The following is a 56910-nucleotide window of genomic DNA, read 5'->3' as shown; positions in this document are numbered from 1 at the left end:
TATAATGTTTAAACATAAGGACACCTCCATAAATTATTGTGTAGTTACTTTAATTTTATCAAAAGGTGTCCTTTTTGTTTACTAAAATAATGTCAAAAAAGGCGTGGGGCCTACACTTTTTTTAGTGTAAGCTCCTACGCCTTAATTTTTATTTACTGGAGTTTTGTCCCAGCCTCAATTTTATCCAACTTTGAAATTACGGTGTCAGACTAGTTGAAAATATGGAAGAGTGAAGTCATCGTCTATTTGTTCGAATAGCACTGTCACCTCTTTATCCACTTCGATTTGCTCTCTATCTCCTATAATACGAGTCATCATCCTTACGCCCTCATCGAGTTCAACAATACCAACAACAAATGGAACTTCTTCCTTATATGGACCAAATGCTTGGTGTACTACTGTATAGCTGTATATTTTCCCATTTCCAGTGACCTTCCTCCACTGAATTTCCTCTGAAAAACAATACGGACAAATGGAGCGCGGGTAGAAAATATTCTCCCCACATGAACCACATTGTTGTATTAATAATTCCTTGTTGTTAAGACCTTCCCAAAATGGCCGGGATTCTTCATCAGTTACTGGCTTGGAGATCTTTTGACTCATTCTTTAATCCCTCCCTAAAATAACAGTTGAAGTAGAGGATAAGACTCCTCCAGTACCGTGGACTAAGGCAATTTCTGCATTATCTACTTGACGCGCCTCGCATTCGTCTCTTAGTTGGCGTACTGCTTCAATGAGGAGAAATATTCCATACATACCAGGATGACCGTACGACAATCCACCACCATTTGTATTCATAGGGAAGTCCCCGCTGGGTGCAGTTCGCTGACCGCTTACAAAAGCTCCGCCTTCTCCAGGTTCACAAAAACCTAGAGATTCCAAAGTAAGAAGGACTGTTATTGTAAAGGAATCGTAAATTTCCGCTACATCAATCTCTGTACGTGAAACGCCAGCCATTTCAAACGCCCTTTGTCCTGATTCACGAGCGCTAGTAACCGTTAAATCAGGCATATTAACAATCGTATTATGGGAATTAGCTTCCCCGTGTCCCAAAATCCAAACAGGTCTTTTCTTCGTTCGCGCAACAACTTCTTTTGACGCGACTATGACAGCGCCGCCTCCATCAGTAACCAAACAGCAGTCTAGTAGATGAAGAGGTTCTGCAATATATCGTGAATGAAGTACATCCGAAATTTCTATCGGCTCTCTTTTATAGGCCTTCTCATTCATCGATGCCCATTTTCTCGTTGCAACAGAAACTTCTGCCAACTGTTCAGACGTTGTTCCATATTGGTGCATATGTCTTGTTGCTGCCAAGGCATATGCGCCAACAGGTGTCGGCAACCCATATGGAAGTTCATACTGTGCTGTCAAAGGTGCACGAAATGTTGAATTCATGGGATTTGTACGATTGGTACTTCCATAAGTAATTAATGCTACTTCGAATAATCCCGCCTCAATTCCCGCCACCGCATGCCCTACGTGTGCTTCGAATGAAGAGCCACCTATGTTTGTTGAATCCGTATATTTGGTATCAATGCCTAAGTACTCTGCCAGCATCAGACTAGGTGCCCAGGCCCAATTACCAGCCGTAAATAATGCATCAACATCGTCTTTTGTTAGACCGGCATCGGCTAAAGCAACTTTTGCCGCTTGTGCTTGCAGCTGCAACACATTTTTATTGGGCGTTTTACCCAAGTCTGATTCTGCAACACCAACGATTGCAGCAGTTCTATCAGATTTCATTCATATCCACCTTTCCAAAAACACACTGTATTTTTGACTATTTAAAGTATTATGAGACAAGTAACGAAATCAAATAAATCGTTTTTCTTAAAGGCGGCATGGACTTATAATAATTCCCCTACTTTTACATATCCTTTTAATAAATTTCTCGCAATGGTACGGCGTTGAATTTCATCCGTACCTTCAAAAATCCTAGTTAAACGTAATTCACGATACCATCTTTCAATTGGTAACTCTTTCGTATAACCCATTCCACCATGAATTTGCAGTACACGATCGACCACTTGATTGGCCATAATTGCTCCATTTAATTTTGCCATAGACGACTGATGACGAGCGTCAAGTCCTTTTTCGGCCATCCATGCTGCACGTAACACAATCCACTTTGCAGCTTCAATTTCCACGGCAGAATCTGCTATCATCCATTGAATGGCTTGCCTTTCTGCAATAGGTTTTCTAAATGTTTCACGCGTTTGAGAATAGTCAATGGCCATTTGCAGTAGTCTTTCAGCAGTACCCACTGCACGAGCCGGAATCATAATTCTACCATTTCCAATCCATTTCATCCCAGCTTAAACCCTTCACCTACTTCACCCAATATGTTTTTTTCAGGCACACGTACATTTTCAAAGATTAATGTCGCTGGTCCCCATTCACCCATTGTGTGAATATATTCAGAGCGCCAACCCATATCACGATCAACCAAGAAACAAGTTACCCCGCCATTTGCTCCTTTTTCTTTATCCGTTACCGCAAAAACCATGACAAAATCTGCTTCATTTCCCCCAGTAATGAATACCTTCTCTCCATTTAATATCCAGTGATCTCCATCTTTTACTGCAGGCATTTTAATACTTTTAGCATCAGAACCCGCTCCTGGTTCAGTTATCGCAAAACAGGATTTTTTTTCACCATTAATAACGGGGTACAAATATTTTTCTTTTTGTTCCTCATTACAATCGTAAAGAATGTTATCGGCGGAACCACCAAAACTGAACGGTACAAATGTACGTCCCATCTCCATAGCAATTAATGCAGACATCATTGCTCCAAGATTTGCTCCACCATACTCTTCTGGTGTATTGATTCCCCAGAAACCAATTTCTTTTGCCTTTTCCTGTAATTCTTTTACTTTTTCTTTTGTAATACCTGGTTTTCCTTCTCTTTCATTCTTTAACACTTCTTGTTCCAACGGTTTTAATTCCTTATTAACAAAATCTCTTACTGTTTTTTGCACCATTCTTTGCTCATCTGTTAAAGTAAAGTCCATTCTATTCATCTCCTTGGTTAGATATAAATATTGGAGAACAACCTTTGACTGATAAATAAAAAGGTTAAATGTTTGGAAAGCTTTTATTATTCACATCAAACTACTGACTGTTTAGTATTAGTTGGATACTAACTAGTCGTTATCCAAATTTTAAAAATATTATATCATCTCTCAAATCAAAATGAAAGCGCTTTTAATGAATTTAATAAATTTTTTTATGCTTGACCTCTTCCTCAAAAAATTGCAGATTTTGAAATGAGCAAGCATTAAATAGGGGCGGCCGAGACATAACTAGCCCAAAATAACTTAAAAATGGTTCCGATCATCGGTTTTTGATGATCGGAACCATTTTCATTGAACGATTTTCCTTATCTATTGTTTGATTTGTGTTTATGGCGGTGTACTTCCTCAAGTTTACCGCAATAAATGCAAATCCTAATTCATTTTCTACTTTCTCTTTGCCCCCTCACGGACAGACCAGGTTTTGTCCCGGCCCCGGTATTTTTCTTGCTTTGGATTTACTTAAACGCTTATTACTTTTGTATATTTTATACGTACGCATTTTGTATCCGTTCTATTGCTTTTATTCACTAGTTAATTTCACATAGGGTCTTTTTACTTCACTCTTACCAAGACACTTTTAATTTCAGTATAATTTGCCAGACCATATTCTCCGCCCATTTCTCTACCAATACCCGATTTTTTATAGCCACCAAAAGGCATTGTTTCAAGCTCTAAGCCAAAATCATTTACCCAAACCGTACCTGCTTGCAATTTGCCAGCAATATAGTGACCTGTTCGAATATTTTCGGTCCATACACTAGCTGCTAAACCATAATCACTATCATTAGCCCGCTTGATGACCTCTTCTACGTCATCAAAGACGAACACAGCCATCACTGGTCCAAAAATCTCCTCCCTAGCAATAGTCATATCATCTTCCACATCGGCGAAGATCGTAGGCTCAACGAAATAACCTTTATCAAAAGCTTTCTTTCCGCCTGTAACCAAACGTGCTCCTTCCACTTTCCCTTTTTCAATATAATCAAGTACCCTTTTCTGCTGTTTTTCGGAAATAAGCGGTCCCATATCTGTTTCTGGATCCAGACCCGATCCTAGCTTCATAGCCTTAGCACGTTCCGCTAATGCTTCGACAACATGATCATAATGACTGCGGTGAACAAATACACGTGTCGTTGCACTACAGTTTTGACCATGATTATACATGGTCCCATTAAAAGAACCTTCAATCGCTTCCTTGAGATTTGCATCTTCTAATATGATACTGGGTGACTTTCCGCCAAGTTCCAACGTCACTCCTTTCATATCATCGGCTGCTTTTTTCATCACATTCTTCCCGGTAGCTGTTGATCCGGTGAAAGCCACTTTCGCAATATCTTTATGCGTGATAAGTGCTTCGCCTGCTACATCGCCAAACCCTGGTACAACATTGACAACACCATCCGGAAAACCCGCTTCTTTAAATAATTTTGCTGCATAAAGCAGAGATAACGGTGTATTTTCAGCTGGTTTAATAACAATGGTACATCCAACCGCCAAAGCAGACCCAAGTTTCCATCCAGCCATTGCAAGCGGATAATTCCACGGAATGACCTGGCCAACCACACCAACTGGTTCATGCACGATATAGTTCAAATAATCAGGAGATACGTTTACCGTTTTTCCCGTAATTTTCGTCGCCCATCCCGCATAATAGCGAAAATGCTCCACCGTTCCATCTACATCATCTTCCAATGCCATTTTATAAGGCTTACCGTTATCTAAGGCTTCAAGCTGTGCAAGTTCTTCTCTATGTTCTTCAAGTAAATCGGCAAACTTATAAATAAGGCGCGAGCGTTCAGCTGCTTCCATCTTTGTCCATTCTCCATAATCAAATGCCTCTTTCGCTGCACCAACAGCAGCGTCAATATCTTCTGCTTTTGCCTCACTCACCTTTGCAATGGACTCTTCCGTTGCCGGGTTGATCACATCAAATGTCTGCCCGCTGATGGACGGTACATAAGATCCGTTAATATAAAGTCCCTTTTCACCTTGTAAAAAATCTTTTACTTTTGACTTTAAAACTATTTCTTTTGTAGCCAAGGAAAAAACCTCCTCATTTCATTCATCACCAATTGTTTCTGCATCCAAGAATATTTTGGTTGCTTTGCCAGACTAATAGTTTCGCACGATAGTGAATGTTTGCATCATGATTGCTGAACTGATATTAAGTTGTTTAAGACGCTTTTTAATTTTGCTTCTTCTTCCGTCGATAAAGGAAGTCTTGGTTTACGTGACGGCCCACCGGCAAAACCTTGCAGTTCCATGGCTCGCTTTACGATTTGTACCGGCTTTCCTTCCCCCTCAAGTAAGTTGCATAACGGAAGCAAATCATCATATAATGCCCAGGCTCGATCCATGTTTTTCTCTTTCACACTATTATACAAATCAGCTGCCAAGCGTGGTACTATATTTGCTGCAACAGAAATCCAGCCAGTTGCCCCAACTAAAAACGACTCTAATGCTAAATTGTCTGCACCACAAAATGTTTTAAGAAATCCTTTTCCCTGTCTCGTAATATCCCGAACTTTACTGATATCACCACTGGATTCTTTAATATGTGTGATATTATCAACCTTTCGTGCCACATTTAATACTGTTTCTGTCCCAATATTAATCCCGGACGTAAACGGGTTATTGTAAAGCATAATAGGAAGCGTGACAGCATCAGCAACCGCTTTAAAATGTTCATAAATCTCTTCATCTTTTGGATGGGCATAATACGAATTAATTAATAAAGCAGCATCCGCACCGACAGCTTCCGCCTGCTTGGTATATTCAATGGCAGCCGTTGTTGTTTCAGCGGCCGTTCCTACAATAACTGGAATGTCACCATTTACCTGTTCGACAGCTATTTCAGCTATCTTATAGCGTTCTTCCTTGGTCAGACTAACAAACTCCCCTGTACTCCCGTTTACTGCAATCCCCGAAACACCTTCATTTACGAAATGGTCAATGTTTTTCTTTAGGCCCTCGTAATCTACTTCAAAATCATCCGTCATCGGTGTAATTAATACGGGAAATGTTCCTTCTAACTGTTTCATGATCAAATTCCTCCTTAAGATTGTGATACTCATTTTAAATAAAACATAGCCTCATTACTTTAATAGAAATCCGTTTTTCAATGGATCATCCCTGTCATAAGTAAAGTGATGCATCCCTGTCGTGAATCCTTGTGCTTGTATAGAAAACCGTTTATTCGTTTTGTCGACCAGATTTGCAACCAATACACTATCAAAAATGCTTTTATTTATCAGCTTAGTATGCTCCCTTCCAGCCTCAAGTTGTGCAGTAAAGATAGCAAACGTACTATCAATACCAGGAGAACGAACAATATTTCCGTCGGGGTCAAAGGTAATCGAACGTACCTCGTTTGAGGCGGTGTCGCTTGATTGAGCTAGAATAATGCCTGATAGATCGGGATAGGTATTACCGTATTGCTGTGCAGCCTTTTTCCCCCATTTCATAATGGCTGATAAATATTCGAGTTGAATACTTGGGATTTCATCCGGTAATGCTTTTATCAAATAACGTCTGGATTCATTGACTTCTACAACACGATAGTCCGATTGATTTTCTAGCAAATGGGTGCTGCTTTCCAACAAAATGGCGCCAACTTGCTCATTCGTACAAGTGGCTTGAACAGTATATATCCCGTTAACCGTTTCAATCCGATAGCAATCATTTTCCGTTCGCGCTAAATTACCTGTCTCAATAAGGGCTGTCACCGTTGCTATTAAAGCACTATAGGAAAACACTTTTTTGCGACTATGGACAAAAAACAGTAACCCGACATCGGCAACACTTGATGGTATGACAATGCAACCGTGCATTCCCTGATGACCACGTGGTTCATTTAATAAAAAATCCAATTCATTTTGATATGCTGTATGCAAATATTCATGATTCTCATGGATACTTCCCTTATCCAATGTGATCGATGAGTGGACGACAATGCGGAATGCTTCCCCGGCAACATGGGCATCAATGGTTGAAAATATCGTCGAAAAATTCATTTATACCCCTTCTTTCTCATGTCTTTCCATCGGTGGAATCAACAGGAATCCTTCTTTTAATGGATCGGTTTCATCGTAAAAGAAACGATGCATGCCCATGATCCATGCTGATCCGGTCACTTCAGGGAGAACCGCTTGATAATCCTGGATGTTTGTAAGTCCCAGTATTCTGGCTTTAAACAACGAACCAACAATACTTTCATGAACAAATAACTCGCCTACGTCAAGTTCCCCTTTTGCAAATAAGCTTGCCAGTTTTGCTGAAGTTCCTGTCCCACAAGGGGAACGATCAATACCACCAGGAGGGACAACAACCGTATTTTTTAGATCCGCTTCCAGATGAACTGGATCAGTATAAAATTCAATATGTGTCATTCCATTAATAAATGGATGTTCCGGGTGGACAACTTCCACAGTTTCATTAATTTTGTTCCGAATTGTAATCGCCTTATCAATGATCTCTGTTGCATTTTCTTTCGTTAATTCCAAACCTAATTTCCTGGCATCAATAATCCCGTAAAAATTACCACCATAGGCAATGTCACAATTTACCTGTCCAATTGTTTCAACTTCAATCTCTATCGATTTTAATAGAAAAGCTGGGACATTATTAAATGTAACTTCTTTCGCTTTCCCATTCATTACTTTAATTTTAGTCGCAACCAACCCCGCCGGTGTATCCAATTTGATATGTGTATACGGTTCAGTTACCTCAATCAATCCCGCTTCAACAAGTGCGGTACAAACCCCGATCGTGTCATGTCCACACATCGGTAAATAACCACCTGTTTCAACGTAAATAACCCCAACATCGGCATCCGGATGGCAAGGGTCAACAAGCAAAGCCCCGGACATCACATCATGACCTCTTGGTTCGTTCATCAAAAATTTACGAATCCAATCATAGTTCTCTTTCATGTACAACATTTTTTCTGACATTGTATTTCCTTTTAATGGTGGCAATCCGCTAATTACAGTTCTGGTAGGATTGCCACCTGTATGGGTATCAATCGTTGAAAATAGACGCTGAAAATTCAATTAGCACGTCACCCTTTCCTTAAATCGGTCATAACGAAGCGGTTCGATTGGGATACATGTTGCTTGATCCGTGAGCATTTCTTGCATAACCTTTCCCGTAACTGCCGCAAGACTTATGCCATCCCCTTCATGTCCCGCAGCAACATAAAATCCCGGAACATCATCAATGTGAGAAATGATTGGTAGATGATCTTCCGTCCACGGTCTCAGCCCAGCGTATGTACGGATAACAGACATATCTGCCATTTTCGGATAAAAACGCACTGCCCGTTTAGCGATAAGTTGTGTGACCTTCTGACTTACCTTAGTGTCAAAGCCATTGAACTCCCTGCTTGAACCAATTAAAAAGTTTTGACTTTCGGTTGGCTCAAAGACCAAGGCGACACCATATTTTTCAGTTAACTCATCCACTTGTCGTTCCCCACCAAACTTTGAAATTAGATAACCAAACTCCATGACTTTTCTTAATCCCACCGGCTGTTGTCTTGAGGCAACGATTAACTGGCCTTTTCTCGGTTTAATAGGAATTTGAATACCTACCATTTCACCGACTGTTGGAGCCCAAACACCACAAGCATTAACAACTTTGTTGGCAGTAAATGTTTGCTGATTAGTTTTAATCACAAATTCACCCGAAGATTTTTTTGCAATTGATTTTACTTCTGTATTGGTATGTATCTTTGCACCAAGCTTTTCTGCACTATCAAATAATGAAAACGCCAACATATATGGGTTAACGGTCGAATCAGTTTTACATTCAAGCCCACCATACAGGTCATCGGCAAAGTATTTCGATTCATTACGTAAATCCTCCCGATTAAGCATTCGAAAATCAAGCCCTGCCGCTTGTTGCTGGGTTACCCACTTTTTAGCTGCTTCCATTTCTGCATCATTTTCACAGACTAAAATACTGCCAGGATTACGGTATTCAAACGTAATTTCCAGTTCTTTACTTAACGTATGGACCAATTGCTGGCTTTTTAAGGACATTTGGCTGTCAAAGCCGGGATCTTTATCAATCGCCAGAATATTACCATCGCACTTTGATGACGTGCCACTTGCCAACTCTCCTTTTTCAAGGACAGTCATATCCAGACCGGCCTTCGAACTATAGTAAGAAATCGCCGCCCCCATGATCCCGCCACCAATAACAACAATGTCCCGATGAAGTTGATTATTCATGATAGCCCTCCTCTCTCTTACATCATAATTAATCATGCAAGTCACGTGCCAAAAATAAACAGGAGATACATTCAAAATATGTTGAATTTATAAATGAATTGTGTCAAAATGTTTTTAATGGTGTAAAACATTTTATACACAAGGACGGGATAAAATGGTCTTTTTACATTCAGACCTCAAGCAAATTATGAAACAAAATATAGTCGTTGTTGACGAAAAGAATGTCACACCTGCTAAATTACAAGAAATAGTACGAGCGGAAACGTCGAAGCAAGTCGTGTATATTTACGGTGATTGCATATATCTTGTTACAGTACTACACCAAACAGAACAACTAAAGTATACAGAGTGTGGAGAAGTTGAAATAGATGCCTCAATAACGGATGTGGTACAGTCATTGGACCACAATCAAAATCTGGTCGTAGTGAATAAAAAAGGGATGATCATTGGCTATCTATGTTTGCAGGAATTAACCAGACATCTGTTGTCAGCCTACCAGCATTTACAAGCCTTTTCATCGGCGATTCTTGATACTATCGATGAATCTTGTACAGTTATTGATCAAGACCAGCGCGTACTATACTGGACAAAAGGCGCGGAGAAAATATTCTCGGTTAAACAAGATGATATTATTGGCAGACCAATTACAGAGTTTTTTCGTCCTGATCAATTGGAAGTGTTAAATTCATTGAAAACTGGTACCTCTCTTCACCATAGCCAGCACCATGCGCGTGAAGATTTGGCCGTATTGATTAATTCAAATCCGGTTTATTTAAACAACAAAATAATCGGAGCCGTTGTATCAGAAACAGATATTACCAGCCAAATTCGTCTTCATAATGAATTATCCAATGCATCGAAAAAACTATTTTCTTTGGAACAGGAGGTCAATAAAATCAGACCAACTGATAACCCTTTCCAGAACATCAAAGGAAATAGTACAGCATTAAAACAAACAATTAAACAGACAAAAAAAGCTGCCTCAACCAACGCCAATATTCTTATTTATGGTGAAAGTGGAGTTGGAAAGGAATTATTCGCCAAGGCTGTGCACACTTTACGTGAAAATGAGAACGCACCATATGTAGCAATTAATTGTGGTGCGATTCCTGCAGCACTTTTTGAGAGTGAAATATTTGGTTATGAGAAAGGGGCATTTTCCGGCGCTGACCAAAAAGGAAAAAAAGGTAAAATTGAGCTAGCCAAAGGAGGTACCTTGTTTTTGGATGAAATTGGTGAAATGCCGCTGGAAATGCAGGTCAAATTACTTCGCTTACTGCAAGAAAGGAAGTTCTATCCCGTTGGCGGCACTAAAGAAATTGAAGTAGATTTTCGTATTGTAGCGGCTACCAATCGCGACTTAAAGGAACTTGTTCAAGCCGGAAAATTTAGAGAAGACCTCTATTATCGATTAAATGTCGTAAGTCTGGAAATTCCACCCCTAAGGAATAGGCCTGAGGACATTATTGAATTAACCCATTACTTTCTATATGAAGTTTCCATAAAGTATAATCGTCCTATCCATGGCGTGTCACAAACGATTATGCAGACATTGCTGCAGCATGATTGGCCGGGGAATATCCGTGAGCTAAAAAATGTGGTGGAACGTCTTGTCGTATTTTCAGAGGATGGAGAAATGAAATTGGAGGATTTACCCTTTGAGACAGCTAGCGTCCAATCCCAGCCAGGAGACATCGCTAAACAGCAGATTTCTAATGATAACCGCTCATTAAGCGATAGATTGCAAGCGTTCGAAAAAGAAATCATCATCCGTGAATTAAAAAGGGCCGATAATAACAAATTGCAGTGCGCAAAAAATCTGCAGGTAACCCGAGCCACGCTGTACAATAGAATAAAAAAACTTGGCATTGATACATAAAAGAAAAAATTGGTATCAAACTTGCATGATAATTTGGAGAGTAGAGTAAAAATCGGGGTGAAGCAGATTGAAACGAACAGAAATGATGGTGTGCCGATGTGAGGAAGTAACCTATGAAACATTGGTTAAAGTTGCGCAAAAATATAATTGCACAGCAAGAGAACTCAAGCTTCGTACCAGAGCCGGGATGGGTTATTGTGGCGGAAGAACATGCCGATGTATGGTCGATCAAATCACTAAATCGTTAACCGGTGAGCGGAATAATCAACAGATATCTTTAAAATATCAACCACCAATCCGACCAATCCATTTTGGGCAACTAGGGAGAGGTGAATCATGAGTGAGCGAATAACTAACCATCCAATATTAGAAAATTTATCGGAAAGAAAACAGGTTTCATTTACCTTTAATCATACTGTCTATCAAGGGTTTGAGAATGAATCTATTGCGGCTGCACTACTAGCCAACGGAATCCGAACATTGCGACATCATGAGGAAAGCGGCTCACCTAGAGGGATCTATTGCAATATTGGCCATTGTTTCGAATGTCGGGTAACGGTGGATGGCGAACAAGGTGTCCGCGCCTGTCTGACACCACTAAAAGAAGGAATGATTGTTGAAAGCGGCGGACAACTGCCGTCACCTGTAAAGGAATGGGGGCGCGGAAATGCATGACGTACTAATCATTGGGGCTGGACCCGCGGGACTATCGGCAGCAATAACTTGTGCCAAAAAAGGATTAGAAGTATTGGTTATCGATGAATACATGATCCCTGGCGGAAGGTTGCTTGGGCAATTGTATGAAGAACCAGATGGTAACTGGTGGAATGGTTGGGAAGAATCCAAACGCCTCCATCAGCAAGCTTTGGATCTCAATATCGAGTTACGACTGCATACATCAGTCAACAATATCGAAAATTTGGCTTCATCATGGTTGGTCTATACAGAAAAAGAAACGTTGCAGACAACTAATCTGCTATTGGCAACTGGTGCCGCTGAGTCTCCGGTCCCCATTTCGGGTTGGACATTACCTGGTGTAATGTCGGTTGGAGCAGCCCAGGTTATGACCAACGTCCATCGGGTCAAACCTGGCAAGCGAGGTGTTATTATTGGGGTCAATGTTCTTTCCGCTGCAATTGCAATGGAGCTGCAATTAGCTGGAATTGATGTGGCCTGTCTGGCATTACCAAGCATGAATCGAATTACTAATGATGCAGGACAGCCAAGAGAGGTATTAGATTCGTTACTGCATGTCTTGCATATGGCTCCCTCCCCACTTGTAAGGTTTGGAAGCAAATTGATGAAGGCCGATTTTATGAAAAAACTTGGCATTACTTTCTACCCTAAAAAAGGGATGAAGATGTGGGATATCCCCATTCAACTTAGAAAAGCGGTTATTGAAATACATGGTGACAAACAAGTTGAAGGTGTCACCCTGGCAACCGTTAATACAAATGGTGGAGTAGTTGCTGGTAGCGAAGAGCAAGTGGAAGCTGATTTTGTTTGTATTGCAGGTGGGCTTTACCCGCTTGCTGAACTGGCCGCAGTTGCAGGGTGTCCATTTTATCTGGTTGATGAACTGGGCGGTTATGTTCCATTACATAACGAACGGATGGAAACCACCCTTGATGGATTATATGTTGCCGGAAATATTACCGGGATTGAAGGAGCAAAAGTTGCCGCTGCACAGGGTGTAACAGCGGGATTATCCATGGCAAAACATGCAGGTGTAACAGTGATAGATCAGGAAATGGAAGATGCTGTCAAAGCAATTGAACAGACAAGGGATCAAGCCCATATTCAATTTCATCCTGAGGTTAAGAAAGGAAGAAGAATAATGGAGGAAGAATGGGCTAAGCAGGTTATCTATGTATAAAAAACAATCCGATCATCTGATACTCCTTGCAATTTGAATAAATAATTAGCCAGTAGTAAAACCAAAAGATACTGCTGGCTTTTTTTGCTTAAAAAGCATGTTCAACAGCCGCCTCTACCAGGTCGCCGCCAATTCTATCACTCTTTGTAGGAAATATGAACGATCAACTATATTTGGCGGTTCAATGTGTGTTTACTTGGTCTCCTGATATTTCGCACCTAGATTTTAAACAAAAGTTATATGAAAACCCGTCTTTCTGTTTTTCAAACTATAATTTCAAATAACCAATCTAGATCCCAAAATATTATACACTTAAGCAAATCTTTTAAAATTCTTTTACACTGTATTCGTCTGTTTTCCTTTTAAGTACTTTCATAATAAATTTAATTGACCCATATGCTGTTTTTTTATATAAGACTTTTTGTTTGGCACAGTTATTGCATATGTTACAAATAGTGATTTGAACTTTGTTTGGTATTCAGGTGGTTATTCTTAAATATGAAAGCGAAATCATTTAAAGGAGGCAATTTATTTCATACTAGAGTCAAAGATTAACCTAATTATATAAGGGTATGTATAGTTCCTTGGAATTCCAAAGCTACCCTCAATCATGGTTAATGGAAAATCTCCTTCGTTGCGATTATTTGGCGTGTTATTGAAAAGACAAGAGACTTCGGATTATTTTTTACGACAATATTCAAACGACGCTTTATTGTTAAGGTAAAAATTCCCTCTACAATGTAAGAGGAAAGTTAAATGGATGGGGTGATGAATCGATCGCTCGTCTAACTCGATGAACGCGAGAGTCTATACCAATTATTAGGAGGGTGAAAATGGAAATTACTAAAGTTGCAGCAATCTGTTTTAGCGTACCAATTAATAGTTTTGCTGATGCTTATACTGAATTAAATTTTGTTTCTATACCATTTAAAAAGTTGTTGATACATCATAAATAAAATGAAACTCTCAGATAAACAACGAAAACGTTAGTATATATAGGGAGGTATAACAAAAATGGAAGAAATAGTAAATTGGGCGGTATCGAAGGTTTGGAGTCTTGGATTGGTGTTTTTTGCACTTGGAGCTGGATTGTTTTTTTCGATTATAACACGCTTTGTACAAATTAGATATTTTAAGGAAATGATCAAACTTCTTTTTAATAAGGAAAATACGGATTCGGGTGTATCTTCTTTCCAAGCATTTTGTATGGCTTTAGCAGGACGTGTTGGTATTGGAAATATTGCCGGTGTTGCAACCGCTATTGCATTCGGAGGTCCTGGAGCCGTTTTTTGGATGTGGGTTATGGCTTTATTAGGAGGCGCAAGTGCCTTTTTTGAATCAACACTTGCCCAGGTCTATAAAATTAAGGATGGAAATCAATACCGAGGCGGGACACCTTATTTTATTGAAAAAGGGTTAAATCTTAAGTGGTTTGCAGTGCTTGTCGCTATCGTTGTTACTATTTGCTACGGGATACTAGTTCCAGGTATTCAGTCAAACACCATTGCAGTTGGATTTGAGAATACGTTGGGGATCAATAGAAACATTACTGGAATTATTCTAGTCGCTTTACTTGGAATCATTATTTTTGGCGGGGTAAAACGAATAGCTACTGTGGCAGAAAAGGTAGTTCCATTTATGGCACTAGGATATGTGATTGTTACTTTTATCCTTTTATTTGCTAATGCTTCAGAAATTCCAGGGATGCTGTGGCTCATTATCTCAAGTGCTTTTGGTGCAAATGAGATTTTTGGCGGAATTGTCGGCGCAGCTATTGCCTGGGGAGTTAAGAGAGCTGTGTTCTCTAACGTTGCTGGTGTTGGTGAAGGAACCTATAGTTCAGCCGCAGCAGAAGTTTCCCATCCGGCAAAGCAAGGTCTTGTCCAAGGATTTTCAGTTTATATTGACACGCTTGTTGTTTGTACAGCAACAGCTCTAATGATTCTAATTACAGGTATGTATAACGTTACACCAGAAGGACAGCAACCCATTGTTGACAAAATCCCAGGCGTTGAAGCCGGTCCTATGTGGACACAAGCAGCAGTTGAAAGTGTTGTATCCGGATTCGGCGGATTATTCGTTGCTATTGCGATATTCTTCTTTGCCTTCACAACCCTGATGGCCTATTATTATATCTCTGAAACCACCCTTGTCTACCTTGATAGAAATAAAAAGTTTAAATGGATGAAAAATGCTTTAATGGTTATTTTCCTAGGAATGATTTATTTTGGATGTGTGAAGAACGCATCCCTATTATGGGCACTTGGTGACTTAGGTTTTGGAAGCATGGCCTGGCTTAACTTAGTGGCCGTCCTATTTTTAACAAAAACAGCATTAAAAGTATTTAAAGACTACGAAACACAGAAGAAAGCAAGCCTAGACCCAGTCTTTGATCCTCTTAAACTCGGAATTAAAGGTGCTGATTTCTGGGAGGAGAAATTAAAAGAAAGTACTTCAAATAATAATGTGAGCTAATCCACTTGTCCAGTGAATTACAAATTTTGTAACCAGCAAGCATGAAATATCCCCCGCCTATAATTTTTACTAAAGGCGGGGATTATTTCATGCCATCCTTTTCCAATTAATAATCTAATTTAAGAACTATTGCATCGCCCATAATGACTTCCGCAGCCATAATCGTTATATTTTTAAGAACAATTATTCCGATAACGATACCAATTAAATAGACCATATGACCAAATGCAACGCCGTTATTCGAAACCAACTGTTAAAGACCAATCTTTAATCCCACTAGCCATTGTTGCAATCGGGATGCTCTTTTTCCTAACCGGTGCAGTCATGTCAGTAGGAGTAGGAAATCCCGATATAGTTGCTGTTATGCAAGATCTAGGTTTTACGTTCTGGGGCTTTCTTATTTTATGGATAGCACTTTGGACTAGTCAAATTGTGGCAAGTTATTCAATCGGTCTAGCGGCATCCAATATGTTAAATGTCAATACTTCTAAAGGTAGAGCATTACTGACGGTAACTGGATCTATTATAGGGGTTGTGCTAGCAATTGGTGGTATTTTAGATTATTTCATAGATTTTCTAGCCATCATGTCCGTCATTTATCCATTGCTGCAGTCATGTTTGTTGATTTCTTCTTTATTCGAAAACAGAAATGGGCTAATAACAAAGGTTGGAATTGGATTGCAACGATTGCGATATTAGCAGGATCACTGGTTGGATATTTAACTGAATATGTTATCCAATTTGGGATTCCGGCACTTCAATCTTTAATTATCTCCGGTGTCGTTTATTTGCTAGTTATGAAGGTTAAAGCCCGCCTCAAGCCGGATCATTTCACAAACACAGAATATGCAAAAAAAGGTTTAGTAGGTTAAAGTCTAATGTTTAATACTAGAGGTATTGCTTAAATAAATTGAATAATGGATGTATTACAATATTTAATTTCCCCAAGAGTTTTTTTAACTTTCTTGGGGAAAACTATTTGATACCCTCCGGAACCGTATCCCTTGAACCCACTACAAAATGATGAAAACCGGTAAATGGTGAACGATCTCTATCTGTCCGCGAAAATCGTCACATTTCTTAATGTTGCATTTTCATTGACAGGTTCATCAGAAAATATGACCACGTATATATCTTAGATCTGTTTGCAGCGGATGTACTACTTTCAAATTAGCCTCAATATACTCCTTAATTTTCATCCATCCCCTAATCCTGTAGCACATCGTAATCCAGTCCTCATTGCGCATAAACAATAAAGCAAAGTCAGCATTAGCAGCTGGAGCTGGCATTAGTTTTTGTCGATGCGACACGAGGACATTCAACCCTTCATCAATGGACAGTGGCTGAACAAATCAAAAAGTGAACGGGTTTATACTCATTAATAGAATTTTTAATTAACCTTCATTTCCACCTCACCAACTGCGGTTTTCCCTGACCTAGTCTCCGTAAATTGATCAGGCGCTACCTTGGCTTTTATTTTCATCGCAAGAAAATATACAATCGCAGAAGCAATTAAAGATTGTACTGCAGGTATTCCAAAGGTTGTTACATATTGCGTGATATATCCCAATACCGTTCCGAAAACTAAAGCTATTGTCGCCATCCAATTCCAGCCACGATTATCTATCCAGATACGTTTTCGAATAAAGAAGAAATCAGCCATCATAACGCCGGCTATTGCTGGGTATACCAAGGCGGTCAGGTATAAAAAGTCCATAAAATAATCAAGTATACCTGCTAACGAAATGATAATGGCAATAATCGTGCCACCTAATGTAAGTAGTGCTCTTCCTTTATTCGAATTGACATTTAACATATTGGCAAGCGCCAGACCCATACTATAATTGTTAACTAGCTGACTTGTCCATGTTGCAAACCATAAAATTAAAAATCCCCATACTGGAAACCCTAAGTTCATCATAACATTGACAATATCTGCATCTCCTACGCCAACAGACATGACTGCCCCAACGATAAATAACGGAAAACCCACTACAACAATACCAGTAGGGGCCAGAATGTTGTCCTTAATAGTTGGTTTAGCGTAGCGAGTGTAGTCAGAAGCAATCACCCATTGTGAAACATTTGCACCGATAACAAGGCTAATAGCTGCTAAAATACCAATCGTTGGTTCTGGATTCCAATGCGAAAGTGTCTCCCATCCTGTGTTTTTTAATGCATAATAGATTCCGCCTCCAATTAAAAGCAAGCCAGCCGGAACTGCAATATAATCGGTCCATTTCATCGAACTATACCCAATAATAGATGGGATCGCAAAAAGCAATCCTGCTATAACTGTAATAAATGCCCATAGTCCCCATTGTGTTGTATAATCAACACCGAACATTGCTGAAATCGCATTCCCAGCAACAGATGTCTGCACAGCCCACCAGCCAAGGGAAACAACAAAAATTGTTAAACCAACGATAAACCGGGCTTGTACCGACCCAAAACTTGTTCTGGCAATAACCGATGATGAGCGTCCTGTTTTCGCTCCGATATACCCTTGTAATGCATTTCCAACCCATTGGATCACTAAAAGAGACAGGATAAGGATAAAAAAAAATCTCACTTAGACCATAGCTACCCGCTAATGTGGCCCCAACCATTAAAACAGGGATCGTAAATTCTAAACCACCAAAAATCATTGCCGGTGTTAACCAATGTTGCCGTTGATTAATCGGAACAGCCTGAAGTACCTGATCATTTTCCATACTATTTGCCTTTTTGTCATTCATCTTCACCGACTCCTTTATGTTATTCTTATCTTGGAGTTCATCTTGACTGTCATTTTCTATTAATACTCTTTTCTTATATTAATGAAGATTCAAATAATTGCAGGATTAAGTAGTGAAAAAGATATCTTTTCCACTACTTATCTCAAATTATTTTTCCTTCACAAGCACGCAAACAATCTCACAAGGTTCCTCCCCGGAATTGATTGTCCAGTGCTCCTCTCCTGCTGGTATAAACGTTGCATTTGATTTTGAAACTTGAAACGGTTTTCCTCCGCTTTCTCCCTCCATTTTACCTTTTATAATAATGGAGTATTCATTTTCTTCATGTTTAGATAAACCTTCCTTTGGTACTCGTTCACCGGGCAGAATGGTCACCGTACTAAATTGTACACCAACAGCATCTGTTTTCTCTTCAAATAATGTCCGTAAACCTTGACCGGAAAAACCTTGTTCCTTGACTTCCATACCATATCCCCTTCTTCTGTTTACTTTCTTACGTCTAGTTCTTGGTAAGCAAACGTTGTTGGGTCTACTTCTACACCAAACAATGTTCTTGCTTCTTCTACTGTGAAGTATTCATTTTTGACATCTCTTGCAACTTGTTCGGCTGGCCTTTTTAGTGGGTCGCCATACCCGCCACCAGTAGCAGTCATTAATTTCAGCACATCATTTTTTTGCAATTTATAGCGAGGGTAGACACCATAAGGACCATCTACTTCCCCATTACCCTTATGAATATAAAATTCGTTTACAGATCCGTCTAAACCGCCACCTGTTCCCCATAAGCGATATTGATTACGTCCATAGGTGATCGTAGCTTCTTGATCGTCCGACATCGCCCGATATGATCGAATAACACCCTTTCCACCGATATATTCACCGGCACCAGTGCCATCGATCCGCAGACTGTACTCATCAAGCATAACACCATATCGAGTTTCTGCTACCTCTACTGGTACATTGTAGGTTTCCCCGTCTAATACACAGAACTGACCACTTGCTCCATCTTGACCGTCAGCTCCACCCCAGCCGCCAACAGATGGTTCTACAATCAGAAATGGTTCATTCGTATCCTGATGCGACCCGGACAAGGTCACAGAACAAACAGATAACAAATGTGCTGCAGCAAGCCTATGCGGAATGTGTGGCGCCAAAGACTTCCAAATTAAATCCGTGCATCCTAACATCGTTTCAAAATAATTTGATGTTGGAGCAGGTCGTTTAGCCGACATAATGGATCCTTCATCGACAATGATTTTTAATGGTCTAAATACACCGTCATTTACATTTTGGTCCGGGTTGGTAATGGCAAGAAAAATGGTTCGAACCGCAGATGCCAGACCAGTAAAAGAACAATTAACAGGGCCTGGAACCTGTGGACTGCTTCCCCTAAAATCACAAATGAATTCTTCATCCGTTATCGTTACTTTCACTTGGATAGGAAAGGGACCATTGCCAATCCCGTCTGTTTCGACAAAACCTTCCGCAGTAAATGTTCCCTTTGGTAATTTTTTAAGCTCCTGCCTTGATATCGTTTCGCCATGGTCCAATTGGTTATCAATGGCTGCAAGAACCGTTTCTTTTCCATACTTGTCACAGATTTCCTTTACCCGTCGTTCACCCGTTTTTAACGCAGCAACCTGTGCCCACATATCACCAAGTGACAAATCTGGAAAGCGAACATTTGCCTGAATAATTTCGACAAGCCCTTGATTTAGTTGACCCCCATCAAATAATTTGATCGACGGGAATTGCAAACCTTCCTGAAAAATATCCCTTGAATCATTGGTGAACGAACCTGGATCTTTCCCGCCTACTTCTGTCCAGTGTGCTTTATTTGCAGAAAAAGCGATCAGGTCACCCTGATAAAATATCGGCATAACTAAACCAACATCTGACAGGTGGGAACCTCCACCGCCATATGGATCATTGATCACAATGATATCTCCCGGCTTCAATTCACCTTTCTCACCATATTTTTTTAAGGTTTGTTTAACCATAAAAGATAACATCCCGATAAACCCTGTAACACCATTACCTTGTGTCAACAATTGTCCCTTTGCGTCTGTTAACCCACTTGCATAATCCAATACTTCATATATGATTGGACTCATCGAAGTTTTCGCCAAAGCAATAAACATTTCATCTCCAGTAGCAAGCAACGAGTCTTTTACAATTTCCAATGTAAATGGATCGACTTTTGTTTCATTTAACAACATTTATCTCGCCCCCGTTTCGATTATTAAGTTACCATAGTCATCCACCATCAATGTTTGCCCTTGATAAATAACGGTAACTGCTGCTTTTTCCTCAACAATTGCTGGTCCATGAATCGGTTCATTAACAGGTAACAATTCGCGTTTATAAACATCCGTTTGCATCCAGCCTTTTGGATCTTCAAAGTATACATTTCTAGTTTCAATTTTCGCATCTTCAAGTGTTACATTACTTTCCAATTTTTGAATAATCGGTTTATGCACTTTGCCGAAAGCAGTGACGTGTATATTTACGATTTCGGTTTCTGTATCTTCCAATCTAAATGTATAATTTTGTTCATGAAGCTGATGAAATGTTTGAACGACTGTATGCATTTGCTCGTTGGTCCAATTACCAGCTGGAACAGGTACTTTTACTGTATGCTCTTGTCCAAGGTAACGCATATCAGCAAAACGATTAAATACAACATCGTCTTGCTTAATACCTTCATTGGCAAATTGCTCATATGCCTCACTCTCAATTGTCTCCCACTGAGCCATTATTTCGTTTTGATCCAAATCATTCATTCGCTTGATATATGTTTTGATATAATCATGACGAAGGTCACTCATTAACATGCCCCAAGCCGAGAATACTGGTGATGCGATTGGAATAACAACCTTCTTCATACCTAATTCTTTCGCAAGTGCAGGAGCATGCATGGATCCACCACCACCAAATGCAACTAAAGTGAAATCTTGCGGATTGTGGCCTTTTCTGATGGAGATCAATTTTAAAGCATTCAACATATTGGAGTTTGCTATTCTTATAATACCAAGAGCCGCTTCTTCAGCAGTCATTTCAAAATAGTTGGCAATTTTATCTTGAATAACGTCTTTAACCAAATTTAAATCTACGTCATAATCAAAATTTTTTGCCGAAAGCCTGCCTGTTAATAAATTAGCATCTGTTGTCGTAGGTTCTGTTCCACCCAGACCATAGGATACCGGACCAGGAACAGCTCCAGCTGACTCGGGACCAACCTTTAAGGACCCTGCTTCATCCAACCAGGCAATCGACCCACCGCCGTTTCCTATCTCAACAATATCTACTACAGGTGTTTTAATAGGATATCCGGCATTTCGATCATTTCGTTCAATATAATAATCCGTTGATACCTTTACCTCACCATTTTCAATAAGTGAACATTTGGCTGTTGTACCACCTATATCAAATGCGATAATATTTTTCTCATTTATCAGTTCCCCTAGTACAGCGGCACCATAAATTCCAGCAACGGGTCCAGATTCCACCATATTAATTGGTACTTTTTTAGATTCCTCAAATGTTGTCGTGCCACCATTTGATTGCATAATAAAATTATTACTATTTGTATTAAATTTGGTCAATTCATTATAAAGTTTATTAACGTATGTGGCGGCTGCTGGTTGTACATATGCATTTAACGCAGCTGTATTCGTTCTTTCATATTCGCGCCATTCTTTCGTTACTTCATAGGAAGCAGACACCGCAACTTCCGGCCATAGTTCTTTAATTATTTGCACGGTTTGTTTCTCGTGATCAGGATTCACATATGAATGTAAATAAGCCACTGCAATCGCTTCAACTTTTTCCTTCTTAAAGTACTCAACGATCTCTTTAATTTGTTCATCATCTAAAGGCGTTAGAACTTCACCCTTATAATTAAGCCGCTCGTTGACTTCTTTTCTTAAGTGTCGCTCAATAAAAGGTTCAGGCTTCTTATAGCGAATATTGAATAAATCGGGACGATTACCTCGTGCTATTTCCAAAACATCCCTAAACCCTTTTGTTGTAATTAATCCTGTTTTAGCTCCTTTTCTCTCCGTTAACGCATTGATAATAACCGTTGTGCCATGAATAAACGTGAAGATTTCTTTTTTATCAATATTGCTTTTATCAATGACATCAATAACTCCCTTTTCAAAGTTCGGCGGGGTTGTATGACTCTTGGCAACTTCAATTTGCCCGTTATCGTCCACATATACCAAATCTGTAAATGTTCCTCCAATATCTGTTGCTACTCTCATTTTTTTCCACCCTTCCTTATAAAAAAAATTTCTAAAATATCACCGGTGTTAAAACGCTTACTAATACGACCTCTTCATTCGTTGGATTTTTCCATTCATGCTCTTTCTCTGATGGAAAATGAATGGAATCACCGGAATTTAATATATACTCTTTTTCGTCAACTTTAAACACGACCACACCTTTTACCACATAATAAAATTCTTCTCCGGGATGACTATATTTTTCTGTATACAGCTTATTCGGAGGTATTGTAACCATCATCGGTTCCATTTTACGATCAGGAAACTTCCCCGCCAGACGAGCATGCACGATATCAGAACCCTCTAATTTAAATGGTTTTTGTTCTTCTTTGTGCAACGCATAATTATGATTTTCTATTTCTTCAAAAAAATAGGTAATATGAATATTAAATGCGTCAACTATTTTTTTTAAAGAGGTTATGGCAAGTGATGACGATCCCCGTTCAATTTGTGATAAGAAACTAACGGAAAGCCCAGTTCGTTCACTCAAGTCCTTCAGCGTCATCTCATTTTCCAATCTGAGGTTTTTGATTTTCTTGTGAATATTTTCCATTTTTTACATTCTTTTCATGTAATTAGAATTACAGTGAAATTAGAATATTTACACCTCCACTTCATTTGTTATTATACTAGCACAAATTTTGTAGAATTAAAAGAAATGTTTATTAATTTTTTATTGTTGTTAAAAAAATTTATAAATATACTCTTCCCAATCAAATCCATGTATTCCAACCAAAGAAACCTTGAACAGCCAGCAGCTATTCAAGGTACTTATATTTTTCTCTCGTTATTGAACATCCTCTTAAAGAAATGCCACATGATACACACTTAGAAAAAAGCCCCACCGGTCACAAATTCAACCAGCAGGGCTTTCCCATTATACCTGTTTAATCTTCCATATCTCCGCCGCATATTCTTGAATCGTTCTATCGCTGGAGAATTTTCCGGAATAGGCGATATTGGTCAGACTCATATGCAGCCATTTGAATCGATCACGGTAAACTTGTTCCACATATTCATGCATTTCCAAATACGGTTCAAAATCTTTCAAAACAAAATACGGATCATTATGATAAAGAATATTATAGTAAATGTCTTTAAACTCCATTTCTTCAAAACCGAATCCATGATTTAACTGATCCAATATTTTTCTAATCCGTTCATCACTGTTGTATAAATCCATTGCACGATAATCGCCACGTGCATAATAATTATGCACCTCATCAGCGGTCAGACCAAAAATAAATATATTATTGTCACCGACTGCCTTTTTTATTTCCACATTCGCGCCATCCAGTGTTCCTACTGTTAGTGCACCATTCATCATCATCTTCATATTGCCCGTTCCTGACGCCTCTTTACCGGCTGTGGAAATTTGCTCGCTGATGTCTGTTGCCGGAATGATTCGTTCGGCTAGACTCACATTGTAATTCTCCAGAAAGACAACTTTCAGCTTATCCCTGATATCCGGATCATTATTAACAATGGTAGCAGTTTTGTTAATCAATTTGATAACTTCTTTAGCCAGATAATAGCCCGGTGCTGCCTTGGCACCAAAAATAAATGTCCTGGGGGTAATATCCATGTCCGGGTTTGCTTTTAATTCATTATATAAATAAAGAATGTGAAAAACCTTCAGCGTCTGCCGTTTATATTCATGGAGTCGCTTCACATGCACGTCAAAAATTGAATCCTTATCTACTGCAATGCCCGTACGTTCATATATAAGCTGCGTTAACATACGTTTGTTTTCCTGCTTGACCTGATCCACTTTTTCAAGAAACATATTATCTCGTGAATATTTAAGTAAACTAATCAACTGTTTCGGCCGTTTAACCCAATGGGATCCGATTGTCTCGGTAATCAATGCGGACAAGTTGGGATTTGCCTGCAATAGCCAGCGTCTGTGGGTAATGCCATTTGTTTTATTATTAAAACGTTCCGGAAACACCGTATAAAAATCCTTCATTACTTGGTTTTTGAGAATTTCCGTATGCAAGAAAGCCACACCGTTGACACTGAAACTGCCGACAATGGCAAGTCTGGCCATATGCACCAGTCCATCGGCGATAATTGCCATTTGCGGAATGTTGTCTCTCAATTCCTCATGATCAAACCAGATTCCCTGACAAAACCGCTCATTTATTTCCTCAATAATCATATAAATTCTTGGCATCAGCCTTTGAACCATATCCACTGGCCAGGTTTCGAATGCCTCACTTAAGGTTGTATGATTTGTGTAGGCAATCACTTTTGTAGTTACCTTCCAAGCATTGTCCCAGCTAAAGTTTTCCTGATCCATCAGAATACGCATCAATTCCGGGATGGCCAGTGTTGGATGGGTATCATTGATTTGGATGGCAACCTTTTCGGGCAAATACTTAAGTGATCGACGGTTTGTTTCCTTGTAATGCCGAATGATATTTTGCAAACTGGCTGAGACAAGGAAATATTGCTGTTTCAGGCGTAATTCCTTTCCTTCGTATTGTGAATCATCCGGGTACAGGAATCCGGAAATCTGCTCAATCGAATGCTGGTGTTCTAGTTCATCATATTCATTCTCCAGATACGCTGTTTCACCCACTGCGGGCTCAGCACTCCATAGCCTTAATGTATTAATAACCTCATTTTTATAGCCGACAATCGGAATATCGTAAGGAACGGCCAGCACCTGATCTGTATTTTCATGTTTAAACTCCAAGTTGCCGTCCGGTTTTTTAAACATGTGAACGTCACCACGGAAATGAATACAAACTGCTTCGTTCGCTTTTCTGGTTTCCCACGGATATGTATCTTTCAGCCAATTATCGGGTAATTCGACCTGATTGCCGTGGATAATGCGCTGCTCGAACAAACCAAAACGGTACCTGATGCCGTAACCGTGACCACCGTAATGAAGCGATGCCAATGAATCAAGGAAACATGCTGCAAGCCGCCCCAGGCCTCCATTACCAAGCCCAGCATCATGTTCCAGGGCATAAATGTGTTCTGGATTGAGTCCAAGATTCTCTAACGCCTTATTCGCAGTATCAAGCAGTCCGCAGTTGAGAAGGTTACTCTTGAGCAGACTGCCGATGAGAAATTCCATCGATAAATAGTATACTTGTTTACACTTCTTTTTCGCATATTTTTGTTCTGTTTCCCGCCATTGTGGCATGATTTCTTCATTGACAATCCTGGTAATCGCACCATAAATCTCTTTATCTTCTGCTTCAGATATATCTTTTTCGGTTTCTTTTTTCAATTCATCCAGCAATTTTTCAGAAAATACTTTTACGGTGATTTCCATTTACGTTTTCCACTCCTTCAAGAGGATGTTACCAATCAGGAATTTAATAGCAGTTTATCCCCCACTTTTTATTCTCGAATCATCCTCAAATTCTTGACGTGAAGTATTACTGCCCGTTAATACGTGATAAAGGTTAGCATAATGATGTGCGGAATCTTTCCAGCTGAACTGGCTTTTGTTGACATTGCCAGACAATTGTTCCCATTGCTCCGGATTGTGGTAAATGTCCAGACTGTAACGAAGCACAGCCAATAGCTCATGGGCATTGTAATTGGAAAAACTAAATCCATTTCCCTCCCCTGTCACTTCATTAAATGGCTGGATCGTATCCCGCAATCCACCGGTTTCACGGACGATTGGCACGGTTTTATACTGCAGGGATATAAGCTGTGAAAGCCCGCACGGTTCAAACTTGGATGGCATGATAAAGAAATCGGCACTGGCATACAATCTTCTTGCCAGTCTTTCGTCAAAGGTAAGCAATGTTTTCAACTTATCCGGATGACGGTCGGCCGCAGCTGCAAAATAGTCTTCAAATTCCGGATCTCCTGTTCCAAGAATAATCAGCTGAACGTCTTCTTCCAGAAATTCATCCAGTATATGTTCAAGTAAGTGCAGTCCCTTTTGTTCGACGAGCCTGGTGATGATGGTATAAACCGGCTTTTCCCCGGCAATCGGCAGGCTAAGCTTTTCCTGGAGCAGTACTTTGTTTTCCCGCTTTTTGGCTCTGGCGGATCGATAATTCACTAAAATATTTGGATCTGTCAGTGGATTATATTCACGTGTATCAATCCCATTAATTACACCAGTTAAATCGTCCGCTCTTTGCTGGAGCAGCGAATGCAGTCCTTCCCCAAAGTAAGGGTCTTTGATTTCTTCTGCATAGCTTGGGCTTACCGTCGTAATTTTATCTGCGTGGAACAGACCGCTTTTCATGCAATTTAGCATACCATTCCACTCAAATCCGGCAATATGCTCACGAGGCAAGTCAAAAAAATCCCCATAAATATCAAGTGGCATGATACCCTGATATTTAATATTATGAATGGTAAAAACGGTTTTCATATGTGCTGCAGGCTGCTTGATTTTTGCCAGTGCTACAGCCGGTGCGGCCTGCCAGTCATGGGCGTGCAGAATATCCGGCTCATACTCCAGATGTTTCAAGGCCTCGATAACAGCATGGCTGAAAAAGACAAATCTCTCTCCATCATCATAATAGCCGTATATGCCTTTTCTCGTAAAATAATAATCGTTTGCCAAAAAGTAATACACTATATTTCTGTTTTTCAGCGTATAGATTTGTGCCTCTTGATTTCGCCAGCCAAACGTAACATTAACCGAGGTTTCATACACCATCTTTTCCCGCCATTGGCTGTCAATTTCATCGTACAGGGGAAGGATCACACGTACTTCCATCTGTTCATTTTTTTGCAGTGCTTGCGGCAGTGAGCCAACTACATCTGCGAGTCCTCCCGTTTTTACAAATGGCGTACATTCTGAAGCAATAAATAATACTTTTTCCATTGGTCTCACTCCTTCGCGCTAACTTTGACCATGCTGCGATCCCGTTACAGCACTCTATTTTTGGCGATTACGTACGGTTTTTCTTTGGAACCGATCAACTGCTGATTCGCTGTCACATGTACATCTTTATCAAGGATGACATTTTCCAGATGAACACCCGAGTCAATCGTACAGCGTTGCATAATAATCGAGTCTTTTACGGTTGCGCCTTCCGTAACTGAAACACCACGGAACAGTACACTGCCCTCTACATTGCCCTCAATTACACAGCCATTGGCGACAATTGACTTTTTCACCTGTGCATGTTGACGATATTTGGCAGGTGGTTCGTTACCAATTTTGGTTCGAATAAATGGTTTTTTATAAAAAAGTGCCCGATAATTATCCGCCTGAAGCAGATTCAAGTTGTGCCGGTAAAAACTTTCAATCGAATCGACAAACGCACCATATCCTTTATTTTCAAATGTTTTCACTTTCAAATCCTGCAGATTATCTTTAATCCCATGAACAAAAAAGTGATCCTTATGATGCGCAATGCATTGATCAGTCAATTCCAGCAACAATGCCTTATTAATAATATAAACGCCGGTAAACAGCTTGGAATTTTGCTTGTCATTTGTAAGGTCTTTAACCCAGCCATCCGCATCAGCCTCAATTCGGAATCGGGAATCATGTTCTTTATTCAGTTCTTCTATGTTAGTTGTAATTAATGTCACATCTGCCCCGCTTTGAAGATGTGCGATAAATGCATCGTGATAATCGGTATTTGTAATAAACTGACTGCCACTGACAAGTACATAGGATGATTTTCCACGTTCAAAATAATCTCGGTTGTTATGGAAAAAGCGCAAATCCCCTTTTGAAATATCAGACGGATCATTCCAATCCGGCGGCAGGATAAACAATCCACCATGTCTGCGTCCCACGCCCCAGTCACCACCTGATCCAAGATGATCCATCAATGAACGGTATTTGTTGGGAACGAAAATAGCAATCTCCTCTACATCCGAATTTCTCATGTTGGAAAGCGGAAAGTCGATCAAACGATATTTTCCTGCAAATGGAATAGTAGCTCCATTTCGGAAATAAGTTAATTCGTGAAAAAAGTGGTGTTCATGACCAAGATTGATAAGCCCCATCATCGTTTCCATGTGTTGCCCTCCTCCGGGTTTTTGATATGTGTATTATGAATAAAGTTCTTCTTCATCTTTCTCCAAGGTAGCTTCTATGTGCTCAAGTGAATGTTGATCAATGACGAGCGGCTCTTCATCGGCACTGATAGAAATATGTGTACCAGCCGGAATTTCCGTGTTTTCCTTGACAATCACGCGCTCCAGTGTAACGTTTTCCCCCACTGTAACTCCTGGGTGCAGAATCGATCGACATACCTTTGAACCCTTGCCTATTTTCACATTTTCAAATAAAACGGAGCTGTCAACCTTACCGCATATCCAGCAACCGGAATTAATGAGTGAATAAGTCACTTCCGCAGTTTCATCGATATACTCGGGCGGGATATTCGACTCATTGGAATAGACACGGCGATTTTTATTATTTAAGCTAAGTTGCAGATCTTCATCAAGCAGATCCATATTGGCTTCCCAGTAACTTTGAACGGTTCCGACATCTTTCCAGTAACCCGTAAATTGATAGGCATACATATGGCATTCATCACCCAACATCGCCGGGATAATGTCCTTGCCAAAATCATGACTGGAGTATTCGTTATTGGCATCTTGTTGCAGATAGGATTTCAATACTTTCCATGTGAACATATAAATTCCCATCGATGCCAGATTACTTTTGGGGTGTTCCGGTTTTTCCGCAAATTCATAAATACGTCCATTATCCAATGTGTGCAAAATACCAAACCTTGAGGCTTCTTCCCAGGCAACAGGCATGACAGAAATGGTTGCATCCGCCCCTGTACGTTTATGCTGTTCAAGAAGTTGACCATAGTCCATTTGATAAATATGATCACCAGAGATAACCAGGACATATTCCGGGTCATGCTCATCAATAAAATGAGTATTCTGATAAATGGCATCAGCAGTTCCATTATACCAGTCCCCACCATTCCTTTCTGTATAAGGGGATAGCACGGTCATGGCACCATCCATGCGATTCAAATCCCATGCCTCTCCGTTACCAATATGGCGGTTTAACTCGAGGGGAGAATATTGTGTCATCACACCGACATGCTGCATGCCGGAATTGACACAGTTACTTAATGTAAAATCAATAATCCGGTATTTCCCTCCAAATGGAACAGCCGGTTTGGCCAGATTTTTGGTTAAGGCACCAAGGCGTTTTCCCTCTCCACCAGCAAGTAGCATCCCAACACAGTTTTTCACAATTTGACGCCTCCTGATTTATATTTTGTTTCGTTCCAACATGCACCAGACCCAAGCACTTCCTTTTCGTTCCGTCCATGCACCGCTAAATGCAGTCTTTCGTTTTTCTTTTAAAAATCGCAACTCCTAAAGGGGGGATTTTAACCTTGATATGTTGCAATTCACCATGCCATTTCTCGGGGTAACTGAAATGCTTGTCTCCATTTGTTTGACCGGATCCTCCAAAGTCTACTGCATCGGAATTAAAAATTTCCTCATATATACCCGATTCAGGAACACCCACTTTATAGTCATAATGTACATTCGGTGTGAAATTGCAGACAATGATCAGTTCCTCCCGGGGATTCGAACTTCTCCTGCAAAAGGCGATGATACTTTGCTCGATGTTATGCGGATCGATCCATAAGAAACCCTCCGGACTGTGATCGAGTTCGTAAAACGCCGGATGGTCCCGATAGAAATGATTCAGCGTCTTGACGTATTGCTGCATTTGATAATGAAGCGGGAATTCCAACAAATGCCAGTCAAGTTCCTCCAGGTCTTTCCATTCGGCATATTGTGCCAGCTCCCCGCCCATAAATAACAGTTTCTTACCGGGATGTGCCATCATATAGCCGTATAACAATCGCAAATTGGCGAATTGCTGCCACTGATCACCGGGCATTTTATCGAGTAATGATTTTTTTCCATGAATAACCTCGTCATGCGAAAGCGGAAGCAGAAAGTTTTCCGAATGGGTGTACATAAACGAGAATGTCAGCTGGTTATGATGCCACTTGCGATGAACCGGATCTTTTTCCATATAATCCAGCATGTCATTCATCCAGCCCATATTCCATTTAAAGTTAAATCCGAGGCCACCTTTGTATGTTGGTGCAGTAACGAGCGGCACATCCGAACTGTCCTCGGCCATCATCAATGTATTCGGTTCATGGCTAAAAACGACTTCATTCAGCTTGCGGATAAATGCATAGGCTTCGAGATTTTCTTCTCCCCCATAGGTGTTGAAAATTTTCACCTCGTTATCGGACTTGCCAAAATTCAGATATAGCATACTGGCCACCGCATCTGTCCGTAAACCGTCTATGTGGTATTCCTCCAGCCAGAAAAGGGCATTGGAAATAAGAAAGCTTTGCACTTCCGGACGTCCATAATCAAAAGCAAGTGTCCCCCATCCCTTTTTTTCTGCTTTTTGCGGGTCGCTGTATTCATATAAAGGTTCCCCATCAAATTGCCGGAGTCCGAATGCGTCTTTGCAAAAATGGCTTGGAACCCAGTCCATAATCACCCCGATCCCATGTATATGACATTGATCAACGAAATATTTAAAATCATCGGGAGAACCGTAACGGGATGTAACTGAGAAATAGCCGGTAATCTGGTAGCCCCACGACCGATCAAAGGGATGTTCCGCAAGTGGAAGCAACTCAATATGGGTAAATCCAAGCGTTTTGACATATGGTATTAGTTCATGAGCAAGTTCCCGGTACGTATAAAATTCTTCGGCATCCTTTGTTTCCCATGGTTTTAGTTTTGTCACTTGCTTTGTCTTCCACGTTCCCAAGTGAGCTTCATAAATGGAAATTGGCGCTGTATGCGGGTTGTATGTTTTCTTTCCTTCCTGCCATTGTTGATCATTCCAATTATATGTTGAGGTTGCTGGAGTCAAAGATGCTGTTGCCGGGCGAACTTCAGCTGTCCTGGCATATGGGTCTGCTTTCATAAACGACGCTCCATTTTGTGGCTGTATTTCATATTTATATGGCGTATTTTCCGGAATACCAGTGAAAAATCCTGCCCAGACACCTTGATCGGTAATCCGTCGCAATACGTGCCGGTCGCCCTGCCAATCATTAAAGTCCCCCACAACCCGGACTTCCTTCGCGTGTGGCGCCCAAACCACAAAACGATACCCTCGCTTGTTTTCCCATAAAATTTCGCGGCAACCGAGCAACTGCTGGCTATAGTAATTTGTTCCCTGGTGAAACAGATACAGGTCTTCTTCAGAAATGGAATAGCTCATTGGTAACACCGCCTTCCTGAGCCTAAAATTGGATCAGATCATGCCCGATTACTGTTCATCATGCTTGGTTCAATTATACCATAATTTCCTTTATATTGTTCAGAATATTAGTTACAAAGTTCGACTAGTTTTATCGATTGTTGTCGAGTCATTTTAGTTTAGCGTCCTTGCTTAAAGTTTACAGTTAAATGGGATGGACATATACTATTGATAGAGATGAATGGAAGCGGGGGTAAGGTTTGTGGTAAATGGTATGGCATGGATAGATGATGTTTTTAGAATTACGTTCACCTGTGAAAATATAGAAACATTGATTCATTCAGAGGCAGCCCCTGTTATTTACTGGCGGAAAAAAGAAAAATATTTTTCTTTAATGTTGGAAGGACCAACTCCAACTGGCGAGGCGAAGGTGAATATGGTTTTATTTGAAGCATTGCCACTGGGTGAGGAACTGGTGCTTCAATGGGGAGACGCGGAAATGCCGGTTTACCCGGGGGCGATTGTACGCACAGACTGGTTTGAACACAATTATACCGATATACATGCAAAACTTGGGGCGGACTATTCACGTAATCAGACCGCTTTTTCTGTCTGGGCCCCCACCGCAACTGTAGTAACCTTATGGCTTAAGGGTAACAGACATCCGTTAATTAGAAGTAACGCTGGTGTTTGGGAAACCGTAGTGAAAGGCGACTGGGATGGTGCGGCTTATCAATACGAAGTGACGGTAAACGGGAAGACAACCATTGTTAATGATCCCTATGCGAAGGCAATGCTTGCGAATAGCGAGAAAAGTGTCGTCATGAATATGAAAGCTGCCGAGCCAAAGAATTTCCAAACAACAAAACGGCCACCAATCAAGCAGCTTCAGGACGCGATCATTTACGAACTGCATGTCAGAGATGCAACGATCATGCATGACAGTGGTGTCCGACATAAGGGGAAATTTTTAGGGCTTACGGAAAAAAACACAACAACTTCAAAAGGTTTTTCGACAGGGCTCTCCTATATAAAGGATCTTGGTGTTACCCATGTTCAGCTAATGCCGATTAATGACTTTGCCCGTGTGGATGAATTAAATCCAAATAGTGGTTATAACTGGGGGTATGATCCACTTTATTTTCAGGTTCCCGAGGGAAGTTATGCGACCAGAGTTGATGTTCCTGAGGCAAGAGTGAAGGAATGCAAGCAAATGATTCAGGCATTTCATGAGGAAGGAATTGCTGTCATTTTTGATGTTGTCTATAATCACGTTTTTTATATGCCAACTTCACCTTTTGAACAGCTTGTACCCGGTTATTATTTCCGTTATGATGACAATGGTCATGTAAGCAACGGAACCGGTGTGGGAAATGATTTTGCATCGGAGCGGATCATGGCCCGCAAATTTATTATCGATTCTATTGATTTTTGGCTTGATGAATATAAAGTGGACGGTTTCCGGTTTGATCTAATGGGAGCACTTGATATTGATACAATGACAGAAATCCGAACACGCTGCGAACAAGAGGAGATACCGGTTATGCTGCTAGGTGAAGGCTGGACACTTCCGACCGCAATCAACCCTGACAGGCTGGCCACTTCTGTACATTCCGGGCAATTAAAAGGTGTTCGATTTTTCAATGATTTTTTCCGTGATTCATTAAAAGGAAGTTTATTCAACACAAACGATCAAGGTTTTGCCAATGGACGGGGACAATTTATCGAACGACTTCCCCACCTTGTATCTGGATCGGCACTGGAGAAGTTCGGGCAACCCTTTGTCGCTGATGTAACCCAGACGGTCAATTATGTGGAATGCCACGATAACCATACATTATGGGACCGGCTGGAACTCACCAATAGCGGGAATACGGAAACAGTGCGCCGGAAAATGCACCAGCTGGCTACCGGTGTTACCTTGCTAAGCCAGGGAGTACCCTTTCTTCATGCCGGGCAGGAATGGTTCCGGACAAAAGCTGGAGATGAAAACAGCTATCGGTCAGGAGATCACATTAACCAGCTGGATTGGCATGAACGGGAGAAACAGCAGGATAATATTTCTTATGTAAAAAAATTAATTGCACTTAGGAAGCAATATCCTGTGTTCCGATTAGTTTCCAAACAAGAGATTAACAGGCGGCTGCATATTTTGACGACACCTGCCCCGGTATTTGGCTTTACGCTGCTTGGAGATGCCCGGAATTTTTCCATCTATGTGAATCCTGATGAAGCAACGTACCAGGTGCTCCTCCCCTCAAATGGCAGGTGGCAGACCTTGGTAACCAACAACAAAGAGAAAGAAACTCAGTACATAGAGGGCGAAGTTACAACGATTGGACCCTATGAACTGATTGTTCTCATGCGGCAAGTGAAAATTGTTTAGGATTTTTGCGGATGCTCAAACTTGAGAGAACCCGCTTGAGGACGGGAGAGTTACGACAACAGAATGCTACCGTGGTATGAATCTCACATGTTATACTAGTACCTAGAGATAAAGGAGGACAATTTGTATGACAATTAACTATCAAACAAGATTGGACGCATTGCAGAATCATTTAAAAGAAAACAACATCGATGTGGCCATGATCTCCACACCGGCAAATGTATTTTACTATACCGGATTTAATTCTGAACCGCATGAACGGTTTATGGCTTTGGTAATTGACAACCTGAAACAGGAATTTATCCTTTTCGTTCCTGCATTGGATAAGGAAATCGCCGCTAATGATTCGTTTATTAAAAACATTATTCCGATTTCCGATGAAGAAGATCCGTACGCCAAACTTCAGGAAAAACTGAGCACTGAACCCTTGGTTTTCGGACTGGAAATGAAAAAGGTAAGTATGTTCCAGCACCAACGTTTGCAATCGGTTTTTTCCGAGACGACATACGAAGACATTCAACCTTTCATCAATGGACAACGATTGAAAAAATCAAGAAGTGAACTGACCTATACCCAAAAAGCGATCGATATTATTGAAAAAGTAATGGCTGAAGGAATCAAGAAAGTTAAAGTGGGCATGACTGAACTGGAATTAACCGCTGAATTGGAATTTCTCATGAAAAAATTTGGTGCTGAAGGTCCATCATTTTCAACTACTGTATTATCCGGTGAGAATTCAGCATTACCACACGGAACCCCGGGTAACCGCAAATTGCAAAATGGTGACTTCCTGTTAATTGACATGGGCGTAACGATTGCGGAAGGATATTGCTCCGATATTACCAGGACATTTGTTATCGGTGAAGCATCAGCCAAGCAAAAAGAAATTTACGAGTATGTCCGGCAATCCACTCAAGTTGGCGTCGACGCTGTCAAAGCTGGTGTGCCACTAAAAACGTTTGATATTGAAGCAAGAAACGTGATTGAAAAAAGCGGCTATGGAAAGTATTTTAATAATCGGATTGGTCATGGCCTTGGTATTGAGGTGCACGAAGAACCATCCATTCACGAAAATAATGAACAAATTGCCGAGAGCGGATATCTGTTTACCATTGAACCCGGCATTTATATCCCTGATTTTGGCGGTGTGCGAATCGAGGATAATGTATATATTAACGAAGATGGTGAAGGTGAATTATTGACTTCTTTCCCTAGAGAATTGCAGATATTGTAATTGGCAGATATTAAATGCTCCAGCCCGTTATAGTAATGGGCTGGAGCTGTTTTTTTCATATATAAAACACGCCATCTTCGCTTTCTGAATTTTGTAATATAACAGCAACTTTAAATTCTCTCCCGGCCAGAGCGGGCTGTCTCCCGAGTTAAAGTGCTTCTCTCCCGACTAAAACGTACTGTCTCCCATGTTGAGGTGATTTTCTCCCGACCAAAGCAATCCGCCTCCCGCGTAAAACCTGCAACTCCATTTCATATCACTTCTATACAATTTGACACAACTCCTGCTACAATGGAATCAAAGGATTATTCATAAAGCGGGGGATTCCATTGTTTAACATTATGCTAATTGAAGATGATACAAGCCTGTTTCAAGAAATAAAGGAACGGTTGGCAGGTTGGAATTATGCAGTACATGGCGTGCGTGACTTTAACGATATTATGCAGAATTTCACAAGTCTTAAACCGGATTTAGTAATCATTGATATTCAATTACCGAAATTCGATGGGTTCCATTGGTGCCGGATGATTCGGACGCACTCCAATGTCCCCATTATCTTTTTATCGTCACGCGACCATCCCACCGATATGGTTATGTCCATGCAGCTTGGTGCGGATGATTATGTCCAGAAACCATTCCATTTTGATGTGCTAATTGCAAAAATACAGGCAATCCTCCGTCGTGTCTATAATTACAACGCTGAACAATTGGAACTGCGCACATGGAATAACGCTACAGTTGATTATACCAAAAATACGGTTACCAACCATAAAGGTACGATTGAGTTAACGAAAAATGAAATGTACATCCTGCAATTTTTAATTGAACGTAAAAATGAGGTAGTTCCCCGGGAAGATATCATGCAAAGCCTTTGGGATGACGAACGTTTCATTAGTGACAATACCTTGACTGTAAATGTGAACCGGCTGCGAAAGCGGTTGGGTGAAATCAAATTAGGCGGCTTTATCGAGACAAAGGTTGGCCAGGGCTATAAGGCAAAAGAGGTGCCTTTTGCGAATGATTAAAAAATATCTGATCGAGCGGTGCAGCTGGATTCTCCTGTTTATTGCCTTACAGTTGCTGGCGCTGTTTATTGCCGCGATCGATCCGTCCATCTCCATCCGGTCCGTTGTCTATATCGTCTTTTTATCGACACTTATTCTGCTGATATTTGCTATCGTCCGTTATCATAAGGAAACGGCCTTTTACAAAATCTTGCAAGCATGGGATAAGGATTATGATATAACGGATATGTATAAGCCAATAAGTCCATTTGAGAAAATCGTTGCCGAACAACTCAACGAACAAACAACAGCCTATAAAAACAAAATTTCACAACAGAACACCAAACTGGAACAGGAAAAAGATGAACTGCTATCTTGGATCCATGAAGTAAAAACACCATTAACCGCAATGCAGCTCATGATTGATCGTGTAGAGGACAAAAAGGTCAAACAGCAATTAAGGTACGAATGGTTGCGTATCCACCTCCTTCTCGACCAACAGCTTCATCAAAAACGGATCCCTTATATGGAAAACGACTTGTATATCGAACAAACGAAACTGGAGCCCCTGCTTTTTCAGGAAATCAAAGCATTACAGTCTTGGTGCATGCGCAAAGGGATTGGCTTTGATGTTTCCTTACAAGCAGAAGAGGTATTAACGGATGCGAAATGGTTTGCCTTTATCATCCGACAGCTGCTGACTAATGCTATTAAATATACACAAAACGATGATATAACAATAACAAGTTACCTGAAACAATCCCAAGCCATGCTCACTATTCGGGATCATGGAAGAGGGATTGATCGCAAGGACCTACCACGTATTTTTGATCGCGGCTTCACATCCACTACGGTCCATTATGATACAGCTTCTTCCGGTATGGGGCTTTATTTGGTTAATAACGCTTTAAAGCCGCTACACATCAAGATCGACGTCCAGTCCAAAGTCGGTGAAGGCACCAGTTTTACCTTAACGTTCCCGAGCAAAAATGATTTTGTGGCTATTACTGGCATGTGACGAGAATGTCACATGCCTTTTTGAATTGTTCGGGGAATCAAAGGAAAAAAGAACGGCAATTCCTTATCATAGATTCAGGCAGATAAAAGGAGTGAACAAGTAATGATGTTACAAGCAACCAAAATTCATAAAAGCTATGGAAACAAATTTAATAAACAGGAAGTCTTAAAAGGTATTGATATCAACGTAGAAAAAGGAGAATTTGTAAGTATCATGGGCGCATCCGGATCGGGGAAAACAACGCTTTTAAACGTCCTTTCCTCGATTGACCGGGTGAGTCAGGGAAACATTGTCATTCAAGGCCAGGAACTAACCACCATGAAGGATAAACAGCTTGCCACATTTCGAAAAAATCATTTGGGCTTTATCTTTCAGGAATATAATCTGCTGGATACGCTGACCGTGAAAGAGAATATTCTCCTGCCACTGTCAATTAATAACGTATCGAAAAAAGCAGCAAACCAAACATTTGAGCAAGTGGCAAAGGAACTGGGCATTTACGATATCAAGGGCAAATATCCAAACGAACTATCGGGCGGGCAAAAACAGCGTACATCGGCAGCCCGCGCGTTCATCCATGAACCAAGCATCATTTTTGCTGATGAACCGACCGGTGCGCTGGATTCCAAATCAGCATCGGATTTATTAAACAAACTGAACCATTTAAATGAGACCCGGGAAGCCACTATTGTGATGGTTACCCATGATCCGGTCGCAGCCAGCTATTCGGAACGGGTGATTTTTATCAAGGATGGTTCCTTCTATACGCAAATCTATAAAGGGGATGGAACAAGAGAGACCTTTTTGAAAGATATTATGAAAACACAGGGCGTCCTGGGTGGTGTGCACGATGAGCATTAATCGATTAATCTGGCAAAGTTTAAAGAAAAATATTCGTAACTATTACTTATATGTTTTTGCACTCGTTTTTAGTGTGGCACTGTATTTTTCTTTTGTCACCTTACAATATGATCCAGCAATGGAGGACCCGTCCAGTTCTGTAAAAGGGTCAGCAGGTCTTTATGCCGGATCCGTTTTATTAATTGCCATAGTTACTGTGTTTCTATTATATGCAAACACCTTATTCATCAAACGCAGAAGTAAAGAGATTGGCTTATTCCAGCTGATCGGTATGACCAAGGGAAAAGTTTTTCGCATTCTGAGTCTGGAAAACCTTACGCTGTATATTGGATCGATTGTCATTGGGATCTTTTTCGGATTTGCCGTGTCAAAACTCATGAAGATGGTGTTCTTTAAAATCACCGGGATCAATCAGGTTGCAACACTCGGATTTTCCGCGAAGGCGATGTTCCAGACGCTGCTTGTGTTTTTCGTGATCTATTTGTTTATTATGCTGATGAACTATTTGTTTATTAAGAGGCAGAGCGTGCTTTCCCTATTTCAGGCAAGGTCCAAAACGGAAAACAATGTAAAGAAACTGTCAGTTGTCCAGATCCTGATTGGTATTTTTGGAATCGGACTGATTATTCTGGGCTATTATTTATCTACCATTTTGTTTGACAGTGACACCATGAATTCAGGCACTTTGTTTCTGCTCATGATCAGTATCCTGGGTTCGGTAATTATTGGGACGTACCTGTTCTTTAAAGGATCAGTAAGCTTTATCCTGCAGCTGATTCGCAAAAGCAAGGCAGGGTATTTATCGATTAACGATGTACTATCGTTATCATCGATTATGTTCCGCATGAAATCCAATGCGCTGCTTTTGACGGTAATTACCACCGTTTCCGCACTGGCGATCGGATTATTATCACTAACCTATATATCCTATTATTCAGCGGAAAAGTTAGCACAGCAAATGGTACCAAATGATTTTTCCATTCCGAGTCAGGAAGACGCAGATCGTTTCACAAAAGAACTGGATCAAAAAAACATAGCTTACAAGAAAAACAAAATTGATTTCATCACGGTAAGTGCTGACTTAACCAAGGCATTACAGTTGGCTCCGGATAATTCTTATATCGACCCCAAGGATAACGAAATGACCGTCATCAGTGATCAATCAACAAAGAAGATTAACGTTTCGCCTGATGAGACAGTCCTTACAGGTACCAGTGATGTTACGGCACAGATGATTTCCTTAAAAGACAAAGGAAAACTGACACTTTCGAATACCAAGGATACCTTTGATGTCTACTATTCGGAAGTACAAAATCAGGCCATTCTACCAATGGTCTTCTCTTTCGGCGGGCCCGTTGCAGTTGTAGATGATAGTGTCTACCAACAATTGGAACAAAATTTGGACAAAGATATCCAAAGCACTTTTGGCAGCACCTATGTTGGCATTGATGTTGTGGACGGGAAAGCGTTGCAGCAAGCTAACAACATTTTCGAGCAGATGAATCTTGATGAACAAGATGCAGATGCATCCGGTTATGGCTCCCGCTCCCAGTCAAAGGCTACGGCAGAGCAAAAACAGGCTACCGGACTGACCATGTTCATCGTCGGCTTTCTCGGATTAACCTTTTTGATTACATCTGGGTGTATTTTGTACTTTAAACAGATGGATGAGAGTGATGAGGAAAAGTCAACGTACACCATTTTACGCAAACTTGGCTTTACACAGAGCGATTTAATCCGCGGCATTTGGTATAAACAGCTGTTTAACTTTGGTATTCCTTTAGTACTTGGGCTGTTACACAGTTATTTTGCTGTCAAATCGGGCTGGTTCCTGTTTGGTACAGAAATGGCTACTCCAACAGTAATTGTCATGGCCATTTATACCGTTCTGTACTCGATTTTCGGTATCTTATCGGTACTTTATTATAAGCGAGTTATTCAAGAAGCCTTATGAGGAGACAGACCCCCGCGGCTTTAAATCGTTAAAGTGGCGGGGAATCTAACTCTATTGATGTAAGCGATACGGATTACCCACTTGTTAGCTCCATTTCAAATTCAGCAGCAATACCTATAATCACCCAATAATAATCCTTTCCTTAGGATAATGGTAATTCCCCGGACTTTTCTTCTTCTTAAACGTCAGCAAAAAGGTAATAATTCCAATCCTGCCAATGAACATGAGGATCATCAAAACAATCTTGCTTATGACAGTCAATTTTCCAGTAATACCAAGTGACAGTCCGACCGTTCCAAAGGCCGAGGTAACTTCAAATAAAAGTGTTGAAGTGGAAAATGGCTCCAAAACAGACAGTAGCAGCACTGAACCATAAACAAAAATGATCGCCATTAATGTTACGGTGACCGCTTTTTGCAAGTCTTCTTCGTGAATTTCACGTCTGAACAAACGAATATTTTTGCCGCCACGGGCAAATGTAATCAGAAAAATAATCACCAGGGCAAATGTGGTCGTCCGAATTCCTCCACCTGAACTGCTTGGCGAGGCACCAATAAACATTAAAAATGACATGAACAGCTGATTTGGTTCCGTCAATTGGCTGACATCAAGCGTAGACAGCCCGGCACTCCTGGTTGTCACCGATTGAAATAGAGCATAAAACAATACCTGATGCCATGATTTACCACTAAAATAACCGTTTAAATCAAACAAAGCAATAAAAATCGTCCCGATAACAACTAAACTAAAAAATGTAATAGTCGTTACTTTAGTAAACAGGGAAAAACGAAACCGACGATGATTGCCCGACCTGGAAAACAAATATTCCTTTGTCTCCACTAAAACCGGATAACCGATAGCCCCAAAAATAATCAACAATATATTAATAAACTGGATAAAATAATCGTCTTTAAACAGGATGAGCGAATTCCCGGTAATATCAAAACCACCATTGGTTATAGCGCTAATCACCCCGAAAAAACCGTTTAAATACGCTTCTTCAGCAGTTGGAAAGTATTGCAAAAAATATGTTCCCATTATGATAAACCCGATAAATTCAATCGTTAAAATTACTAATAAAATTTGTTTAATTAAACGAACCATTCCTTCAAAAGTTGTCTGATTCTGATCCGTCATTATTAATCGACGTTCTTTCAATCCGATTTTTTTACCTAATAACAACCAGATGGAAGTTCCTATTGCCATCACCCCTACCCCGCCCAATTGCAAGATCAGGCAAAGCAGAATATATCCAGTTGTACTAAAGGTGTCGGCAATACTAACCGTTGTCAGTCCCGTCACACTCAGCGCACTCACTGCCGTAAACAAAATATCGATAAACGGTACGTGAACACCATCCCTGTGTGCTACCGGCAATGCAAGCAAGAGTGTGGATACGATAACAGCAAGGAGATAAAAAAGCAGGATTAATTGTACGGGTGATAATCGATTCATTAGTCGGATCAATGGCTGCTTGGAAAACATGTTCTGCCCCTCCTAAAAAATATAACCTCATTATAACAGGCAGGATTCATTAATAGTACTACTTTTTTGGGGCTGACCCTTGGTGGATAGGTTAGATAGAAGCAGTAAATCCTGATTTAAAGGTTTCGGATCGTATTCTATTCAACTTGGACTTATTCTTTTCATTTCGGACCGTATTATGTTCAATTTGGACTGTATTTCTGATTCGGAAAGTTTTTTCAACATGGATGATTGCGTCAGGTCTGACTCCATATGTTATCATAGATTAAAAGGAGTGATTCATAATGAATAAATCAATTCCGGAGATCACACTTAATGACGGTCTCACATTACCAGTTATTGGCCTTGGTACATACAAACTAAATGGAAATGAGGGCGCCAATGCGATAAGCAGTGCAATCGATATGGGATACCGCCTGCTTGATTCAGCGTATAATTATGAAAATGAAGGAACGCTGGGTGAAGCTGTCCGGCGCAGTTCTGTTCCAAGAGAAGAATTACGAATTACATCCAAATTACCTGGCCGTTATCACAGCTATGACAAAGCCGTTACTACCATTCAAGAATCTTTGTATCGGGCAAATCTGGACTATTATGATCTTTATCTTATACACTGGCCCAATCCGAAACAAGATATTTATGTAGAGGCCTGGCAAGCACTTATTGATGCGAAAAAATGGGGCTTGATTCGGTCAATTGGTGTTTGTAATTTCTTGCCGGAACACATTGTACGTTTGGAAAAGGAGACTGGTGTCAAACCAAGCATGAACCAAATTGAATTACACCCATTTTTCAACCAGGAAAAACAACGACAATGGCATGAGGAAAATGACGTGAAGACCGAATCTTGGAGTCCATTGGCCCGAGCAAATGAAGTCTTGCAAAATGACAGGATCCAAGCGATTGCCAACAAACATCAAAAAACAGTTTCCCAAGTGATTTTACGCTGGCATTATCAACTTGGCACCATCCCTATTCCGAAATCGGCATCACCGGCAAGACAACGTGAAAACATTTCAATTTTTGATTTTTCGCTGGATGAAACGGACATGAACGACATTGCAGCATTAACACTACCCGATGGCAGGATGAACGATCAGGATCCTGCAGTATATGAGGAATTTTAAAAACAAAGCGCACCAATTAACAGGTGCGCGCTTTGTTTTTCTAAAATATAAGAATGACAACAAAATAGACGACCATTGCCACCAATCCAACCGGTAAAGCAAATTTTGCATATTGTTTACTGGTAATATCAAGCTTTCCGGCGGCGATAATGTTCGGGATATTTCCCGGGATAAGCATTCCTCCACTCACAAGCAGTCCCAATAACATATCTCTAATGGTTGTACTATCCATGGAAGGGCTAATTTCAGCAGCAGCAAGTGTCGCATTATCCAGTACTGCAGAGATCATGTTAATCCAATACAATATCAACGGATTCAAATCGAGCAAATACCGCTCAATTAACGGCTCGAACCCGGCACCAAGAAACGTTAACGCCATAACAAATAAATATATTTTTAAGCTGCGAATAATAATTTCGCTATATGATTCTGTCTCTGCATTATTGAACGCCTTCTCTTTCGAACTTTGCTGCGACAGTATTTCCTGTGATTCTTCCTCTGATTTCACGAACATCGCTGCAAGTATACCAAAAATAATTACCCCAGGAATAACATAGATACCAACTAATTTTAAAAGGTAAAAAAAGTCTTCATTCAATTTATTGACCACAACGGTTGAAAGCGGTTCGCCAAGCGGTGTGAGAACGGCCCCCAAACCAATTGCAAAACAAGCCAGCACAACTAAACGGATTTCTGATTCTTTGTCCAATCGCAGGACACCGACAATGGCAACTAAAATAATTGCCGCAATAATTGCCGTAATCAAGCTGGAGATAAGTCCAAGTATAATGACAAACAAAGCAATGAATACGCGATACGGGATTGCCCTGCTCATGCCAAGTACTCCTTTTTCAATCGGTGTCTGGAACCATCTAAACAACAAACCGGCGACAAGTACTGCCAGGGTAATATTAATCGGATGCACCAATGCCTCTTTGATTAAAGGCCAATCCAATACCTGACTGACCAGTACCGATAAAACACCCATGATAAACAAAAACACTTCCAAATTCTTTTCAACAAACTTTGTAAACGGCAACAATAATACAAGAAGTAAAATAATGATTAAACCAACGATCAAAATACATTCCTCCTAAAATGTCTAAAGTCTTTTGTGGTACGCAGAAACAAGATCCCTACTTCAGTTGTTTTTTACATTTTATTCAATTTAGAACGTGGACAGATCGCGGTAGTTCTTACACAAACATCCACCGCTTCTTCCCGCCACAAAGTCTGATATGTATTTGGCTCGTTTTCTTCAGTTTCACTGCTTCAAAGGTAGAAATATGTTATCAGCCAAATAGTATCATGACTCCAAATTACCTTATTATCATGTATGTATTTCACCTCGCTTTATAAAATAAAAAGGAGCCCGTCACTCAGGGTATACGTATCCCTTTGGTGACAGACTCCTCCAAAAAATTAAATTACATATTCAATATTGTTAAATATTCTTCCTGCTTTATAGCATAACAGAGAATATTTGGCATGACAACAAAAAATTTTTAAAACCGAGCATTTTTTCATATACATTAACCAACGTTTGAACTAGTGTTGTGTTTAGTAAATGAATCCGGGTTTATTCAGATGTGAACCAACTTAATCATTATCCGCCACTTTCACTAACTGCTTACCAATATTCTCCCCGGAAAACAGTCCAAGAAAAGCATCTGGAATCGAACGAAATCCTTCGTGAATCGTTTCTTTAAACTTTAAATCCCCTTTGCTAACGGCTTCACTAAGCACTTGATATGCTTCACTATAATGCTCCGAAAAATCACCAACAAGGAGTCCTTGCATTTTCGCCCGGGATTTAATTAAATATTGCTGCACCCGCAGTCCCATATCTTTTTCCCCTTTTTTCAAATTATAAGAAGAAATGGAACCACATACTGGTATGCGGGCGAACGTATTTAATTGTGGCCAAACGGCGTCGGATATTTCGCCACCAACATTTTCATAATAAACATCAATCCCGTTTGGACAGGCAGCCTTTAATTGTTTGTAGACGTCTCCCTTCTTGTATTCCACCGCTGCATCATAGCCAAGTGTTCCGGTGATATATTCTGCTTTTTCAGGGGAACCGACAATTCCAACCACTCGTGCGCCAGCGCTTTTCGCCAATTGACCGGCAACTTGACCAACTGCTCCAGCTGCTCCAGATACAACAACTGTTTCACCCTGCTTCGGCTCACCAATGTGCATCATACCGAAATAAGCAGTCAAAGCGGGCATACCTAATACGCTTAGTGCATTACTTGGTTCCAGCCCATTTAATTCGACCTTTCGAACACTATCAGCATTTGCAACATTGTATTCCTGAAAATCAAGTGTGCCTGTTACAATATCTCCCGGCTCAAACTGATTATCGTTTGTTTCAACTACTTGTGCTACAATTGCCCCCTTTAACGGTGCGCCAACGTCAAATGGTTTGGCATAGGAAGGTGCATCCGACATTCTTCCCCGCATATATGGATCAACCGATACATACAACGTTTTTAATAAAACTTCTTTGTCCCCCGGTGTTGGCACATTTACTTCTTTGAATTGAAAAGTATCATCATTTGGTAATCCATTTGGTCGTTCGCGAAGAATTAGTTGTTGTTGTTTCATCATTTATTACCTCCTGTCATTTTCATCATCTTAACTGTATTCCCATCTTGTGAAAAATAAAACATTATCAGTGGATGCAACTTCCCCCAGAAAAATCAGGGATGGTGCAATCGATCCGCTATCTTTGTCTAACTTAAAAAAGCTGATCCCCTTTAAAGGAACCAGCCGCTGTCTGAATAGACTTTTGTTTTTCTTGACAACCCCATCACTGAAGTTAGATGACACACCCTATATCATTTCCTTAAATTTATTAATCAATGATTCCCCCTGATATCCTTCCTCAACCAGCTTGCGTAACAGTGCATTAACTTTACTCTTCTGCTGGTCAATAATAGTGCCAAGAAATAACACATTGGTATTGGAACCAATCTCATTGATGCCTACAATCGATGTAATAAAGGTCGCTGGTGCATTACTCTCCTTGGTGATTTTTACCTGCAACATAACCTCATCTCCCCTATTTGCCAAATCCTCAAAAAAGGCTTGATAGGAACGGTCCAAATATGCCTCAATCACCCAGTGGTCATAGTCATCTTCCTTATTGATAATCAATCCATCTATTAAAGGGATTTCATGCAAGATGATATCTTCTTCAACAGTTTCAAGAGTCTCCAATTTCCTCAATTTGAATGTTTTCATCATCCACCACCTTCCTTTATTCGATTGTGCTAACCGCCAATATATGACATTTCGATTTTCTTGCGGTTTTCATGTTTCCGTTCAGCTCGTTCATCCGAATAACGATCCGTTCTGCGTTTCCATAAACCGGTTAAATTCGTCTGAAGTTCTTCATCTGTTATACCATCACGCAACCGTCCCCGCAAATCATAGCCGGATGAGGCAAAGAGACAGGTATATAATTTCCCATCCGCAGACAAACGAATGCGTGTGCACGTGCCACAAAAAGAATCCGTTACCGATGAAATCACACCAATCTCACCTTCCCCATCTTGATAACGAAACCGGGAAGCTACCTCACCATAATAATTTTCCTCCGCCGCTTCAATTGGCATTTCCTCGTGAATCCGGTCAATAATCTGCTTTTTGGAAATAACATGATTCAAATCCCAGCCATTGTGGTTTCCTACATCCATAAATTCGATATAGCGTAAAATAATGTCCTTTCCTTTAAAATAACGTGCCATAGGCAAAATCTGGCTTTCATTCATTCCTTTTTTCACGACCATATTTACTTTCACTTTTAGTCCCGCCTGTTTTGCTGCTTCAATTCCACGCAAAACGGGGCGAATCGGAACACCCCGGCCATTAATTTTTGTAAATACATCATCATCAATCGCATCCAAACTGATATTGACCCGCTTTAATCCCGCTTCCTTCAATTTTGTCGCACGTTTTGGCAACAAAACGGCATTTGTGGTAAGTGCAATGTCGTCAATACCGGGAATTTCCGTTAATTTGGCGATGAGTTGATCCAGATTTTTGCGTAGTAATGGTTCGCCCCCTGTTATCCGGATTTTCTCAACCCCCAACTTTGCAAATGTTTTAGCCACCCGGATAATTTCTTCAAAACTTAACAGCTCGCTCTCAGGCAGAAACGGATAATCATCACCAAAAATCTCCTTGGGCATGCAATACGTACAGCGAAAATTGCATTTATCAATAACGGAAATGCGCAAATCTCTAAGCGACCTTCCAAATACGTCGGTGATTGGTGTAACCTCTTTCACCATTTATAACACTCCTTTAAAATTCTGCTGCCCATCTTCATTATCCAACAGTAACGCATCGACAGTGGATCCCGCGGTGAAACCTCTTGATCCCCCAGGCAAAACCATTAAAGCATTGGTGTAAGCCAGTGAGGTTACAACGTTGGATTTATCGATTCCGGCTGGTTTTATGCCGATATGTCCATTATTATACGTGATGTAACTGCGAACAAATCGGGTAAACGGGTTCGGTTTTGGAAAATCATCTTGTAATGTTGCTTTTACCTGTTTTAAGAATGGTTGCTTGTTAAATAAATAATGCTGAATAATCGGTCTTGTGTATAATTCAAAGCCAACATAGCAAGCAGATGGATTCCCTGATAACCCAAATAATAACTGGTCTCCTTTTACCGCAACCGTTGTCACACTTCCCGGCCGCATGGCAATTTTATTAAACAGCACTTCAGCACCCAACTTTTCGTAAATTGCCGGCATTAAATCGAAATCGCCAACGGAAACACCACCTGTTGTAATTAGAATATCGACTTGATCCAATGCCTTTCGAATGGTTTCATAACTGGAATCAAATTCATCAGCAAGTTTGCCAAAATAATGGCCTGTGGCACCTGCCCGTTTAATTTGTGACATGATCATATATGCATTGGAGTTACGAATCTTTCCCGGTTGTAATTCCTCATCAACGTCCAACAGTTCTGTTCCTGTAGCTATTACGCCGACAACAGGCTTTTTCGCAACTTGAACCTCACTATAACCAAATGTTGCAAGCACCGCTTTCATTCCCGGGTTAATGATTGCGCCAGCCTCAACTAGCACATCTTCTTTGGAAACCTCCGAGCCTTCTGGAATGATATTTGTTCCCGCCTCCAATTTACGTTTCATCGCCATCAAGTTTTTCCCGTCCCGTTCATACTCCTGGCAAACTTCAAACATGGCCACACAATCAGCACCATCAGGTATTTTTGCCCCGGTCATGATGCGAGTTGCCTGCTGTTTTTCCAATGTTTTCGTTGGCACTTGACCAGCACCAATATGTTCTACTACTGCAAATTCCACCTGATGATCCTTTGACGCATCATTTGTATCTGCTGAGCGCAGTGCAAATCCATCGTATGGTGATTTATCAAATGGTGGAACCGGATGTTTCGCCACGATCGGTTCCGCCAATCTTCTCCCATCACAATTTTCAATGGAAACTGTTTCTGCTTCCCCTTGTTTTTTGTATTGCATAACCTTTGCCACTGCATCTGCCACTGGAATAGGTTTTCTTCTCTCCACCATTATATCAAACCTCTCTGCCAAATTTACCTAAGTTTAGTGTAACAAAAATAGACTGAATTGAATAACGATCCATTCGTAACGTTTAGCGGGATGGTTTTCCCACTGACATCAATTTTAATGCTTTTTACCTCATGAAAATGTGAGAGAGATCACAATAATGTACGAAAAATATAGATAATGAACATTTTAGCCAAAAGTCCATGACAGTTCCCGCCAATTATCGGCAATTTTTGACCACTTTACGGCGGTTTTGCTCCTTTTTACGGCGATTCCCGTATTATGGGGCAAATTCAGTAGTAAAGCGGTTGTCCCTTTTTTGCAATTTTACATTTTCCGGAAAAAAATAAAGCGTATATTTCATCCGGAAAAAACAATCATAACTAGTGACGGTTGTCAAAAACAAAGGAGGAATTCACGTGACTGTTGCAACTCAAGTTAAACAAACATTAGCCGGATTAAAAAGTGCTCAAGCCAGCTTTGAGCAATTTGCCCTGCAAACCGAAAATAAACAAGCAAAACAATTGTATCAAAATGCTGCACAACAAACAGAAACCCTTTTACAAACAATTGAACCAAGAATGCAACAAATTGAACAGGAAGAACCACAATATAAACAATAAGCACAAAACGACAGGTACCCTTTTAAAGGGCGCTTCGTTCTGGGGCTGGCAACCATCAGCCCCGGTTTTACATAAGGGGTGATGAGATGAAAATCAAACAAAACGTTGCGGTTCCTGCCCTCCTCCTTCTTATTTTATTCGGATGTTCGGCAAATAATGGTACGAATCCAAGTTCTCAATCGGCTGATAATGACAATCACGTGGAGTTTACCAAGTTTGATAAAACTGCCTCTGACGATTTTATCGATCAAGATGCGGCAAATGAGGCAAAAAAGGTGTTAAGTAAATTTGAAGATATTAAAGCCATTAAAGCTGTTAATACAAAAAAATACCTATTAGTTGCGGTTCAAGTGCACCATAACAAGCGTTTTCAACTGGATGACCTGGAAAAAAAATATTCCAAAGCACTAAAGAAAAAATTCCCGAAATACCAAACGAAATTATCAACCGATCAAAAACTTTGGGTCGAATTAAATGAGCTGGAGCAAGCTATTAATGATAACAAAATCTCCAATAATAAATTGGAAAAGCAAGTGAAGCACATGATTAAACTAAGTAAGGAACAAACCTGATCAAGCAAGTTTAGATCTTATTTGGAAGAGAGTGATGGACGATGGCTGATAATAAAAAGAAAAATTTGCCTCCGGAAGCACAAAGATACCAAGCTATGCAAAAAAAACAGGAAACAAAACGACCAGTCTTTAAGAATTGTATCAAGGCCTTTCTCATTGGTGGCCTCATTTGTTTGATTGGACAATTTATTTCCATGTTTTATATTTATTATTTTGATTTCACGGAGCAAACAGCTGGCAATCCAACAACTGCTACCTTAATATTCATTACCATGTTATTAACTGGATTTGGTATTTATGATCGGATTGGCCAATTTGCTGGCGCAGGTGCTGCCGTTCCGGTTACTGGATTCGGAAATTCGGTTATTTCTGCGGCTATTGAGCATCGTCCGGAAGGGTTTGTGCTTGGCGTTGGCGGCAACATGTTTAAACTGGCTGGTTCAGTCATTGCGATCGGGGTATTTTCTGCATTTATCATCGCATTAATTAAAACGATTCTTATACAATGGGGTTGGTTATAATGCTTACTGGTCACAGAACCTGGATATTTGAAAATAAACCGGTCATTCTGTCTACTGGAACGGTCGGTGGTCCCTTTGAAGCGAAGGGAAAAATTCCAAAAGACTTTGATTTGCTCCATGAAGACACATGGTTAAAACAAAAGTCCTTTGAACTGGCACAGCAGAAAATGCTTGAGGAAGCATGCCAGTTTGCCATTGAAAATAGTCCTATCCAAAAAGAACAAGTTGATTTTTTTGTGAGTGGTGATTTAATCAACCAAATTACCCCAACCAGTTTTGCTGCCAAAACCCTGGGCAGTGCTTACTTCGGTTTATTTAATGCTTGTGCTACATCAATGGAAAGTCTGGCCTTATCGGCATTCCTTATTAATGGTCATGGAGCAAACTACATTATGAGCGGAACTGCTAGTCACAATTCAGCAACCGAAAGACAGTTCCGTTATCCGACTGAATACGGAGGGCAAAAACCGCCAACAGCACAATGGACGGTTACCGGTGCGGGTGTTGCACTGGTTGCAAAAAGTGGCGATGGTCCAAAAGTTACCACAGCAACCATTGGCAAAGTCGTTGATATGGGAATGACCGATCCATTCAATATGGGTGGTGCCATGGCTCCCGCTGCGGTCGATACAATTATCACACATTTAAAAGAACGAGATGTTGATCCTTCTTATTACGATTTGATTATAACCGGAGATTTGGGGTATGTTGGCAGGAAGGCATCATTGGATTTATTCAAGAAATCCGGGATTCATTTGGATGAAAAAAAATACGTCGATTGCGGATTAACCATTTATCGGGAGGATCAGCCGGTACAATCCGGTGGTAGTGGTGCAGCCTGTTCATCGGTTGGTACATACGGACATTTTATGAACCGTATGCGCCGTGGCGAAATTCAACGCATGCTGGTCGTGGCTACAGGTGCCTTGCATTCTCCAGTAAGTGTACAGCAAAAAAAGTCAATCCCTTGTATCGCCCATGCAGTATCCATTGAAACCGGGGGTGATGAATCATGATCTTTCTTTGGGCATTCATAATCGGTGGTGCGTTTTGTGTGATCGGGCAAATTATGATGGATGTTTTCAAACTATCACCTGGCCATACATTAAGTATTATGGTCGTGATCGGCGCCCTGCTGGATGGGTTTGGTTTATATGAGCCGTTAATCAATTTTGCTGGTGCCGGGGCTACTGTACCAATTACCAGCTTTGGTAACTCCCTTGTTCATGGCGCGCTGGCTGAAGGAGAAGCTCATGGCATCGTTGGTGTACTGACCGGAATGTTTGAGGTAACCAGTTCCGGTATTTCCGCCGCCATCGTTTTCGGAGTACTCGGCGCGATTATCTTTAAGCCAAAAGGGTAACACAAAGGCTAAAAGCGCCCGGTTAGCGGCAAATTTCTGATGGAAGGATGAGTAAAATGACGATTGGTTCACAGGTAAAAAGCTGTTTTTCATCCATAAAAAGCGCAGAAGCTACCTTGGATTTGTTAGCCAACAAAACAATGGATCAGGAAGCAAAAGAAGTATTTGAAAACACCAGGAAAATAGTTGATGAAGTAAAAGTTGACCTACAGCAACAAGTAATTCGATTAGCAAAGGAAGAACCACAGTATAAATCCTGAAATTCAATTAGGTTTTTTCGAATTACATTTTTGCTTTAGAAAGGAACATGAACTATGCCTTTACCAGACCCACTAGAGGTTATTGTCAGGACATTAATCACGATTGTTGCTCTTTTTCTCATCACAAAGGGCCTAGGGAAAAAACAACTGGCAGAGATGAACGTATTTGAATATATCACCGGTATCGTTATCGGGGACATTATTGCCGTCCATGCCACGGAACTAGATTCCAGTCTCATTTATGGCGGGATCTCTGCTTTATTATGGTTTATTATTCCTTGGAGTATTGAATACTTTTCCATGAAAAGCAAGAAATTACGCAACATTGTTCAAGGTAAAAGTACTGTTCTCATTCAAGATGGTAAAATAATGGAAGATAATTTGAAGAAAGAACGGTTTACCATTGATGATCTGCAAGAAAGCCTGCGCGATAAAAATGTTTTTCGCGCTGCAGATGTTGAATTTGCCGTACTTGAACCATCCGGAACGTTAAGTGTTTTGCCTAAAAAAGAAAACCGGCCGTTAACAGCAAAATATCTCGGATTAAAGGTTCCACCAGATAAACAACCGGAAACCGTCATTATGGATGGCAAGGTTCTACATGAGCCATTGGCAAACCTTTCGTTAAATGTAAACTGGCTGGAAACAGAACTGGATAAGCTAAATGTCAGTATTGAAAATGTTTTTCTCGGTGAGGTGGATAGTGATGGCCAACTGACGGTTGATTTATATGATGACAAAATTGCTGTCCCTAGCCCAAGTGAGAAGCCATTACTGCTGGCAACGCTAAAAAAATGTCAGGCCGATTTGGAACTCTTTGCTTTGGGAACGGAGAATAAAGAAGCAAAACAATTGTACCAAAAAAACAGCAAAAAACTCACAAAAGCAATTACCGATATTACACCTTACCTGAATTAGGATGAATGAGGACTGCGGGTTCAGGTCAGTTCGATGTTGCAACTCAGACGTTACGACATTAGCGAACTTCTCCTGCCGCTTTAGTCTTGTTCATCCTGTTGTACTTCATGTATGATAAAAGAGTATGTAAACTATATTTTTCAATCATAAGGAGTACAAAGCATGAAAAAGCTAAAAGCATATCAGTTTCCCCTCATCCTGCTTTTATTTATCATTATTGGATCAATTATTGGGTTAATCTTTGGCGATAAAGCAAATGTTATCAAGCCACTTGGGGATATATTTCTAAATCTTTTATTTATGGTTGTTATGCCCCTTGTTTTCTTTTCTATTTCATCGGCTATTGCAAACATGAATAGCATGAAGCGGCTGGGAAAAATCATGGGTTCGATGATGACAGTCTTTATCGTAACGGGGATTATCTCATCGGTCGTTATGTTGCTAGCAACTATCCTATTCCCGCCTGGTTCAGGTGCGGACATCCCATTGGAAACACCGGATGATGTGGAACAGACATCGCTTGCCGATCAACTTGTTCATACATTTACCGTTTCCGATTTTGTTGATTTGTTTTCCAAAGACAATATGCTTGTTCTGATCATTTTTGCGGTATTGGTTGGGTTGGCTACCGGGTTAACCGGTGAGAAAGGCAGGCCATTCGCCAAATTTTTAATGAGTGGTTCAGAAGTTTTTATGAAACTTGTCCAAATTGTCATGTATTATGCTCCAATTGGATTAGGAGCGTATTTTGCCGCCTTGATTGGCCAGTTTGGTACAGATTTAATTGGTGATTACGCCAAAGCAGTTCTTGTTTACTATCCTGTAGCAATTATTTATTTTGCCGTAGGATTATCATTGTATGCGTTTGTAGCCGGTAGGAGAAAAGGGGTCACCCGCTTTTGGAAAAACATTCTTTCCCCTGCCGTTACAGCACTGGGGACAGGCAGCAGTATTGGTTCATTACCAGTTAACCTGGAAGCAGCCAAGAGAATTGGCGTTCCAAAAGATATCCGTGAAACCGTGTTACCGCTTGGTGCAACCATTCATATGGACGGTTCCTGCCTGGCAGCCATGTTAAAAATCGCATTTATTTTTGGTGTATTTAATAAAAACTTTTCCGGATTGGACACCTATTTAATCGCAATCGGTATTTGTTTGCTTTCCGGGATCGTAATGAGTGGTATCCCGGGCGGCGGCTTTATGGGTGAATTAATGATCGTTACCTTATATGGCCTGCCAATTGAGGCACTACCGATTATTTCAGCTATTGGTGTTATTGTTGATCCCCCAGCAACGATGATTAATGTTACTGGTGACGCAGTTTCCGGTATGCTTGTAAGTCGTCAGTTGGAAGGTAAAGACTGGATGGATCGTGAAATAGAGTAAATTGTCTGGCACCCTATCATGATATGGGGTGCCATTTTTTGTTAAAAATAGTCGTTTGATTTGGCTTCAGTTAAGTTAGTAGGTATACTTTAATAACCCGCTTTTCATAAACGAACAGATATGCTATAATAACAAAAAGAACATGTGTTTTAATTTTTAGACCCTTCCAAACGAGAAATAAGGGTTAGGAGGCTCCAGTAGAGTGAGTAATTTTAAAAATATGTCGGACGATTTGTTGATAGAGACTTTTGAAAAAGCGATGGAATTAAATTTGGACGAGGATTTTTGCAATTTAATCGAAAAAGAAATGGATGACCGTGGATTAGTGATTCAGTATAACACAGAAAAGCAAAAACAAAACAACTAACCGGAATGAAAAGGATTCATTCCGGCTTTACACGCTGGACAAGGATAAGGGTGGACAGTAAGTGTTTTTGTTAATTAGTAAGAAAGTATAAATACCCGCTTTTTTCTGCTCTTGCCGGGATAAGCACCATCCTGCTCCAGCACCTTTGTTCATAATAACTAACTTCCCTGCGATTCCTTGTATTATAGGTGCTCCCTTCCCACATCCTTTTTTTCCTGGTTGACAACCCATAGTATCCACCTAATCTCCTTATCGGATAATTCTCGACCTAATTTTTCCTTAAATTCATTGACTAGCATATGAAAACGATCCAAATTGAATTGCCCCCCTGTTGCAAAATCTTTATGATGCTACTTCATTTTACCAGTTTATTCCCCAAAAAAATATAGGAGAATTACCCTTCATGTAATGGTAATTCTCCAAAAATATTTTACAACAATATCCTATTCATCATCTTTTTGTGGAATATTTCATAAAGTACAAGGATATTGGCTACAATAATACAACCTTATGATCGATGAAAGTGGAATGGAATATAGGACCAATGATAATTTTCTGACGTTTAAAATGGTGGCTGTTAGTGATTCATCCATCATTTGCGCATTGTTTGGTTCGTTATCCACGATAGGACGCGTGCATCACCTTAACACCTAAATATCAAGAAAGATAGAAGGTTGGAAATGGGAAAAAAAGAAAACTATAAATCGCCGGTCGCTGCCTTACTTTGGTCATTAGCCTTACCCGGATTTGGGCAATTATACAATAAAGATTATTTTTTGGGGATGGTGTTAATGGTTTGGGAGATCGTTTTAAATCTTCAATCCCATTTGAATATAGCAATCCTCTACACGTTAAGAGGCAATTTTCATCTTGCTGACCAGCCGATCGATTTTGAATGGGGACTATTTTATCCATCCATTTTTTGCTATTCATTATGGCAGGCATATAACCAAGCCCATGTGATTAATCGAAGGATCCAGCAAAAAGAAAATTCACAGCAGGTATATTTGACAGGCTTTTTTTTCGGCATGGTGACAGGAATGAATTTTGGGATAGCCTGGCATGGCGGGTTCCTCGCTACATATTCACCCATTTTCAAAACCCCGGTTTACAGTGGCATAACATTGGGACTGATTGGGGCTGTAATCGGCCATCTGTTGGAACTTCTATGCAAACGTTTACGGTCTTGCAGCAGAACAAAGGGATGAGACCCTGAAATTTTGTCTGGCGATTGGCCTATCCCAAGGTTTCTGGCAGGATAAATCAGTGGGCTAGCGTTTATTCATCGTACGCGGTAATACATCAGCAATTTCCATTTTTTGGTCAAATAAAAAGAGGATGCCCGTGTCAAGCGCAATCATGGGACATCCCTAGTGCAAACTTATCTATTATTCCTTTATTCGTACGGCTACTTTACCAAATTGCCTGCCCTGCTCGAGGTAATTCATTGCTTCCTTGGCGTCATCCAAGGCAAAGGTCCGGTCTACCACGGGATGAATTTGATGTTTTTCTATAAACGCAAGCATATACCGAAGTTCTTCCCTGCTCCCCATGGTGGAACCAATGAATTGATATTGACCGTAGAAAAAGTCACGTAAATTCAAGTTGACCGTATCCTCTGTTGAAGAGCCAAAGACAACGATGCGGCCACCCTTTTTCAAGATTTCCAGTGATCGGTTAAAGGTTGCTGCACCAACACTGTCAATGACCAGATCGATGGTTTCATTTTTCAATTCTTTCGCCCAGTCGCTGGCAGTATCAAGAGCAATATCTGCACCCAGCTTTTTCGCGGCCTCCCGTTTTTCTTCACTACGGGAGGTAACAATCACACGTGCTCCCAGTGCCTTGGCAAAAGAAATCAGATATGTCGCAACACCGCTTCCGGCTCCAGGAATAAACACCGTCTGTCCCGCTTTTAATTCTCCTTTGGTAAACATCGCCCGGTATCCAGTTAAAGCTGACAGCGCTAAAACACCCGCTTCTTCCCACGTCAGGTGCTGTGGCATTTTTTCCACTTGATCTGCTGAAAGAACAATCTTCTCCGCAAACGTCCCATTGTCAGGCATGCCCAAAATATCAAATGATGCTGGTGGTGCAACACTATTTTCGTTCCATCGTAGTGACGGATTAATAATTACCTCATCGCCCTGGGCAAATTGCGTTACACCAGTGCCGACCGATTCAATGATACCTGCACCATCGGAACCAAGTACCAAGGCGTCCGTTTCCTGTCCCCGACGCGTTGGGATAAATAAATCGCGGTGGTTTAACCCGGCAACCTTAAGCCGTACGATTACTTCCCCGGCACCCGCCTGTGGTTCAGTAATATCTCTAACTGCCAAATCTCCATGTTGATGAACAAAAGCCTTCATTGCAATCAACCCTTCCGTGTATATGTATTAAAAATTGTTACATTACTAGTTTTTCCCTGCAGCGCGAACAAAATCGATTATAAGTGCGTGTTCAAAAAGGAGGATAAAAAGGACCGAGAAGTTCTAGGCGGCGTAGCTTTGAGCACCG

The 56910-nt window shown here is 40.6% G+C and carries 47 protein-coding genes and 3 pseudogenes; 24 read left to right on the top strand and 26 right to left on the bottom strand.

Going from position 1 to position 56910, the window contains the following annotated elements; translation table 11 throughout:
- Positions 1–204: 204 nt before the first annotated feature.
- The 8 genes and pseudogenes from ABRT01_RS10710 to ABRT01_RS10675 all read right to left on the bottom strand — a co-directional run bounded on the left by ABRT01_RS10710 (position 205) and on the right by ABRT01_RS10675 (position 9312).
- Positions 205–603, bottom strand: a complete 399-nt coding sequence (locus tag ABRT01_RS10710) for a Zn-ribbon domain-containing OB-fold protein (protein ID WP_269409425.1) — start codon at positions 601–603, stop codon at positions 205–207.
- Positions 604–606: 3 nt separating this feature from the next.
- Positions 607–1746: an acetyl-CoA acetyltransferase gene (locus ABRT01_RS10705; protein WP_269409426.1), complete on the bottom strand. Its 1140-nt coding sequence runs from the start codon at positions 1744–1746 to the stop codon at positions 607–609.
- A 104-nt stretch (positions 1747–1850) separates the two neighbouring features.
- Positions 1851–3016 (bottom strand): annotated as a pseudogene (locus ABRT01_RS10700) (acyl-CoA dehydrogenase family protein).
- 615 nt (positions 3017–3631) lie between these two features.
- Entirely contained in the window at positions 3632–5119 is a 1488-nt protein-coding gene (locus ABRT01_RS10695; RefSeq protein WP_269409427.1) for an aldehyde dehydrogenase family protein, read from the bottom strand.
- A 104-nt stretch (positions 5120–5223) separates the two neighbouring features.
- A complete protein-coding gene (gene dapA / locus ABRT01_RS10690) occupies positions 5224–6120 on the bottom strand; it encodes a 4-hydroxy-tetrahydrodipicolinate synthase (protein WP_367747095.1) in 897 nt (298 codons plus the stop codon).
- A 54-nt stretch (positions 6121–6174) separates the two neighbouring features.
- On the bottom strand, positions 6175–7092 hold the full coding sequence (locus ABRT01_RS10685; RefSeq protein ID WP_367747092.1) for a proline racemase family protein: 918 nt from the start codon (positions 7090–7092) through the stop codon (positions 6175–6177).
- Positions 7093–8130 carry a proline racemase family protein gene (locus tag ABRT01_RS10680; protein WP_367747090.1) on the bottom strand — a complete coding sequence of 346 codons (1038 nt, stop codon included), beginning with the start codon at positions 8128–8130 and terminating at the stop codon, positions 7093–7095. It abuts the gene before it with no gap.
- Positions 8131–9312 (bottom strand): NAD(P)/FAD-dependent oxidoreductase, encoded by a 1182-nt coding sequence (locus tag ABRT01_RS10675; protein ID WP_367747088.1) that lies wholly within the window; start codon positions 9310–9312, stop codon positions 8131–8133.
- A 154-nt stretch (positions 9313–9466) separates the two neighbouring features.
- On the opposite strand from ABRT01_RS10675, the gene ABRT01_RS10670 reads away from it, so the two are divergent.
- The 7 genes from ABRT01_RS10670 (at position 9467) to ABRT01_RS10640 (ending at position 16241) form a co-directional block, all read left to right on the top strand.
- Positions 9467–11191 carry a sigma-54 interaction domain-containing protein gene (locus tag ABRT01_RS10670; RefSeq protein ID WP_367747085.1) on the top strand — a complete coding sequence of 575 codons (1725 nt, stop codon included), beginning with the start codon at positions 9467–9469 and terminating at the stop codon, positions 11189–11191.
- 67 nt (positions 11192–11258) lie between these two features.
- Positions 11259–11531, top strand: a complete 273-nt coding sequence (locus ABRT01_RS10665) for a (2Fe-2S)-binding protein (protein ID WP_367747083.1) — start codon at positions 11259–11261, stop codon at positions 11529–11531.
- On the top strand, positions 11528–11866 hold the full coding sequence (locus ABRT01_RS10660; protein ID WP_367747081.1) for a (2Fe-2S)-binding protein: 339 nt from the start codon (positions 11528–11530) through the stop codon (positions 11864–11866). The genes ABRT01_RS10665 and ABRT01_RS10660 overlap by 4 nt, the downstream gene beginning before the upstream one ends.
- Positions 11859–13067: an NAD(P)/FAD-dependent oxidoreductase gene (locus ABRT01_RS10655; RefSeq protein WP_367747078.1), complete on the top strand. Its 1209-nt coding sequence runs from the start codon at positions 11859–11861 to the stop codon at positions 13065–13067. Before ABRT01_RS10660 ends, ABRT01_RS10655 begins: the two co-directional genes overlap by 8 nt.
- Before the next feature lie 833 nt (positions 13068–13900).
- The gene (locus tag ABRT01_RS10650) at positions 13901–14023 is read left to right on the top strand and encodes a hypothetical protein (protein ID WP_367747076.1); all 123 of its coding nucleotides are present in this window, start codon (positions 13901–13903) and stop codon (positions 14021–14023) included.
- A 58-nt stretch (positions 14024–14081) separates the two neighbouring features.
- Positions 14082–15542 carry an alanine/glycine:cation symporter family protein gene (locus ABRT01_RS10645; protein WP_367747074.1) on the top strand — a complete coding sequence of 487 codons (1461 nt, stop codon included), beginning with the start codon at positions 14082–14084 and terminating at the stop codon, positions 15540–15542.
- 225 nt (positions 15543–15767) lie between these two features.
- Positions 15768–16241 (top strand): purine-cytosine permease family protein, encoded by a 474-nt coding sequence (locus ABRT01_RS10640; RefSeq protein WP_367747072.1) that lies wholly within the window; start codon positions 15768–15770, stop codon positions 16239–16241.
- A 358-nt stretch (positions 16242–16599) separates the two neighbouring features.
- On the opposite strand, the pseudogene ABRT01_RS10635 reads toward ABRT01_RS10640, so the two are convergent.
- The 11 genes and pseudogenes from ABRT01_RS10635 to glgB all read right to left on the bottom strand — a co-directional run.
- A pseudogene (locus ABRT01_RS10635) lies at positions 16600–16738 on the bottom strand (proline racemase); the annotation flags it as partial.
- Between the two features lie 194 nt (positions 16739–16932).
- Positions 16933–18280, bottom strand: a pseudogene (locus ABRT01_RS10630) (purine-cytosine permease family protein).
- Between the two features lie 147 nt (positions 18281–18427).
- Positions 18428–18745, bottom strand: coding sequence for a cupin domain-containing protein (locus ABRT01_RS10625; RefSeq protein WP_367747070.1), 318 nt, complete (start codon positions 18743–18745; stop codon positions 18428–18430).
- 20 nt (positions 18746–18765) lie between these two features.
- Complete coding sequence (locus ABRT01_RS10620) at positions 18766–20499, bottom strand: hydantoinase B/oxoprolinase family protein (protein ID WP_367747068.1); 1734 nt, start codon at positions 20497–20499, stop codon at positions 18766–18768.
- Positions 20500–22545, bottom strand: coding sequence for a hydantoinase/oxoprolinase family protein (locus ABRT01_RS10615; RefSeq protein WP_367747066.1), 2046 nt, complete (start codon positions 22543–22545; stop codon positions 20500–20502). It lies immediately after the preceding gene.
- A gap of 31 nt (positions 22546–22576) precedes the next feature.
- Entirely contained in the window at positions 22577–23119 is a 543-nt protein-coding gene (locus ABRT01_RS10610) for a helix-turn-helix domain-containing protein (protein ID WP_367747064.1), read from the bottom strand.
- Positions 23120–23443: 324 nt separating this feature from the next.
- Positions 23444–25855 carry a glycogen/starch/alpha-glucan phosphorylase gene (locus ABRT01_RS10605; RefSeq protein WP_367747062.1) on the bottom strand — a complete coding sequence of 804 codons (2412 nt, stop codon included), beginning with the start codon at positions 25853–25855 and terminating at the stop codon, positions 23444–23446.
- Positions 25856–25909: 54 nt separating this feature from the next.
- Entirely contained in the window at positions 25910–27379 is a 1470-nt protein-coding gene (glgA, locus tag ABRT01_RS10600) for a glycogen synthase GlgA (RefSeq protein ID WP_367747060.1), read from the bottom strand.
- A 44-nt stretch (positions 27380–27423) separates the two neighbouring features.
- Entirely contained in the window at positions 27424–28530 is a 1107-nt protein-coding gene (glgD, locus tag ABRT01_RS10595) for a glucose-1-phosphate adenylyltransferase subunit GlgD (protein WP_269409453.1), read from the bottom strand.
- Between the two features lie 33 nt (positions 28531–28563).
- Entirely contained in the window at positions 28564–29736 is a 1173-nt protein-coding gene (locus tag ABRT01_RS10590) for a glucose-1-phosphate adenylyltransferase (protein ID WP_439649458.1), read from the bottom strand.
- An 82-nt stretch (positions 29737–29818) separates the two neighbouring features.
- The gene (gene glgB / locus ABRT01_RS10585) at positions 29819–31756 is read right to left on the bottom strand and encodes a 1,4-alpha-glucan branching protein GlgB (protein WP_269409455.1); all 1938 of its coding nucleotides are present in this window, start codon (positions 31754–31756) and stop codon (positions 29819–29821) included.
- Between the two features lie 241 nt (positions 31757–31997).
- Here glgB and pulA point away from each other — a divergent pair, with 241 nt between their 5' ends.
- The 6 genes from pulA (at position 31998) to ABRT01_RS10555 (ending at position 40192) form a co-directional block, all read left to right on the top strand.
- Complete coding sequence (gene pulA, locus ABRT01_RS10580; RefSeq protein WP_269409456.1) at positions 31998–34121, top strand: type I pullulanase; 2124 nt, start codon at positions 31998–32000, stop codon at positions 34119–34121.
- 127 nt (positions 34122–34248) lie between these two features.
- Positions 34249–35355 carry a M24 family metallopeptidase gene (locus ABRT01_RS10575; RefSeq protein ID WP_269409457.1) on the top strand — a complete coding sequence of 369 codons (1107 nt, stop codon included), beginning with the start codon at positions 34249–34251 and terminating at the stop codon, positions 35353–35355.
- Between the two features lie 329 nt (positions 35356–35684).
- The gene (locus ABRT01_RS10570) at positions 35685–36380 is read left to right on the top strand and encodes a response regulator transcription factor (protein ID WP_269409458.1); all 696 of its coding nucleotides are present in this window, start codon (positions 35685–35687) and stop codon (positions 36378–36380) included.
- A complete protein-coding gene (locus ABRT01_RS10565; protein WP_269409459.1) occupies positions 36373–37377 on the top strand; it encodes a sensor histidine kinase in 1005 nt (334 codons plus the stop codon). The genes ABRT01_RS10570 and ABRT01_RS10565 overlap by 8 nt, the downstream gene beginning before the upstream one ends.
- Positions 37378–37479: 102 nt before the next feature.
- On the top strand, positions 37480–38238 hold the full coding sequence (locus ABRT01_RS10560; protein WP_269409460.1) for an ABC transporter ATP-binding protein: 759 nt from the start codon (positions 37480–37482) through the stop codon (positions 38236–38238).
- Positions 38228–40192, top strand: a complete 1965-nt coding sequence (locus tag ABRT01_RS10555; RefSeq protein WP_269409461.1) for an ABC transporter permease — start codon at positions 38228–38230, stop codon at positions 40190–40192. Before ABRT01_RS10560 ends, ABRT01_RS10555 begins: the two co-directional genes overlap by 11 nt.
- A gap of 120 nt (positions 40193–40312) precedes the next feature.
- Here the strand turns inward: ABRT01_RS10555 and ABRT01_RS10550 are convergent, their stop codons facing one another.
- Positions 40313–41677 (bottom strand): TrkH family potassium uptake protein, encoded by a 1365-nt coding sequence (locus ABRT01_RS10550; RefSeq protein WP_269409462.1) that lies wholly within the window; start codon positions 41675–41677, stop codon positions 40313–40315.
- Between the two features lie 284 nt (positions 41678–41961).
- Between ABRT01_RS10550 and ABRT01_RS10545 the strand changes: the two genes are divergently transcribed.
- The gene (locus ABRT01_RS10545) at positions 41962–42804 is read left to right on the top strand and encodes an aldo/keto reductase (RefSeq protein WP_269409463.1); all 843 of its coding nucleotides are present in this window, start codon (positions 41962–41964) and stop codon (positions 42802–42804) included.
- Positions 42805–42844: 40 nt separating this feature from the next.
- On the opposite strand, the gene ABRT01_RS10540 is transcribed toward ABRT01_RS10545, so the two are convergent.
- From ABRT01_RS10540 to ABRT01_RS10520, 5 genes are all read right to left on the bottom strand, one after another.
- Entirely contained in the window at positions 42845–43885 is a 1041-nt protein-coding gene (locus ABRT01_RS10540; RefSeq protein WP_367747055.1) for a DUF1646 family protein, read from the bottom strand.
- Positions 43886–44403: 518 nt separating this feature from the next.
- A complete protein-coding gene (locus tag ABRT01_RS10535) occupies positions 44404–45420 on the bottom strand; it encodes an NADP-dependent oxidoreductase (protein ID WP_367747053.1) in 1017 nt (338 codons plus the stop codon).
- Positions 45421–45645: 225 nt separating this feature from the next.
- A complete protein-coding gene (locus ABRT01_RS10530) occupies positions 45646–46056 on the bottom strand; it encodes a YwpF family protein (RefSeq protein ID WP_269412561.1) in 411 nt (136 codons plus the stop codon).
- A gap of 29 nt (positions 46057–46085) precedes the next feature.
- Positions 46086–47108: a GTP 3',8-cyclase MoaA gene (gene moaA, locus ABRT01_RS10525; RefSeq protein WP_367747050.1), complete on the bottom strand. Its 1023-nt coding sequence runs from the start codon at positions 47106–47108 to the stop codon at positions 46086–46088.
- A complete protein-coding gene (locus tag ABRT01_RS10520; RefSeq protein ID WP_367747048.1) occupies positions 47109–48383 on the bottom strand; it encodes a molybdopterin molybdotransferase MoeA in 1275 nt (424 codons plus the stop codon). It lies immediately after the preceding gene.
- A gap of 416 nt (positions 48384–48799) precedes the next feature.
- Here ABRT01_RS10520 and ABRT01_RS10515 point away from each other — a divergent pair, with 416 nt between their 5' ends.
- From ABRT01_RS10515 to ABRT01_RS10470, 10 genes are all read left to right on the top strand, one after another.
- Positions 48800–49003, top strand: a complete 204-nt coding sequence (locus ABRT01_RS10515; RefSeq protein WP_269409468.1) for a DUF1657 domain-containing protein — start codon at positions 48800–48802, stop codon at positions 49001–49003.
- 86 nt (positions 49004–49089) lie between these two features.
- Positions 49090–49575 (top strand): hypothetical protein, encoded by a 486-nt coding sequence (locus ABRT01_RS10510; protein ID WP_367747046.1) that lies wholly within the window; start codon positions 49090–49092, stop codon positions 49573–49575.
- A 41-nt stretch (positions 49576–49616) separates the two neighbouring features.
- Positions 49617–50096 carry a stage V sporulation protein AC gene (gene spoVAC / locus ABRT01_RS10505; RefSeq protein ID WP_269409470.1) on the top strand — a complete coding sequence of 160 codons (480 nt, stop codon included), beginning with the start codon at positions 49617–49619 and terminating at the stop codon, positions 50094–50096.
- The gene (gene spoVAD / locus ABRT01_RS10500; protein ID WP_269409471.1) at positions 50096–51112 is read left to right on the top strand and encodes a stage V sporulation protein AD; all 1017 of its coding nucleotides are present in this window, start codon (positions 50096–50098) and stop codon (positions 51110–51112) included. Before spoVAC ends, spoVAD begins: the two co-directional genes overlap by 1 nt.
- On the top strand, positions 51109–51459 hold the full coding sequence (gene spoVAE / locus ABRT01_RS10495; RefSeq protein ID WP_367747043.1) for a stage V sporulation protein AE: 351 nt from the start codon (positions 51109–51111) through the stop codon (positions 51457–51459). The genes spoVAD and spoVAE overlap by 4 nt, the downstream gene beginning before the upstream one ends.
- 56 nt (positions 51460–51515) lie before the next feature.
- A complete protein-coding gene (locus ABRT01_RS10490) occupies positions 51516–51719 on the top strand; it encodes a DUF1657 domain-containing protein (protein WP_269409473.1) in 204 nt (67 codons plus the stop codon).
- A gap of 54 nt (positions 51720–51773) precedes the next feature.
- Entirely contained in the window at positions 51774–52637 is an 864-nt protein-coding gene (locus tag ABRT01_RS10485; RefSeq protein ID WP_269409474.1) for a DUF421 domain-containing protein, read from the top strand.
- 162 nt (positions 52638–52799) lie between these two features.
- Positions 52800–54023 (top strand): dicarboxylate/amino acid:cation symporter, encoded by a 1224-nt coding sequence (locus ABRT01_RS10480; protein ID WP_367747041.1) that lies wholly within the window; start codon positions 52800–52802, stop codon positions 54021–54023.
- Positions 54024–54225: 202 nt separating this feature from the next.
- On the top strand, positions 54226–54390 hold the full coding sequence (locus tag ABRT01_RS10475) for a sporulation histidine kinase inhibitor Sda (RefSeq protein ID WP_439649395.1): 165 nt from the start codon (positions 54226–54228) through the stop codon (positions 54388–54390).
- A 680-nt stretch (positions 54391–55070) separates the two neighbouring features.
- Complete coding sequence (locus ABRT01_RS10470; RefSeq protein ID WP_367747039.1) at positions 55071–55598, top strand: hypothetical protein; 528 nt, start codon at positions 55071–55073, stop codon at positions 55596–55598.
- A 180-nt stretch (positions 55599–55778) separates the two neighbouring features.
- Here the strand turns inward: ABRT01_RS10470 and ABRT01_RS10465 are convergent, their stop codons facing one another.
- Positions 55779–56762 (bottom strand): zinc-binding dehydrogenase, encoded by a 984-nt coding sequence (locus ABRT01_RS10465; protein WP_367747037.1) that lies wholly within the window; start codon positions 56760–56762, stop codon positions 55779–55781.
- Positions 56763–56910 lie beyond the last annotated feature (148 nt).

The sequence above is a fragment of the Lentibacillus sp. L22 genome, from assembly GCF_040812445.1.
GTDB lineage: Bacteria > Bacillota > Bacilli > Bacillales > Amphibacillaceae > Lentibacillus_C > Lentibacillus_C daqui.
This window is presented reverse-complemented; position numbering and strand designations above follow the sequence as displayed.

What these genes read in the sequence shown, in the direction of transcription:
- ABRT01_RS10710 (WP_269409425.1), bottom strand. Translation starts at nt 603, where the DNA reads ATGAGTCAAAAGATCTCCAAGCCAGTAACTGATGAAGAATCCCGGCCA.
- ABRT01_RS10705 (WP_269409426.1), bottom strand. Translation starts at nt 1,746, where the DNA reads ATGAAATCTGATAGAACTGCTGCAATCGTTGGTGTTGCAGAATCAGAC.
- dapA (WP_367747095.1), bottom strand. Translation starts at nt 6,120, where the DNA reads ATGAAACAGTTAGAAGGAACATTTCCCGTATTAATTACACCGATGACG.
- ABRT01_RS10685 (WP_367747092.1), bottom strand. Translation starts at nt 7,092, where the DNA reads ATGAATTTTTCGACGATATTTTCAACCATTGATGCCCATGTTGCCGGG.
- ABRT01_RS10675 (WP_367747088.1), bottom strand. Translation starts at nt 9,312, where the DNA reads ATGAATAATCAACTTCATCGGGACATTGTTGTTATTGGTGGCGGGATC.
- ABRT01_RS10670 (WP_367747085.1), top strand. Translation starts at nt 9,467, where the DNA reads ATGGTCTTTTTACATTCAGACCTCAAGCAAATTATGAAACAAAATATA.
- ABRT01_RS10660 (WP_367747081.1), top strand. Translation starts at nt 11,528, where the DNA reads ATGAGTGAGCGAATAACTAACCATCCAATATTAGAAAATTTATCGGAA.
- ABRT01_RS10655 (WP_367747078.1), top strand. Translation starts at nt 11,859, where the DNA reads ATGCATGACGTACTAATCATTGGGGCTGGACCCGCGGGACTATCGGCA.
- ABRT01_RS10650 (WP_367747076.1), top strand. Translation starts at nt 13,901, where the DNA reads ATGGAAATTACTAAAGTTGCAGCAATCTGTTTTAGCGTACCAATTAAT.
- ABRT01_RS10645 (WP_367747074.1), top strand. Translation starts at nt 14,082, where the DNA reads ATGGAAGAAATAGTAAATTGGGCGGTATCGAAGGTTTGGAGTCTTGGA.
- ABRT01_RS10640 (WP_367747072.1), top strand. Translation starts at nt 15,768, where the DNA reads ATGCAACGCCGTTATTCGAAACCAACTGTTAAAGACCAATCTTTAATC.
- ABRT01_RS10625 (WP_367747070.1), bottom strand. Translation starts at nt 18,745, where the DNA reads ATGGAAGTCAAGGAACAAGGTTTTTCCGGTCAAGGTTTACGGACATTA.
- ABRT01_RS10620 (WP_367747068.1), bottom strand. Translation starts at nt 20,499, where the DNA reads ATGTTGTTAAATGAAACAAAAGTCGATCCATTTACATTGGAAATTGTA.
- ABRT01_RS10615 (WP_367747066.1), bottom strand. Translation starts at nt 22,545, where the DNA reads ATGAGAGTAGCAACAGATATTGGAGGAACATTTACAGATTTGGTATAT.
- ABRT01_RS10610 (WP_367747064.1), bottom strand. Translation starts at nt 23,119, where the DNA reads ATGGAAAATATTCACAAGAAAATCAAAAACCTCAGATTGGAAAATGAG.
- ABRT01_RS10605 (WP_367747062.1), bottom strand. Translation starts at nt 25,855, where the DNA reads ATGGAAATCACCGTAAAAGTATTTTCTGAAAAATTGCTGGATGAATTG.
- glgA (WP_367747060.1), bottom strand. Translation starts at nt 27,379, where the DNA reads ATGGAAAAAGTATTATTTATTGCTTCAGAATGTACGCCATTTGTAAAA.
- glgD (WP_269409453.1), bottom strand. Translation starts at nt 28,530, where the DNA reads ATGGAAACGATGATGGGGCTTATCAATCTTGGTCATGAACACCACTTT.
- glgB (WP_269409455.1), bottom strand. Translation starts at nt 31,756, where the DNA reads ATGAGCTATTCCATTTCTGAAGAAGACCTGTATCTGTTTCACCAGGGA.
- ABRT01_RS10575 (WP_269409457.1), top strand. Translation starts at nt 34,249, where the DNA reads ATGACAATTAACTATCAAACAAGATTGGACGCATTGCAGAATCATTTA.
- ABRT01_RS10565 (WP_269409459.1), top strand. Translation starts at nt 36,373, where the DNA reads ATGATTAAAAAATATCTGATCGAGCGGTGCAGCTGGATTCTCCTGTTT.
- ABRT01_RS10560 (WP_269409460.1), top strand. Translation starts at nt 37,480, where the DNA reads ATGATGTTACAAGCAACCAAAATTCATAAAAGCTATGGAAACAAATTT.
- ABRT01_RS10555 (WP_269409461.1), top strand. Translation starts at nt 38,228, where the DNA reads ATGAGCATTAATCGATTAATCTGGCAAAGTTTAAAGAAAAATATTCGT.
- ABRT01_RS10550 (WP_269409462.1), bottom strand. Translation starts at nt 41,677, where the DNA reads ATGTTTTCCAAGCAGCCATTGATCCGACTAATGAATCGATTATCACCC.
- ABRT01_RS10545 (WP_269409463.1), top strand. Translation starts at nt 41,962, where the DNA reads ATGAATAAATCAATTCCGGAGATCACACTTAATGACGGTCTCACATTA.
- ABRT01_RS10535 (WP_367747053.1), bottom strand. Translation starts at nt 45,420, where the DNA reads ATGATGAAACAACAACAACTAATTCTTCGCGAACGACCAAATGGATTA.
- ABRT01_RS10530 (WP_269412561.1), bottom strand. Translation starts at nt 46,056, where the DNA reads ATGAAAACATTCAAATTGAGGAAATTGGAGACTCTTGAAACTGTTGAA.
- moaA (WP_367747050.1), bottom strand. Translation starts at nt 47,108, where the DNA reads ATGGTGAAAGAGGTTACACCAATCACCGACGTATTTGGAAGGTCGCTT.
- ABRT01_RS10520 (WP_367747048.1), bottom strand. Translation starts at nt 48,383, where the DNA reads ATGGTGGAGAGAAGAAAACCTATTCCAGTGGCAGATGCAGTGGCAAAG.
- ABRT01_RS10510 (WP_367747046.1), top strand. Translation starts at nt 49,090, where the DNA reads ATGAAAATCAAACAAAACGTTGCGGTTCCTGCCCTCCTCCTTCTTATT.
- spoVAC (WP_269409470.1), top strand. Translation starts at nt 49,617, where the DNA reads ATGGCTGATAATAAAAAGAAAAATTTGCCTCCGGAAGCACAAAGATAC.
- spoVAD (WP_269409471.1), top strand. Translation starts at nt 50,096, where the DNA reads ATGCTTACTGGTCACAGAACCTGGATATTTGAAAATAAACCGGTCATT.
- spoVAE (WP_367747043.1), top strand. Translation starts at nt 51,109, where the DNA reads ATGATCTTTCTTTGGGCATTCATAATCGGTGGTGCGTTTTGTGTGATC.
- ABRT01_RS10490 (WP_269409473.1), top strand. Translation starts at nt 51,516, where the DNA reads ATGACGATTGGTTCACAGGTAAAAAGCTGTTTTTCATCCATAAAAAGC.
- ABRT01_RS10485 (WP_269409474.1), top strand. Translation starts at nt 51,774, where the DNA reads ATGCCTTTACCAGACCCACTAGAGGTTATTGTCAGGACATTAATCACG.
- ABRT01_RS10480 (WP_367747041.1), top strand. Translation starts at nt 52,800, where the DNA reads ATGAAAAAGCTAAAAGCATATCAGTTTCCCCTCATCCTGCTTTTATTT.
- ABRT01_RS10470 (WP_367747039.1), top strand. Translation starts at nt 55,071, where the DNA reads ATGGGAAAAAAAGAAAACTATAAATCGCCGGTCGCTGCCTTACTTTGG.
- ABRT01_RS10465 (WP_367747037.1), bottom strand. Translation starts at nt 56,762, where the DNA reads ATGAAGGCTTTTGTTCATCAACATGGAGATTTGGCAGTTAGAGATATT.